The sequence below is a fragment of the Caulobacter endophyticus genome, from assembly GCF_003116815.1.
Classification (GTDB): Bacteria; Pseudomonadota; Alphaproteobacteria; order Caulobacterales; family Caulobacteraceae; genus Caulobacter; species Caulobacter endophyticus.
The window spans coordinates 11355-62957 of the sequence record NZ_QDKQ01000046.1; the positions used below are offsets into that span (position 1 = coordinate 11355).

Annotated in this window: 55 protein-coding genes and 2 pseudogenes; 32 read left to right on the forward strand and 25 right to left on the reverse strand. The window is 67.1% G+C overall.

Translation table 11 applies throughout. From position 1 onward, the window contains the following. Positions 1–209: NADPH-dependent FMN reductase (locus DDF67_RS12980; protein WP_199229222.1), on the reverse strand; the 209-nt coding region annotated here is incomplete at its 3' end. A 53-nt stretch (positions 210–262) separates the two neighbouring features. On the opposite strand from DDF67_RS12980, the gene DDF67_RS12985 reads away from it, so the two are divergent. Genes DDF67_RS12985 through arsC (DDF67_RS12995) form a run of 3 tightly spaced genes read left to right on the forward strand, consistent with a single transcriptional unit; the run spans position 263 to position 1715 of the window. Then, positions 263–631, forward strand: a complete 369-nt coding sequence (locus DDF67_RS12985; RefSeq protein WP_109101306.1) for an ArsR/SmtB family transcription factor — start codon at positions 263–265, stop codon at positions 629–631. Positions 632–633: 2 nt separating this feature from the next. Then, a complete protein-coding gene (locus tag DDF67_RS12990; RefSeq protein ID WP_109101307.1) occupies positions 634–1305 on the forward strand; it encodes an MIP/aquaporin family protein in 672 nt (223 codons plus the stop codon). Beyond that, positions 1302–1715 carry an arsenate reductase (glutaredoxin) gene (gene arsC, locus DDF67_RS12995; protein WP_109101308.1) on the forward strand — a complete coding sequence of 138 codons (414 nt, stop codon included), beginning with the start codon at positions 1302–1304 and terminating at the stop codon, positions 1713–1715. The genes DDF67_RS12990 and arsC (DDF67_RS12995) overlap by 4 nt, the downstream gene beginning before the upstream one ends. Positions 1716–1831: 116 nt before the next feature. On the opposite strand, the gene DDF67_RS13000 is transcribed toward arsC (DDF67_RS12995), so the two are convergent. Beyond that, positions 1832–2341 (reverse strand): arsinothricin resistance N-acetyltransferase ArsN1 family A, encoded by a 510-nt coding sequence (locus DDF67_RS13000; protein ID WP_109101309.1) that lies wholly within the window; start codon positions 2339–2341, stop codon positions 1832–1834. After that, the gene (arsH, locus tag DDF67_RS13005; RefSeq protein WP_109101310.1) at positions 2338–3072 is read right to left on the reverse strand and encodes an arsenical resistance protein ArsH; all 735 of its coding nucleotides are present in this window, start codon (positions 3070–3072) and stop codon (positions 2338–2340) included. Before arsH ends, DDF67_RS13000 begins: the two co-directional genes overlap by 4 nt. A gap of 53 nt (positions 3073–3125) precedes the next feature. On the opposite strand from arsH, the gene DDF67_RS13010 reads away from it, so the two are divergent. The 4 genes from DDF67_RS13010 (at position 3126) to DDF67_RS13025 (ending at position 5801) form a co-directional block, all read left to right on the forward strand. Beyond that, entirely contained in the window at positions 3126–3494 is a 369-nt protein-coding gene (locus DDF67_RS13010; protein WP_109101306.1) for an ArsR/SmtB family transcription factor, read from the forward strand. A gap of 2 nt (positions 3495–3496) precedes the next feature. Continuing rightward, positions 3497–4168 (forward strand): MIP/aquaporin family protein, encoded by a 672-nt coding sequence (locus tag DDF67_RS13015; RefSeq protein ID WP_109101311.1) that lies wholly within the window; start codon positions 3497–3499, stop codon positions 4166–4168. Continuing rightward, complete coding sequence (gene arsC / locus DDF67_RS13020; protein ID WP_109101312.1) at positions 4165–4578, forward strand: arsenate reductase (glutaredoxin); 414 nt, start codon at positions 4165–4167, stop codon at positions 4576–4578. Before DDF67_RS13015 ends, arsC (DDF67_RS13020) begins: the two co-directional genes overlap by 4 nt. A gap of 203 nt (positions 4579–4781) precedes the next feature. Next, a complete protein-coding gene (locus DDF67_RS13025; protein WP_146198024.1) occupies positions 4782–5801 on the forward strand; it encodes a tetratricopeptide repeat protein in 1020 nt (339 codons plus the stop codon). A 357-nt stretch (positions 5802–6158) separates the two neighbouring features. Here the strand turns inward: DDF67_RS13025 and DDF67_RS25335 are convergent, their stop codons facing one another. After that, on the reverse strand, positions 6159–6614 hold the full coding sequence (locus tag DDF67_RS25335) for a hypothetical protein (RefSeq protein WP_146198025.1): 456 nt from the start codon (positions 6612–6614) through the stop codon (positions 6159–6161). A 1894-nt stretch (positions 6615–8508) separates the two neighbouring features. On the opposite strand from DDF67_RS25335, the gene DDF67_RS13030 reads away from it, so the two are divergent. Next, positions 8509–8853, forward strand: a complete 345-nt coding sequence (locus DDF67_RS13030; protein ID WP_109101314.1) for a hypothetical protein — start codon at positions 8509–8511, stop codon at positions 8851–8853. A gap of 49 nt (positions 8854–8902) precedes the next feature. After that, positions 8903–9658: a hypothetical protein gene (locus DDF67_RS13035; protein WP_109101315.1), complete on the forward strand. Its 756-nt coding sequence runs from the start codon at positions 8903–8905 to the stop codon at positions 9656–9658. 89 nt (positions 9659–9747) lie between these two features. On the opposite strand, the gene DDF67_RS13040 is transcribed toward DDF67_RS13035, so the two are convergent. After that, a complete protein-coding gene (locus tag DDF67_RS13040) occupies positions 9748–10227 on the reverse strand; it encodes an NAD(P)H-binding protein (protein ID WP_109101316.1) in 480 nt (159 codons plus the stop codon). Between the two features lie 93 nt (positions 10228–10320). On the opposite strand from DDF67_RS13040, the gene DDF67_RS13045 reads away from it, so the two are divergent. After that, positions 10321–11235, forward strand: coding sequence for a LysR family transcriptional regulator (locus DDF67_RS13045; protein ID WP_109101317.1), 915 nt, complete (start codon positions 10321–10323; stop codon positions 11233–11235). A gap of 27 nt (positions 11236–11262) precedes the next feature. On the opposite strand, the gene DDF67_RS13050 is transcribed toward DDF67_RS13045, so the two are convergent. From DDF67_RS13050 to DDF67_RS13060, 3 genes are all read right to left on the reverse strand, one after another. Beyond that, positions 11263–12009 carry a type 1 glutamine amidotransferase domain-containing protein gene (locus DDF67_RS13050; RefSeq protein WP_199229223.1) on the reverse strand — a complete coding sequence of 249 codons (747 nt, stop codon included), beginning with the start codon at positions 12007–12009 and terminating at the stop codon, positions 11263–11265. A gap of 79 nt (positions 12010–12088) precedes the next feature. Further along, positions 12089–12385: a putative quinol monooxygenase gene (locus DDF67_RS13055; RefSeq protein WP_109101318.1), complete on the reverse strand. Its 297-nt coding sequence runs from the start codon at positions 12383–12385 to the stop codon at positions 12089–12091. A 2-nt stretch (positions 12386–12387) separates the two neighbouring features. Next, complete coding sequence (locus tag DDF67_RS13060) at positions 12388–13179, reverse strand: SDR family NAD(P)-dependent oxidoreductase (RefSeq protein WP_109101319.1); 792 nt, start codon at positions 13177–13179, stop codon at positions 12388–12390. A 96-nt stretch (positions 13180–13275) separates the two neighbouring features. Between DDF67_RS13060 and DDF67_RS13065 the strand changes: the two genes are divergently transcribed. Next, the gene (locus DDF67_RS13065) at positions 13276–14187 is read left to right on the forward strand and encodes a LysR family transcriptional regulator (protein ID WP_109101320.1); all 912 of its coding nucleotides are present in this window, start codon (positions 13276–13278) and stop codon (positions 14185–14187) included. 458 nt (positions 14188–14645) lie between these two features. Here DDF67_RS13065 and DDF67_RS26080 read toward each other — a convergent pair whose 3' ends face one another. Continuing rightward, entirely contained in the window at positions 14646–14792 is a 147-nt protein-coding gene (locus DDF67_RS26080) for a hypothetical protein (RefSeq protein WP_233247648.1), read from the reverse strand. Between the two features lie 24 nt (positions 14793–14816). Further along, positions 14817–15428, reverse strand: a complete 612-nt coding sequence (locus DDF67_RS13070; protein ID WP_233247649.1) for a transglutaminase-like domain-containing protein — start codon at positions 15426–15428, stop codon at positions 14817–14819. Positions 15429–15682: 254 nt separating this feature from the next. Here DDF67_RS13070 and DDF67_RS13075 point away from each other — a divergent pair, with 254 nt between their 5' ends. From DDF67_RS13075 to DDF67_RS13090, 4 genes are read left to right on the forward strand one after another with little or no spacing between them, the layout of a single operon-like run. Next, on the forward strand, positions 15683–15937 hold the full coding sequence (locus DDF67_RS13075; RefSeq protein WP_109101321.1) for a hypothetical protein: 255 nt from the start codon (positions 15683–15685) through the stop codon (positions 15935–15937). Positions 15938–15959: 22 nt separating this feature from the next. Continuing rightward, a complete protein-coding gene (locus tag DDF67_RS13080; RefSeq protein ID WP_233247650.1) occupies positions 15960–16241 on the forward strand; it encodes a hypothetical protein in 282 nt (93 codons plus the stop codon). 27 nt (positions 16242–16268) lie between these two features. Continuing rightward, positions 16269–16451: a hypothetical protein gene (locus DDF67_RS13085; RefSeq protein WP_109101322.1), complete on the forward strand. Its 183-nt coding sequence runs from the start codon at positions 16269–16271 to the stop codon at positions 16449–16451. Between the two features lie 41 nt (positions 16452–16492). Further along, positions 16493–16699: a hypothetical protein gene (locus DDF67_RS13090; RefSeq protein ID WP_109101323.1), complete on the forward strand. Its 207-nt coding sequence runs from the start codon at positions 16493–16495 to the stop codon at positions 16697–16699. A gap of 357 nt (positions 16700–17056) precedes the next feature. On the opposite strand, the gene DDF67_RS13095 is transcribed toward DDF67_RS13090, so the two are convergent. The 3 genes from DDF67_RS13095 to DDF67_RS13110 all read right to left on the reverse strand — a co-directional run bounded on the left by DDF67_RS13095 (position 17057) and on the right by DDF67_RS13110 (position 19414). Further along, positions 17057–18073: a sensor histidine kinase gene (locus DDF67_RS13095; protein ID WP_158278043.1), complete on the reverse strand. Its 1017-nt coding sequence runs from the start codon at positions 18071–18073 to the stop codon at positions 17057–17059. A gap of 258 nt (positions 18074–18331) precedes the next feature. Further along, positions 18332–18526, reverse strand: coding sequence for a DUF3606 domain-containing protein (locus tag DDF67_RS13100; protein ID WP_109101325.1), 195 nt, complete (start codon positions 18524–18526; stop codon positions 18332–18334). Positions 18527–18799: 273 nt separating this feature from the next. Continuing rightward, positions 18800–19414, reverse strand: a complete 615-nt coding sequence (locus tag DDF67_RS13110; protein WP_233247651.1) for a 3'-5' exonuclease — start codon at positions 19412–19414, stop codon at positions 18800–18802. 173 nt (positions 19415–19587) lie between these two features. On the opposite strand from DDF67_RS13110, the gene DDF67_RS13115 reads away from it, so the two are divergent. Continuing rightward, complete coding sequence (locus DDF67_RS13115) at positions 19588–19839, forward strand: hypothetical protein (RefSeq protein WP_109101328.1); 252 nt, start codon at positions 19588–19590, stop codon at positions 19837–19839. A gap of 197 nt (positions 19840–20036) precedes the next feature. On the opposite strand, the gene DDF67_RS13120 is transcribed toward DDF67_RS13115, so the two are convergent. After that, on the reverse strand, positions 20037–20963 hold the full coding sequence (locus tag DDF67_RS13120) for a HEPN domain-containing protein (protein WP_109101329.1): 927 nt from the start codon (positions 20961–20963) through the stop codon (positions 20037–20039). 334 nt (positions 20964–21297) lie between these two features. Here DDF67_RS13120 and DDF67_RS13125 point away from each other — a divergent pair, with 334 nt between their 5' ends. The 10 genes from DDF67_RS13125 (at position 21298) to DDF67_RS13170 (ending at position 31809) form a co-directional block, all read left to right on the forward strand. Beyond that, positions 21298–21852: a GcrA family cell cycle regulator gene (locus DDF67_RS13125; protein ID WP_109101330.1), complete on the forward strand. Its 555-nt coding sequence runs from the start codon at positions 21298–21300 to the stop codon at positions 21850–21852. A gap of 181 nt (positions 21853–22033) precedes the next feature. Continuing rightward, positions 22034–22975: a DUF2493 domain-containing protein gene (locus DDF67_RS13130; RefSeq protein WP_109101331.1), complete on the forward strand. Its 942-nt coding sequence runs from the start codon at positions 22034–22036 to the stop codon at positions 22973–22975. A 727-nt stretch (positions 22976–23702) separates the two neighbouring features. Then, complete coding sequence (locus DDF67_RS13135) at positions 23703–24080, forward strand: single-stranded DNA-binding protein (protein ID WP_109101332.1); 378 nt, start codon at positions 23703–23705, stop codon at positions 24078–24080. Positions 24081–24198: 118 nt separating this feature from the next. Next, positions 24199–25218 (forward strand): DUF1612 domain-containing protein, encoded by a 1020-nt coding sequence (locus DDF67_RS13140; RefSeq protein ID WP_146198026.1) that lies wholly within the window; start codon positions 24199–24201, stop codon positions 25216–25218. Positions 25219–25680: 462 nt separating this feature from the next. Next, positions 25681–26340 (forward strand): ParA family protein, encoded by a 660-nt coding sequence (locus DDF67_RS13145; RefSeq protein WP_109101334.1) that lies wholly within the window; start codon positions 25681–25683, stop codon positions 26338–26340. 16 nt (positions 26341–26356) lie between these two features. After that, positions 26357–26833: a hypothetical protein gene (locus DDF67_RS13150; protein WP_109101335.1), complete on the forward strand. Its 477-nt coding sequence runs from the start codon at positions 26357–26359 to the stop codon at positions 26831–26833. A gap of 159 nt (positions 26834–26992) precedes the next feature. Continuing rightward, entirely contained in the window at positions 26993–27949 is a 957-nt protein-coding gene (locus DDF67_RS13155) for a replication initiator protein A (RefSeq protein ID WP_109101336.1), read from the forward strand. A gap of 988 nt (positions 27950–28937) precedes the next feature. Further along, complete coding sequence (locus DDF67_RS13160) at positions 28938–29441, forward strand: S26 family signal peptidase (RefSeq protein ID WP_109101337.1); 504 nt, start codon at positions 28938–28940, stop codon at positions 29439–29441. 11 nt (positions 29442–29452) lie between these two features. Next, on the forward strand, positions 29453–30106 hold the full coding sequence (locus DDF67_RS13165) for a cell wall hydrolase (RefSeq protein WP_109101338.1): 654 nt from the start codon (positions 29453–29455) through the stop codon (positions 30104–30106). 1373 nt (positions 30107–31479) lie between these two features. Further along, entirely contained in the window at positions 31480–31809 is a 330-nt protein-coding gene (locus tag DDF67_RS13170; protein WP_109101339.1) for an F-actin-capping protein subunit alpha, read from the forward strand. Positions 31810–31820: 11 nt separating this feature from the next. Here the strand turns inward: DDF67_RS13170 and DDF67_RS13175 are convergent, their stop codons facing one another. Further along, the gene (locus tag DDF67_RS13175) at positions 31821–32384 is read right to left on the reverse strand and encodes a hypothetical protein (protein WP_109101340.1); all 564 of its coding nucleotides are present in this window, start codon (positions 32382–32384) and stop codon (positions 31821–31823) included. A gap of 213 nt (positions 32385–32597) precedes the next feature. Here DDF67_RS13175 and mobQ point away from each other — a divergent pair, with 213 nt between their 5' ends. Further along, positions 32598–34109: a MobQ family relaxase gene (mobQ, locus tag DDF67_RS13180; protein WP_109101341.1), complete on the forward strand. Its 1512-nt coding sequence runs from the start codon at positions 32598–32600 to the stop codon at positions 34107–34109. A gap of 36 nt (positions 34110–34145) precedes the next feature. Here the strand turns inward: mobQ and DDF67_RS13185 are convergent, their stop codons facing one another. Then, on the reverse strand, positions 34146–34922 hold the full coding sequence (locus DDF67_RS13185; protein ID WP_109101342.1) for an exodeoxyribonuclease III: 777 nt from the start codon (positions 34920–34922) through the stop codon (positions 34146–34148). A gap of 98 nt (positions 34923–35020) precedes the next feature. Here DDF67_RS13185 and DDF67_RS13190 point away from each other — a divergent pair, with 98 nt between their 5' ends. Next, the gene (locus DDF67_RS13190) at positions 35021–35203 is read left to right on the forward strand and encodes a hypothetical protein (RefSeq protein WP_101714532.1); all 183 of its coding nucleotides are present in this window, start codon (positions 35021–35023) and stop codon (positions 35201–35203) included. Here the strand turns inward: DDF67_RS13190 and ku are convergent. Beyond that, a pseudogene (ku, locus tag DDF67_RS13195) lies at positions 35200–36081 on the reverse strand (non-homologous end joining protein Ku). The gene DDF67_RS13190 and the pseudogene ku overlap by 4 nt on opposite strands. Before the next feature lie 87 nt (positions 36082–36168). Then, positions 36169–36399 (reverse strand): DUF5961 family protein, encoded by a 231-nt coding sequence (locus tag DDF67_RS13200; protein ID WP_109101343.1) that lies wholly within the window; start codon positions 36397–36399, stop codon positions 36169–36171. Between the two features lie 244 nt (positions 36400–36643). On the opposite strand from DDF67_RS13200, the gene DDF67_RS13205 reads away from it, so the two are divergent. Then, a complete protein-coding gene (locus tag DDF67_RS13205) occupies positions 36644–36988 on the forward strand; it encodes a hypothetical protein (protein ID WP_109101344.1) in 345 nt (114 codons plus the stop codon). Here DDF67_RS13205 and DDF67_RS13210 read toward each other — a convergent pair. The 6 genes and pseudogenes from DDF67_RS13210 to DDF67_RS13235 all read right to left on the reverse strand — a co-directional run bounded on the left by DDF67_RS13210 (position 36985) and on the right by DDF67_RS13235 (position 43679). Beyond that, on the reverse strand, positions 36985–37569 hold the full coding sequence (locus tag DDF67_RS13210; protein ID WP_109101345.1) for an alpha-ketoglutarate-dependent dioxygenase AlkB: 585 nt from the start codon (positions 37567–37569) through the stop codon (positions 36985–36987). The two genes, DDF67_RS13205 and DDF67_RS13210, sit on opposite strands and share 4 nt — an antisense overlap. A 7-nt stretch (positions 37570–37576) precedes the next feature. Further along, positions 37577–40741 (reverse strand): error-prone DNA polymerase, encoded by a 3165-nt coding sequence (locus DDF67_RS13215; protein ID WP_109101346.1) that lies wholly within the window; start codon positions 40739–40741, stop codon positions 37577–37579. Then, a complete protein-coding gene (locus tag DDF67_RS13220; RefSeq protein ID WP_233247652.1) occupies positions 40738–42261 on the reverse strand; it encodes a Y-family DNA polymerase in 1524 nt (507 codons plus the stop codon). Before DDF67_RS13220 ends, DDF67_RS13215 begins: the two co-directional genes overlap by 4 nt. Next, positions 42173–42940 (reverse strand): ImuA family protein, encoded by a 768-nt coding sequence (locus DDF67_RS13225; RefSeq protein WP_109101354.1) that lies wholly within the window; start codon positions 42938–42940, stop codon positions 42173–42175. The genes DDF67_RS13220 and DDF67_RS13225 overlap by 89 nt, the downstream gene beginning before the upstream one ends. A gap of 205 nt (positions 42941–43145) precedes the next feature. Next, positions 43146–43373, reverse strand: a pseudogene (locus DDF67_RS26400) (DinB/UmuC family translesion DNA polymerase); the annotation flags it as partial. A gap of 15 nt (positions 43374–43388) precedes the next feature. Next, positions 43389–43679, reverse strand: a complete 291-nt coding sequence (locus DDF67_RS13235) for a TraR/DksA C4-type zinc finger protein (RefSeq protein ID WP_109101349.1) — start codon at positions 43677–43679, stop codon at positions 43389–43391. A 250-nt stretch (positions 43680–43929) separates the two neighbouring features. Between DDF67_RS13235 and DDF67_RS13240 the strand changes: the two genes are divergently transcribed. Together DDF67_RS13240 and trbB are read left to right on the forward strand one after the other, a co-directional pair. Next, positions 43930–45861, forward strand: a complete 1932-nt coding sequence (locus tag DDF67_RS13240; RefSeq protein ID WP_109101355.1) for a type IV secretory system conjugative DNA transfer family protein — start codon at positions 43930–43932, stop codon at positions 45859–45861. 3 nt (positions 45862–45864) lie between these two features. Continuing rightward, positions 45865–46818 carry a P-type conjugative transfer ATPase TrbB gene (trbB, locus tag DDF67_RS13245; RefSeq protein ID WP_109101350.1) on the forward strand — a complete coding sequence of 318 codons (954 nt, stop codon included), beginning with the start codon at positions 45865–45867 and terminating at the stop codon, positions 46816–46818. 868 nt (positions 46819–47686) lie between these two features. Here the strand turns inward: trbB and pgm are convergent. Beyond that, positions 47687–49327 carry a phosphoglucomutase (alpha-D-glucose-1,6-bisphosphate-dependent) gene (gene pgm / locus DDF67_RS13250; protein ID WP_109101351.1) on the reverse strand — a complete coding sequence of 547 codons (1641 nt, stop codon included), beginning with the start codon at positions 49325–49327 and terminating at the stop codon, positions 47687–47689. 1012 nt (positions 49328–50339) lie between these two features. On the opposite strand from pgm, the gene DDF67_RS25340 reads away from it, so the two are divergent. Further along, entirely contained in the window at positions 50340–51020 is a 681-nt protein-coding gene (locus tag DDF67_RS25340; protein WP_146198027.1) for a hypothetical protein, read from the forward strand. Positions 51021–51603: the final 583 nt, after the last annotated feature.

Below are 51603 nucleotides of genomic sequence, written 5' to 3' on the forward strand. Positions count from 1 at the left end.
TCGCGCGGATCGAAGATGCGGGTTTCGCAGCCCAGGGCCTGGAGGATGCGCGCGGCTTCCTCGACCAGCAGGCGGCTGAACGACCGCGCCCGCAGCGACCCGTAGAGCAGCAGGATGCGCGGCGGATGAGTCGACGGTGCGCCGACCTCCAGCCGTCCCAAGTCGGCCTGGGCGAGGAACTTCGGATCGAGAGCCGGGAAGTCGGTCACGGAGCCTCCGAGGGCGTCATTGAACTGAGAGATAATTCGAGCATATTGGAAATATGGAATCGAAGTCCGCTGTCAACATGCTCTCCGCCCTCGGCCACGAGGGACGCCTGGCCATCTTCCGCCTGCTGGTGAGGGGCGGACCCGATGGCGTCGCGGCGGGCGACATCGCGCGGACCCTGAACGTCCTGCCCAACAGCCTGTCGGCGAACCTGAACATCCTCTCGCATGCGGGCCTGATCGTCTCCCGACGCGAGGGGCGGTCGATCATCTACTCCGCCGACTATGACGCCATGAGCGGCCTCCTGGGCTTCCTGATGGAGGACTGCTGCAACGGCGTGCCGGAGATTTGCGCGCCGCTGGGCTCCATCGTCGCCGGCGCCCAAGGCTGCGGCCCGGCCTGCGCGCCCGGCTCCGCCTGCTGACCATGACGTTCAGTCCGGTTCGCCGCCTCGTCGCCGAAGGCCTGGGCACGGCCCTGCTGCTGGCTGTGGTAATCGGCTCGGGTATCATGGGCGAGCGGCTGGCGGGCGGGAACGTCGCTATCGCCTTGCTGGGCAACACCTTGGCCACCGGCGCGGCTCTGGTGGTGCTGATCTGGGTGTTCGGTCCGATCTCCGGCGCGCACTTTAACCCGGCGGTGACCCTGGTGGCGGCCTTGCGGCGAGACATTTGCTGGCGTCTGGCCTTGGCCTATCCGGTCGCCCAGGTGGTGGGCGCAGTGCTGGGCGTCTGGGCGGCGCACGCCATGTTCGGCGAGCCGATCTTTCAGGTCTCGACCAAGCTGCGTGGCGGCGGGGGGCAAGCCTTCGCCGAGGTCGTGGCCACCTTTGGCCTCCTCGCCGCCATCTTCGGCACGGTGCGGTTCCGGCCCGAGAGCACGGCTCTGGCCGTCGGCCTCTACATCACCGCCGCCTATTGGTTCACCGCCTCAACCTCTTTCGCCAACCCGGCGGTGACCCTGGCCCGAAGCCTGTCGGATACCTTCGCCGGGATCGCGCCCTCCAGCGTCCCCGCCTTCATCCTCGCCCAGTTCGTCGGCGCCCTGCTCGCGGCAGGCGTCTTCGGCTGGCTCCTCAAGCCGGATACGACCTCATGAGCGACCCCGCCTTCCCCATTACGATCTTCCACAATCCCGCCTGCGGCACCTCGCGCAACACCGTCGCCATGGTCCGGGCAGCGGGCTACGAGCCGCAGGTCGTCGAGTATCTCCAAGCGGGCTGGACGCGCGAGCAACTGACCGACCTCGCCAAGCGCGCTGGCCTGACGCTCCGCCAGTTGATGCGGGAGAAGGGCACGCCCGCCGAGGCGCTGGGGCTGCTGGACGACGGCGTCGGCGAGGGCCGCATCCTCGACGCCATGGTCGAGCACCCTATTCTCGTGAACCGGCCCATCGTCGTTACCCCGAAGGGCGTCAACCTCTGCCGCCCGTCGGAGGTCGTGCTCGACCTGCTGGACCGCAAGCCAGAGAGTTTCACGAAGGAGGACGGCGAGGTGGTGAGACTCTAGCCCCTACCCTGCATCTCCTCGGCGACAGCCAGGCGCCGGCGGGGCCGCGCCATGAGCCGACCTTGGCCTACCTCCAGAAAGGCGACATTCGCAGCCCGTTGCCGCGGCGCTTCGCGTCAGCCCAAGTTGGCTTCGATCACCCTCTCGACCGCCACCACGTCCCGCCAGACGCCGTCTAGTTTGCCGTGCTTCTCGTGCACGCCGACCTCCCGGAAGCCGAGTGAGCGCATCAGCCCGAGGCTGGCCTTGTTCTCGACGAAGACCCGCGACAGCAGCTTCCAGAAGCCGGCCTTCGTCGCCTCGGTGATCAGCGCGTTCATGGCCAGCGCGCCCACGCCCTGGCCGCGATGCGAGCGACGGACATAGACCGAAAACTCCGCGATGCCCGCGTAGCAGCAGCGGTCGGCATAGGAGAACGTCGCCGCGTAGCCGACGACCTGGCCGCCCTGGTCGACGACGGCGACAATGGGATGCTTGCCGTCGAACCACCCGGCGAGGTCCGCTGCTGAGCGCGGGTTGGTCTCGAAGGTGGCGATGCGGTCGACGATGCCCTCGTTGTAGATGTCGGCCATGGCCGCAGCGTCGTCGGGCGTGGCCGGGCGGGTGGCGAGCGTGGCGGCGGTCATGCGGAAGCAACCTCGTGATTCATGGCCTCGGCGGCCAGGGCGACGTGTTCGGGGATGCGCCCGCTGGCCTTGCGCTCGCTGTAGCGGTCGACGAGGTAGTCGGCCCGGTCCCGGGTCAGCAGCGTGAACTTCACCAGTTCCTCCATCACGTCGACCACACGGTCGTAGTAGCTCGATGGCTTCATGCGGTCGTTCTCGTCGAACTCCTTGTAGGCCATGGCGACCGACGACTGGTTGGGAATGGTGATCATCCGCATCCACCGCCCCAAGAGGCGCAGGGTGTTGACCGCGTTGAACGACTGCGACCCGCCGCTGACCTGCATGACGGCCAGGGTCCGCCCCTGGGTCGGCCGCACACTGCCGACCTCCAGCGGTATCCAGTCGATCTGAGCCTTCATGACGCCGCTGATGGCCCCGTGGCGCTCCGGGCTGCACCAGACCTGCCCCTCCGACCACAAGGACAGCGCCCGCAGTTCCTGGACCTTTGGATGCTCCGGGCCGGTGACGTCGGGCAAGGGCAGCTCGCGCGGATCGAAGATGCGGGTTTCGCAGCCCAGGGCCTGGAGGATGCGCGCGGCTTCCTCGACCAGCAGGCGGCTGAACGACCGCGCCCGCAGCGACCCGTAGAGCAGCAGGATGCGCGGCGGATGAGTCGACGGTGCGCCGACCTCCAGCCGTCCCAAGTCGGCCTGGGCGAGGAACTTCGGATCGAGAGCCGGGAAGTCGGTCACGGAGCCTCCGAGGGCGTCATTGAACTGAGAGATAATTCGAGCATATTGGAAATATGGAATCGAAGTCCGCTGTCAACATGCTCTCCGCCCTCGGCCACGAGGGACGCCTGGCCATCTTCCGCCTGCTGGTGAGGGGCGGACCCGATGGCGTCGCGGCGGGCGACATCGCGCGGACCCTGAACGTCCTGCCCAACAGCCTGTCGGCGAACCTGAACATCCTCTCGCATGCGGGCCTGATCGTCTCCCGACGCGAGGGGCGGTCGATCATCTACTCCGCCGACTATGACGCCATGAGCGGCCTCCTGGGCTTCCTGATGGAGGACTGCTGCAACGGCGTGCCGGAGATTTGCGCGCCGCTGGGCTCCATCGTCGCCGGCGCCCAAGGCTGCGGCCCGGCCTGCGCGCCCGGCTCCGCCTGCTGACCATGACGTTCAGTCCGGTTCGCCGCCTCGTCGCCGAAGGCCTGGGCTCGGCCCTGCTGCTGGCCGTCGTGATCGGCTCTGGGCTCATGGGCGAGCGGCTGGCGGGCGGGAACGTCGCTATCGCCCTGCTAGGCAACACCCTGGCCACGGGCGCGGCTCTGGTGGTGCTGATCTGGGTGTTCGGGCCGATCTCCGGCGCGCATTTCAACCCGGCTGTGACCCTGGTGGCGGCCTTGCGGCGCGACATGCCGTGGCGTCTGGCTCTGACCTATCCGGTTGCCCAGGTGATGGGCGCGATGCTGGGCGCCTGGTCGGCGCACGCCATGTTCGGCGAGCCCATCCTTCAGGTCTCGAGCAAGCTGCGTGACGGCGGGGGCCAAGCCTTCGCCGAGGTCGTGGCCACCTTCGGCCTCGTCGCCGCCATCCTCGGCACGGTGCGGTTCCGGCCGGAGAGCACGGCGCTGGCCGTCGGCCTCTACATCACCGCCGCCTATTGGTTCACCGCCTCGACCTCGTTCGCCAACCCGGCGGTGACCCTGGCCCGTAGCCTGTCGGACACCTTCGCCGGGATCGCCCCCTCCAGCGCCCCCGCCTTCATCCTCGCCCAGTTCGTCGGCGCCCTGCTCGCGGCAGGCGTCTTCGGCTGGCTCCTCAAACCGGACACGACAACATGACCGACGCTGCGTTCCCCATCACGATCTTCCACAACCCGGCCTGCGGCACCTCGCGCAACACGGTCGCTATGGTCCAGGCTGCGGGCTACGAGCCGGACGTCGTCGAATACCTCCAGGCGGGCTGGACGCGGGAGCAATTGACCGACCTCGCCGCGCGGGCTGGCCTGACGCTCCGCCAGTTGATGCGAGAGAAGGGCACGCCCGCCGAGGCGCTGGGATTGCTGGCGGACGACGTCGCCGAAGACCGTATCCTCGACGCCATGATTGAGCACCCGATCCTCGTGAACCGCCCCATCGTCGTCACGCCGAAGGGCGTGAACCTCTGCCGCCCGTCGGAGGTCGTGCTCGACCTGCTGGACCGCAAGCCGGAGAGTTTCACGAACGAGGACGGCGAGGTGGTCAGGCTTTAGCCCCTTACCCTGCGCCTGCTCGGTGACAGCCGGGTGCCGGCCGAGCCGCGCCAATAGCCGCCATTTGCACACCCACGCAAAGGCGACATTCAGCCCTTCGGCTTTTTCTCACGTGGAACTACCGTCGAGACGTCGATGCACCGCACGGTCGGCTGAGGGCCATTGGGATTGGCGCGGCGCGTGACCATGGCCAGCCCCTCGAGGTGCTGAAGGACAACCGGCCAGGGCTGCAAGGCGGCCCGGTCGCTGAGCTTCCAACCTCGCCGCCGCCGATGTTGATGGATGACCGGGGCGTCTATTACGCCCAGTCCTGGCTGCTGACCCACTATGTCTGGAACGACAAGGCCCGGCGTGGGCAGCTGAGCCGCTACCTTGCGGCCGTGCGCGAGGGCGGTGATCCCATGGCGACGTGGACCAAGGTCTACGGCCAGGACAGCAAGACCCTGGAAAAGGCCCTGCTCAATTACATGGACAACCTGCATGGGGTCGAGCTGAAGCGTGAACCGCCGCCGGCCCCGGAAATCGCCTTTTCGCGCCTGCCAGAGGGGGCCGACGACCTGATTTTGGAAGTCCAGCAACTCAAGCGGGACATTCCGCCGGCCGAGGCGGCCGCCTTCCTGGCCAAGGTGCGCAAGATCGCCGCCAAGCGGCCCAACGAGTTTTACAGCCGCCGAGTTCTTGCCCGGGCCGAATGCGACCTGGGCGACCGTAAGCAGTGCGAGGTCATGCTGAAGGCGTTGCTCGAGGAGCGCCCCCAGGACCTGGAGGCACTGCAAATCATGGCCGCCAGCCGCCTGTCCTCGGCTCGCCAGGCCGTCCGCGACAAGGCAAGCCGCGACGAGGTGCAGGCCATCTACGCCGATGCCGCCAAGTACCTGGGTCGGATCCACAAGATCGACCCCAATGACTACATGGCGCTGTTCGGCTACGCCCAGACCAAGTCGCTTGAGCCGGTTCCGTCCGAAAACACCCTCAACGTCATCGTTCGGGCGGCGGAGATTGCGCCACAGGCCTCACTGATCCGGATGACCGCCGCGCGGATGTTCATTCAGGCCAAGGCCTATGCCGAGGCGTGCGAGATGATGGCCCCGGTGGCCGGCAACCCGCACGGCGGCCCACGCGCCAAATACGCCGCCCAGCTTATGGCCGAGCTGAAGGACAAGGCGGACGGTGAGGCACTGCCCGTTGGATCGCAGGCGGCCATTTTCGCGGAAAAGGGGTAATCGTCGCAAGGCTGGTCGCTTTAGCGGCGCGACGGCAGGCGACAGCGTTCGTCGGCGCCGCTTGGGACGCAGAGCGTTGAGAGGGAGTGCGCCATTATCAGACGTTGACGTCCTTCCACTAAGGCGAAGTTTGGCGCGGCGGTTGACTGCCCATCTTGGAAGGGCCCACTTCCCTGCAACTGATCAAGCATGTAGGTCTAGATCATCTTGCTGCCGCTCCGCCAACTTTTGCGCAGGAGGCGGTGATTCACTCGGCAAAGACCGGCGAAGGAAGGCAAACGGCCGCACTGCGACGGGATCGAGCTCGATCACAAACTGCAGCAGAACTCGATGCTTGTTAGCGCTACATTGCCTTGATCATTTCCCAGGTGGCTGTGCGCTCTTGCGCTTGAGCGCAAAGCTTGGGCGTTCGCTCCGCTCTCGCCCGCACCACGCTGCCATAGCTGCGGCCCCCTCGTCGCTTGTGTAATCGACTGATGCGGCTTCCATAACTTCGTATTTATTCGCCGTGCGGGGCGGCGCCTGCAACCAATCGAACGCGATCGTAGGCGGATAGTCCGCGTCAGGTCGAAGGGCAATGATATGTGTCGCAGGCTGCGCCAAGGCGTTCAGACGCACCGCGCGGTCGGCGACTTTGGCGACCATGTCGGCCGGTTCGGCGAAGACCTCGGTCAAATCGACATGCGCCAAAGCCACCTTCGCATCCGGCGGCAGGCTTTGCCCGATCTCGTGGCGATATTGCCATGCAAGGACTTGCGATGCAGCTTCAAATTGAAGATACGCCCTTCGGTCACCCCAACCGCAACCGTTCACAGTCCACGATACGCCTTCCGACCCGACGTGCGTGGACTTGATTACGACAGCTGGGTGCGCGGGGTGGCCTCGAACCGTGAAGACGTAGATCCGTCCATCGCCCTCGACAGCATACACAAGTACCTTCGCCCAAAGGCAGGCTTGAGTGGACCCCCGGACTCTGTTGGCTGGATCGCCTCGTAGCCAGCGATGGAGCTTATGCCAGCCTTGGCATAGTCGAGAAACGACTTATACCCTGCCGAGCAATTAGGTCGTGTCAAATCGACGAACCCGGGCTTCTTTGGGTAAGGTTCAAAGCCCGCCGAGCCTTCGGGCTTGCATGAAGAGGTGAGCAGTCCGAGGACAGCGAGCCAGACCAAGGGATTTCTTAAAGTTAAGTGCATAGCGAAGGTTGGCACGGGAATGGGTCAGCGCGGAGTGCCGCCCGCCGCGCGGACGCGATCGGCCTTGCCATGCGCGGCAAGCCATCGATGGATGTTATCTTTCTGAGCTGCCCTGGACGTATCGGGGGAAAGGTCACAGCCCGCAACCGGTTGCAGCACGTAGAGCCCCGCGAATGCGAGGTAATCGAACAAATCGCTGAAACGTCGAGCAGCCCAGTGCGTGAGACTGCTTCTCGCGCACCCACGATCGAATTGGCCGATGCGTACTCGAGCACGGGCCATGACGCTCGCATGAGAGGGCGGCCGGCTAGCCTCAAGGCATGCCTCAAGTTGCGAACTCGACTCGCGGCAAGCGGCATGGAATTCAGCCGCGTCGCCTTCAATCGAGATGCGACGAAGGCAGTCGTCGATGTCGACTGCGGATCGTGGCTGCTCCATCGCTCCACGCCTCGTGAGCGATGGCGTATCGAAACTACCTACATCTCCGCCCATGGCTGCCATGCGATGCAATAGCTTGGTTTGTGAGGCTACCACTTCACGGTTAATGTGAAAGCGCAGAACCTGCGGTCGGCATTCCTCAAGCAGCCGGACGTTTAGCCCGCCGGGTGCAGAGCGAGACCGCCTCTTGGGCGACATTCATGGGGTCCGCTCAAGGCGCTCACGGGCTGGGAGGGACAGCTTGCGGCCTCGAACCAACGGTACCCAAACCATGCCGCAGCCAAACATTATCCCGCCTCAAAAAACCAAAGCGGAGAGGTAGAGTAGGATGTTCGACAGAACGCCGCCGCCGCGGTGTTCGGCGAAGGCGGCATCGACGGCAAAGAAATGCAACGCGCCAGACAACATCGTTGCGACGAGAGTACAGAGCCCAACCCAGATTGCTTTCAGTGATCGTGGAAGTAGCAGGCCAATCAACCCCGCTGTCTCAGGCAAGGTATCGGCTTGATCCGCGAGCTTGTAGTGCGGGACGTTTCTAAGCCACTGCGCCGAAACCCGATAACCGCCGATAAAGGCGACAATACCAATCGCAAGTGTGACCAGTCCGGCGGCCTAGACCATCGTAGAGCTCATCGGCGCAGCGCCCTATCGACCACGTAGCTACTCATGTCGGTCTGCCAACACCTTCTACCTCATCGCCTTCCAGTGAGTCAGCAATTCTCTAGTTGAGAAAGATAACGACCACAACTTTCAGATACAAGTGCACGACAAGGTGTGAATGGTTAGTGAAGTCCGCCACCCGCCCTCCCGGCCTTTGCTGCGACCGCGTCCGACCAGATCGCGCCAATAGCTGCCGTTAGCTGGCCTCTGGATTGCCTCCTCGGAGGTTCACAAACGGTAGCGAGACCGACCGAGGCCCTTCTGACCTCTTAGGAAGGATCACCGCTCCAAAGCGAGCTCATGAGCGCTTGGCGGCTCCAGGCTCCAAGCCGAAGGCGCCAATCGTTCGTGCTGACGCTAAGGAACCGCTTCCTGGCGCCGAGATTTCTCCCCCGCACGACAGGGAGAAAACCATGCTCAGATCCGCGATTACCCTCGCCGCCGCCGCAGCGCTGTTGACGGCCTGCGGCCCCAAGGCCGAGACCGCCGACAAGGCGGAGGGGCCGGCGGTTTCGACTTCGCAAGAGCCCCGCAACACGGCCGTCGACACCACGCCGACGACGGGGGACGCGGGCCCCACCGCCGGCGCCAGCTCCTTTACCGAAAACCAGGCCAAGGGGGCCATCGAGTCAGCCGGCTACACCGCCGTGGGCCCGCTGACCCAGAACGGCGATGGCCTGTGGCAAGGCAAGGCGACCAAGGACGGCAGGGAGACCAGCGTCTCGGTCGACTACAAGGGCGCGGTCACGGCGCAGTAGCCGCTCGCCCACGCCCGAACTCATCAAAAAACTCTGAGAGGAACTCGCCATGACCAGAACCATCACGCGCCTGTTCGACACCCATGCCCAAGCCCTCGACGCGGTCGAAGACCTGCAGCGGGCCGGCGTCGACGACGACCGCATCAGCCTGGTGTCCAACAACGCCGACAATTGGCATGCCGGCGACTGGCGCACCGGCCGCAGCTTCTCCAACGGCCCCCTGGGCGACGCCAACCGGGACGGCGAGAACGACGTGGCCGAAGGCGCCGGCAAGGGCGCGACCACCGGCGGCCTGATCGGCGGCGGCGCGGGCCTGCTGGCCGGCCTGGGAATGCTGGCCATTCCGGGCCTAGGTCCGGTGGTGGCGGCCGGCTGGCTGGCCTCCACGGCCGTCGGCGCGGCGGTGGGCGCGGTCGCCGGCGGGGCCACGGGCGGCCTCCTGGGCGCGCTGAAGGAAGCTGGCCATGACGACGCCGAGGCCAATGTCTATGCCGAGGGCGTTCGCCGCGGCGGGACGCTCGTCAGCGTCCGGGCCGACGAGGACCGGGCCGGCGAAATCGAGCGGATCCTCAACGGTCGGCGCGGCGTCGACGCAGTCTCGCGCGGCGCGCTTTATCGCCAGTCTGGCTGGTCCCGGTTCGATGAGTCCACCGATCCCTACACTGTCGAACAGGTGCGGCGCGAGCGCGATCTCTATCGCGGCGAAGAGCGGTCCTTCGCTGGCGGCGGCGATACCGAGATCGCCGAGGACGAGCAGCGGCGGCGCGAGACCGAGAGCCGCCCTGGCCTGACGCCCGGCGCCTAAGCGCGGCGAGGCGACCGCTGAGGAGCCCCGGGCCAAGGCCCCGGGGCTTTTCCTTGACCGCAAGCCTTTCGGCCGCGCCGCCGACCGGGCTATGCGGCGGCCTGGTCGCCGCGCCGGCCTGCGAACCCGGCGATGGCCTCCAGCAGGGCCGCGGGACGCAAGGGCTTGGCGATGTGCAAATCGGCGCCCGCGGCGAGGCATGCGGCGACGTCGCTCTGCGCGGTGTTGGCGGTTAGGGCGATCACGGGCGTGCGGCGCTGTCCCAGAGCCTTCTGCCGGGCGCGCAGCAGGCGGGTCGCCGACAGGACGAGCTTGTTCCAGCCGCGGTAGCCGGGCGGATTGACGGCGTGGACGATAACGTTCGCGCCCCTGGCCGCCGCAACCACGGCGTCGCGGTCCATGGCGTCCCCGATTACGTAGTCCCATCCCGCGCGAGGCGCGGATCTGGCGGGGGCGCGAACCAGGGCGCGGACCTTCCAGCCGTGACGGGCGAGCGCCGCGGCGGTTTCGCCGCCAACGCCGCCATTGGCGCCGAGAACCAGGGCGGTGCGGGTTTCAACTTCAGTCATGACGGGCTCCTCAAGCGATTGATGTCGTGAGGATGCCCGCGGCCTTGCCCATCAGAAATTGACAGAATTTGCCAGTCAGCTAGTCGATTTTTTATGAGTATGCCCGCCGCCGAGACGATCGATTGGGAACAGCAGCGCGCCTTCCTGTCGGTCTTGCGCGAAGGCAGCCTCTCGGGCGCAGCCAGGATGCTGGGAACCGCCCAGCCGACCGTGCGCCGCCGGATCGAGGATCTGGAGCGGCATCTTGGCGTGGCGCTCTTCACGAGGTCTCCGACGGGGCTGACGCCGACGGCGTTGGCGCGCGAGCTGGCCGCGCCCGCCGAAGCCATGGCGGCCGCAGCCGCTGCGTTCGCGCGTACGGCCTCGGCCGAGGCGGGCGCGGCCGCCGGGGTGGTGCGCATAACGGCCAGCGAGGTGATCGGCATGGAGGTGCTGCCGCCGATCCTGGCCCGGATCAGCAAGGCGCATCCCGCTTTGGTCTTCGAACTAGCCTTGACCAACTTGGCCGAAGACCTGCTGCGCCGCGAGGCCGACATCGCCGTGCGCATGATCCGGCCAGTCCAGGAAGCCTTGGTGGCCAAGCGCGTCGGGACCATCGCCCTGGGCCTGCATGGTCACAAGGACTTACTGGACGCCTGGGGCCGTCCCGCGTCCCTGGCAGAGGCCAAGGCCCTGCCTCTCGTCGGTTTCGAGACCCCAACAGCTGGCGTGCGCGCGATCAAGGCGGCGAGCGGGGTCGATCTTGGCCCCGAGGACTTCGCGTTTCGCGCCGATAGCGATCTGGCTCAGTTGGCGGCGATCCGCGCCGGCCTGGGCGTGGGCTTCTGCCAGTTGGGCCTGGCCGCGCGCGACCCGTCGTTGGAACGGGTTGTTCCCGACCTGGCCATCGGCCTGGAGACCTTCGTGGTCACTCATGAAGACCTGCGCGACGTGCGCCGCATCCGCATCGTGTTCGACGCCCTGGTCGAGGGCCTGACGACTTATGCACGGGCCGGTAGTCCGACATAGGTCGCCGAGCGCCCGGTGAGCCCTCCGTTAACGGCCCGCGAGCACGAGATCGCGCACCGCCTCGGCTACGCCCGTGGCCGATTGCGGGTTCTGGCCCGTAACCAGTTTACCGTCGACCACGACCTTAGCGGTCCAGTCCGGCCCGGTCTGATGGAGCGCGCCGCGGGACTTAAGCTTGCTGGCCAGCAGGAACGGGACGGTCGCGTCCAAGCCGACCGCTCGCTCCTCGCTGTCGGTGAAGGCGGCGAGCTTTTTGCCCGCTACGAGGTAATCGCCGCCCGTCAGCCTGACGTCCACGAGGGCCGCCGGTCCATGACATACGGCCGAGACCACGCCGCCCTGTTCATAGACGGCGCTTGCCACGCGCTGGACCGCCCCGTCGCCCGGGAAATCCCACATCGCGCCGTGGCCGCCGGCGAAGAACACCGCCGCGTAGCGTCCAGGATCGACTGCCTCAAGGCGCATTGTCATGCGCATGGACGCTCGGAAGCCTTCGCTCTTCCAGTAGCGGGCGTTGACCGGATCATCCAATTCGAGCCCGTCAACCGGCGGCTCGCCGCCCTGGATGGACGCAAACTCGACGGGGATCTTCGCGGCCTCGAACACGGCCAACGGATGGGTGACCTCGGAGAGGAAGTAGCCGGTCGGAGCCCCGCCCGGCCCCTTCTGGCCATGACTGGTCACGACGATGAGGACCGGCTTGGGCGACGGCGGTGCGATCTTGGGGTTTGCGGCCGCCAGCTCCAGGGCGGCGGCCATGGCGATGAAACTCATGGACGGTCTTTCTTGTCAGGAGGGCGAAAGCGGCGAGCGCCGCGGCCGAGGACGCCCGGCCGCAGGAGCCTCAGCCGCCTCACTCGAGCCGCGTGGCCCGAAACAGGCTGAAATCGGCGATCATCTGGCCCGCGCCGCTGGCCTGAAACCGCTGGATGGCGGCCCCCTGCATGTGCGCGCGCCAGTGGGCTTCGCTCTCCCAAGTCTCGGTGAAGATCAGGATGCGTGGGTCGTCCAGCGACTGGTTGAGCTCATAGCGAAGGCAGCCAGGCTCGCGGCGGGTCTCCTGCACCAGCCGAAGCTGCGCCGCGCGCAACTCGGCCTCGCGTCCCTCCGCCGCAGCGGCGACGGCGATCACTTGCAAGGGGGCGGTCATGACTAGGCCAGCGAATTGATCAGGCCGCCCTCGACGCGGATCGCCGCGCCGTTAGTCGCGGCCGAGATGGGACTGGCCAGATAGGCCACCAGACTGGCGATCTCTTCGGCCTCGATCATGCGCTGGAGCAGAGACCCCGACCGAGCGCCGGCGAAGAACTCGGCTTCGGCTTCTTGCGCCGTCGCGTCGGGCTTGCTGGCGACGCTCTTGAGGAAGGCGACGATGCCGTCCGAGCGCGTAGGGCCCGGCATGACGGAGTTGACCGTGACAGCCGTTCCACGCGTCAGGCCCGCCATGCCGCGCGCGATCGACAGCTGCGCGGTCTTGGTCATGGCGTAGTGGATCATGCCCGGATCGACGGCGACGCCGGTTTCGCTCGACACGAACACTACGCGGCCGGTCCTGCGCTCCAGCATGCGCGGAAAGTAGTGACGGCTGAGGCGCACGCCGCTCATCACGTTGATGTCGAAATAGCGCAGCCAATCGGCGTCGCTGATCTCCGCGAAGGGCTTGCTCTCGTAGATGCCCAGGTTGTTGACGAGGATGTCGACGTCGGCGTGCTTGGCGATGACGGCGGCTGCGCCCTCGGCGGTCGTGACGTCGGGCGCCACGCCGGTGACGGACAGCCCCGAAGCGCTGCGCACGTCCTGGATCGCCGTGTCCAGTTTGGCGGCGTCGCGGCCGGTCAGAACGACATGGGCGCCTTCTTCGGCCAGCTTGCGGGCGATCTCCAGGCCGATGCCGGCCGTCGAACCGGTCACCAGTGCGGTCTTGCCTTTGATCTTGAGGTCCATTTGGGGTCTCCAATCTGCGATGCGCACTAGGTAGATCCCGGACAGGCAGCTAACTACGTCCCCATTAGGAACAGCGACTATTCCCAGAGGGACGCAATGCCGCGCATTCTTATGGAGCGATCAGGGGAGATGGAGGTGTTCGCGCGCATCGTGACCGATGGCGGATTTTCCGCGGCCGGGCGCAGCCTGGGTCTCACCTCATCGGCCGTGTCAAAGGTCCTGGCCCGTCTGGAAGCCCGGCTAGGCGCCCGGCTTCTCACCCGCACGACGCGGGCCGTGAGCCTGACCGAAGAAGGCGCAGCCTACTTCGAGGCCGCTCAGAGTATCCTGCGCGAGATGGCCGAGGCCGACGAGGCGGCCGGCAGCGGCGCGATCCGTGGCAGCCTGTCGGTCAATGCAACCCTGCCCTTCGGTCGGCTCGTCGTGGCACCGGCGATACCGTCATTCCTGGAGCAGAATCCTGGCGTCACCGTCAGTCTCAGCTTCACCGACGACGTCGTCGACCTGTTGGCGCAGCAGGCGGATGTCGCCGTGCGCATGGGCAACCTGCCCGACAGCGCGCTGATCGCCCGCAAGCTCGGCCAGAGCCGCCGCGTCATCTGCGCCGCTCCCGACTATCTGGCGCGACGCGGTACACCGAGCACGCCCGCCGACCTAAGCGCTCACGATTGCCTGACTTTCAACTTCCGGCGGGCCAGGCCGGGTTGGCCCGTCAAGATCGACGGCGCAGTGAGCGAACAGGCCGTGGCAGGCTCGATCAAGGTGAACAACGGTGAGACCCTGCGGCAGATGACGCTGCAGGGCTGCGGCGTGGCGCGCCTGGGCTACTTCCACGTCGCCGACGACATCGCCAAAGGCGCCCTCGTGCCGTTGCTGGAGACATTCAATCCCGGCGACCTGGAACTGATGCATGCCATCTATGTCGGAGGTGGCCCAGCACCGGCTCGGGTGAAGGCATTCGTCGACCATCTGGCGAGATGGGTTTCTAGTTTGTCGTTGTTCGTATGAGGGGGAGCATCGAGTGCGCCCTGCAAGCTAGGAGCGGGGCTGCGCCAGTTGCCGACGTTGGCACCTCTCCAAGAACACGACTTTTAGCCCGCCATGCGTACGGGCGAGATCGACCTTTAACGGCCCTTCCAATTGGCGGCTGCTGAGATGGAGGCCATAAACGCTTTCAGGCCTAGCCCGCCAAAATCGTGTGGTTCGCGAACTTCTATCGTGGTCTGCGCTCACATCCGATCCGCCACCCCTCGCCATCTTGATCGACCTGCGTCACCTCGAACTCGGCGTCGTAACAGTCGCGGGTCGTCAGGGTGATCGCATCGCCGCACGCCGGCAGCGGCGCCCCGGCGGGCGCTCGGATCAGGACTGTGCCAAAGCGCCCAGCCTGACCGGGCCGAAACTGATAGTGGAATGGCCCGAGCGTATCGGGCAGGCCCCGGTGGCTTCTGCGCGCAGTCACGACCTCACCCGCCGACCCTGTCGATGCTGAAGTGCTGCTCGACGAGCGTCGCGGCGCCGAAGATCGTCATGAACGCGATGTCCGCAGCGTCACGGCCTGTCGCGACCCGAACAAGACCCTCGAGCGGAGCAAGGCCGGAGGGGTCGACCAATCGCCAGCGGCCACCGAGATAGATCTAGGCCACGGCATGGAGATCGGGCGGCTCCAGCCTCCACGCGTACCCGCTGACAGCTCGAGCCGGGATATTGCCCGCCCGACAGAGCGCGATCGCCAAATGGCTGAAGTCTCGGCAAACGCCGGCGCGGTCGACGAGAGTGTCGACCGCTGTCGTCGCGGCGTGACTGACCCCGGCGCGATAGTCCACATGCTCGGCGATCCAGGCCAGGATCGCGGCGACCTTTTCCCCGCCGCGCAAACCGCCGACCTCCCGCTCGACGAAGCGCATCAGTCGATCCGAGGGGCTGTAACGGCTGGCCCGAAGGTAAGGCAGCACTTCACTCGGCAGGTCTGCGATCGCCGTTTCCTCCGCGCCAGCCAGCCCATGATCGGACGCCGCCGTCTCGACCGTGGCGCGATAGAGCGCGTTGATCCTGCCCGAAGCTGCGAACACCGTACGGCGCTCGCCTGTCGACGGGTCATCGATACGGCGGGCCGGTGCGGGCGGCCAGAAGGTGAGCGCATCCGACGTCACCTGCTGGTCCCGCCCGTGCGCGGCTTCGACCAGCAGAAGAACTTCGCATGGCGCTGCAAAATCGTAGGTGAGGGAGGCTTCGACCTGGAAACGCATGCACGCCCTTCAGGCGGCAACGCCGCCGCTCACGCGATGCCAGCGCGAGTTCAATGAAAATAAATAGAGGAAAGGATCCGGTCGATCCTGGCAATGCCTTCAATATAATTGTATGATACGAAAATATAAGGTGCGGCGATGATTTTTCCGCCGCGCCATAACATCGCCGAAAATTAAACGGGATCGCTGGTAAATCCTTCGATAACAGGGACGCGTCATTCGGTTTCACCTCTTCAAGGGAAGGAAACATCCAGATGCTGTCTCACCATCAGCGCAATCTCCAAGTCATGATGCTGTCTCATGACCTTCAGCGCCTGGCTGATCGATTTCTGCCCGATCCCAACGCGGCTCGGTTCCTGGTCCACGAGACCCTGATCGACGCCTTCGCTGCGCCATCTGATGCCCGGCCGATGGCCGCCCGAGGGCGGGATCTGCGCCGCGCCATGATCGCGCGTTTGCGGGCCAGCCGCAGCCCATCACGGCGCCCCGGCCATCAACAGCGTCGCTGAGCTGCGACACCAGGAGTCGCAGATGCCCGAACCTGTAGACCTCACCGCAACCTCACAGGTGCTGAGCCTTGTGCCGGACGCCGCGTGCGACACTGGGCCCAGCCAGCTGTCGCTAGGCGCCTACCGCGCGCTTCGCCAGTTGGAGCGTCGCCTGCGCACCGGAGCGCTCGATGCGGTCAATATCCGGCACGTCCAAGAGCTGGCCGTGCTCGGCCTTGCGCACCATGGCCGTGGTGGCTGGCGCCCGACTAACGACGGCCTGAACTACCTTGGCAAGCACCAGGACCGGAACGGTCCGGACTGAAGCCGCAACCGCTTGGCGAGGTGATGCATGAGCGAGGACCTGCTGCGCCTTCGCGACGAATGCGACCAGCTTCGCCAGCGCTGCGATGAACTTCAGCGCCAGTTGAACGACCTGACGTCGCAAGTTGGCGGTCTGACCGACGAGCTTGGGCGTCGTTTTTCCGACGAAGCGTTCAACGCCTCGCGCCCTTCCCGGCATCGCGATGCCTAGTGCGGTCGCCAGCCACTATCGGCCCCGACAACAGGACACCCATGAAACAGCCCCCGATCGATCGCATTGTCATCACGGTCTGCCGCAACGACGGCCTATGGGCGGCGGAAGAGGCAGGTCTCTTCTTTGGCGCCTCGCCCGACAAGGATATCGCCAAGGCTTCGGCCATGCGTCGGGCCAGAAAGCGAATTGAGGAAGGCCATGCCTGCCAAATCCGGATCTCCGGCGAGAATGGTTTCGCGATCTAAAACGGAAGAGCTTTGCAAGGTAGCGCGCCAGCTACATGTGCTAAGTCATCGCGCCGTCGACTTCCGCTGCGTTGCTGTGAGGTGCAACTCTGATCTTGCCCTTACAGCCGGCGACCTAACCGTTCTCACCAAGAGGTGAGCCAATGTCTTGAAGTCATCCGCTTGGCCAGTGAGCGATGGCAACTTCCATGCCATCTCACGCCAGTTGCGGTCGGTGGGACAGTTCCGAGGACTGGACGCTCCAACCGGCCGTGAAGCACCATCCTGCCTGCGGCCGTGCTCAAAAACATGCGCTACCGTTTCGCCGTAGGGGCGCGCCCTTCTCGGGCCTGGCTTTCGCCGCATGATCTCAGCTTTCTAGAAAGCCAAGCCGCGAGGATCTTGCGCAACTTTCAGTATCGGCGTCTCGCCATCTTCTGAAAGCGGGAGAGTTATCACGCAGCATACGCCCGACGCGGCAAAATCCAGCCGAGCCTCGCCGCGGGCGTCGGCGAAGACCCGCGACAGAAGTCGAGCACCAAATCCGCGCCGTTCAGGAGGGCTCACTGGCGGCCCCCCAGATTCCCGCCAAAGAAAGTTTAGGAAGCGCTGCCCTTCGCCATCGTGAGCATCGGTCCAGCTAACCTCAACCCGGCCGCCGGGGCGGTTTAGCGCTCCGAACTTGTTGGCGTTGGTAGCCAGTTCATGCAGCGCGAGCGAGATCGCGACCGCGAGGTTGGGGCTCAACCGGACAGGTGGACCGGAAATCCCGATAACAGGCTCAGCGACCTGAAACGGCGCAACAGCCTTGCCGACCACCTCGGCAAGATCCGCGCTAGCCCAGCTCTCCTGGGTCAGTACGTCGTGAACTTTGGAGAGCGCCATCAGCCGTCCCGTCAGGCTCTGCCGCGTGCCCGCTGCGACGCCGCCGGCGCGCAGGGTTTGCTCAGTCACCGACTGGACGGTCGCAAGAGTATTCTTGATCCGATGGTTGAGCTCGTTGAGAAGGAGAATGCGATGCTCGGCGGCCAGCTTGGCGGGCGTCTCGTCACGCATGATCTTCAGCAGCGCGCACTCTCCCGCATGCTGGAACGGCACCATGACCCCGTTTGCCCAGAACCATTCCTTATCCCGCCGGACATGCCAGCGGCTGTCCTCGGCGCGGCCACGGTTAAAGGCCGTGCTGATCTCGAGCGCGCCGACGCCCGCCGCAAGATCCGGCGCCGTCAGGAGAATATCGATGCTTTGACCGATCGCCGCACGGGGCGTGTAGCCAGTTATTCGCTCGGCTCCCGGGCTCCAACTGGTGATCATCCCATCGGGAGTCAGCGTAAGGATAGCGAAGTCCCGTGCATTCTCGATGATCAGGGCCGCGAGAGCCGGGTCGGTGAGCACAGGTGAGCCGATCATTTTAGGGAACTGGTTTGACAACGCTTGGATGTGGCTTCGGCCCCATCATCTCTCGGATTTTGCGATATAAGCTCCGCGATTATCTCCCGAGCCCGCAATATTGCCGCCAGCCGTAGAACTTCCCGCGACAAGGCCAACGAGCTTAACTGCCCCGCGAGGCCAACCAGAAACGGCCCCGCCCGCGAGCCGCGGCGCATACAGTTCGGCGAACGCCTCGGCGGCCTTGTCCCGCTCAGCCTCCCGTCATCCGCCGCCCGCCGAACTTGATTTGAGGTGAGCCTGCACGGCTTCGGCGTCGGCGCCGACTAGCTGGATGGCCTTCAGCAGGACCTCCTCGGTGACATTGAACCGCTCAGTCCAGTAGCGGACCTCCATCGGCTCATTGGGCTTGATCCTCGCCCGATCGCCTGCGCCGCTGAAATCGATGTTGTCGCACATGGGGCGGCCTTTCGGACAAAGAGTTCAGAGCTTCAAAAAAACGCGCTTGTCGCGTTCGCGAGCCGGACAGCTTGCGCGCCACCCACCCTCATGGACTGTCACGCTGACCACCTCGAATGCGCCGTCCAGGCATAACAACGTGGCCAGCAGGAAAAGGTCCCCCTCGGCGGTTGCGGGGGCTGCGCCCGCAGCTTCGATGATGACCATACCGGACCGACGTCGCCCAGGCTTCGCAGCCGCCAGGAAGCGGACCTTCCCAACGGAAGCGATGAGTCACGTTCGGTCCGAAAATCGCTCGAAGGCGGTGATGCGGCGTGGGGTCAGGCCGGGGTCGTAGCCGTAAATTTCCTGAGTCAGGAACAGAAGTTCGGCTTCGCGGCCGGCGTCGGCGACGTCTCTGTACCAGGCCTTGGGGCCGGCGGAGTCGTCACCGTTCCAGCGGTAGCCGCGGGCCTTGAGCTTGTCCTTCTGCTCGAACGGCGAGTTGGCGGCGGTAATCCGCCAGATGGGCTGGCGGGCCGTCTCGAGCAGGTGGGCCAGGGCGGTGCGGCCGCCGGCGAGCGGAGTCAGGACTTCCAGGCCGGCTAGGCAGTCGTTCTCGGCGCGGTGGCCGTCGAAGAAGAAACCACACCAGCTGGCCAGGGCGGAGAGCTTGGCGCTGTCGGCCCCCTCCTCTTTCCAGTCGACCTGGCTCATAGAGCAGGGCCAGCCCTTGAGTTTGAAGGCCTCGGTGAGGCGTTCGACGATGGGACGGTCGAACGCGGCGTTGTGGGCGACGACGATCACGGCCGGAGCGATGAAGGCGGCGACCTGCTGCGGATCGAGGCGGTGACCCGCGACAATGGCGTCGGTGATGCCTGTGATCCTGGCTTCCAGCCGGGCGGCCATAGTCTCGAAGGGCGGCAAGGTCGAGCTGATCGGGGGATGTCGGCGCGGCGTTGGGCATAGGCGTCCGGAGGATTCGTTTGGCCATCCTGCCATACCGCCGGGGGACTTGTGGACGGCGGGCGGATGGGGATGATTGGGGCCGGGGTGGTTCTGGATTGCGAGGCGCTGGACGGGTGGACGATCAGCACGACGAGGCCGATGTGTTGCTCGCACGGATTATGATGATCCGTGACGACCTCAAGTCGGGTCGCCTGACGCTGGTGCAGGTCGAGGCCTATCGGCGTTTGGGCCGTACCGTCGAGCGGATCACGCGGGAGATGGACGCGGCGGCCGACGTCGAGGCGGCCGACGCGCTTTGGCGGGAGGGGGCCGATCTCATCAAGGCCTATCTCGCCGAGCATTTCGCTACCCCGACCTGCCACTAGGCTGGGGTTGGAGCGATCCGGCCGGGTGCTCGATCCAGGCGTTGAGATCACGCTTGAGCCGTTAGCTGGCACCTGACTGGACATCAGCGCCGGCCGCCTGGTTTGGAGACGGGCTCTAGGCGGCGGGGCCGCCCCGAGACCCGTCCCGATAGCAGTGCGGGTCTCGGCCCATGCGGGTGGCGATCCCTGACGTGGGCTCAGGGGATCTGGCCGGCTGCGTGGGCCAATTGGGACAGGCGGGCGCCGCAGACACTGCGAACTAAACCAATCAGTGCTTCGACCGTCCGCTTCAGGTCTGAAAGTTCGGCCGTCGAGATTTTGTAAGAGGCTTTGTTGTAGCGCGCGTCGACATAGGCTCGCTTGAGCTTCTCGAACGGTTTGCGCTGGTCGCGCGTGTCGCGCGGCCAGGCGGCCGTCAGGGCTGGCGCTTTGGCTTCGGCCTGTGACCGCAAGAACTTGATGTTATGTGATCGGGGCGCGTAGAAGCCGGTTACCTGCAGTACGGCGATATAGGCCGCCTCTGTGGCTTGGTGTAGGTCAAAGGCGGCCTTCTGTGGCCAGTCCTTAATCTGGCCTTTGGCAATCGCATCGCCCGCGCGTTCGAGGCTCGTTTCGATCGCGTCGATTTGATCTTGGAAGTACTGGCTGGCGAGTTCCAGCGCGGCCAGAGGGGTCAGCGGCTTCAGCGGGTTGAAGGCGTGGCCGGGGACCTCGTAAAGCACGATCCCCTGGTCGATGACTTCGCGGAAGAAGTAGAGCCCCGCGTCCAGGCTCTTGTTGATGTCCTCGAGGTCGTTGACCAGGAGGTTGACGATCCGGCCGATGGTGGGGTCGTGCAGGATCTTCTGCTCGGTCTCGTACCAGTAGTCGGCGATGTCGGTCAGCTTCTCGTCGCTGACCACCACCAGGATGTCGAAATCCGACAGATAGCCGTTCTCGGGTTCGTCGACGAAGTCGCCGCGGGCATAGCTGCCGAACAGGATGATCTTGTGGATCTTGGCGTAGCGGCGCCAGGTCGAGGTTCCGCCGGCCGTGGCCGTCTCGAAGCCGCGCAGCAGGTGGCCGGTGATGGCGGTCAGCTCTTCCTGCTGGCGGTCCGGGAGGTGATCGAGATTCGACTTCATCGTTCCGTGAGTCTCGCCGAGGGCGGCGGGCGGGACAAGGCTCTTGCGCCGGCGTTGGACCCGCAGTTTGCGGGCGGTAGCCGGGCGTTGAGAACATGTGAACCACATGCGCCGCCGCCTTTGGCCCGAGGGCTTGTACAGAGCGACGGCCACCCGGCCGGCGTCCGCTCTGACGAGCGTCCGGCCCGATCCCGACGGCGAACCCTCGGGTTGGATCGACTTTAGGTGGACCTGAGGCGCGGGGGCAATACCCGAAATTTTGGGGGTTTTGGCAAGGGGGAGCCAGGGACCGGGCGGGCGCGCCGATCGGGCGCGCGGGCCAAGAGTCCTTGCCATGTCGTCTTCCAATTCTGTTTTCGCCAAGGCTGGCTCAGTCTGGTCCGAGGCGCGCGTCGAACGCCTTAACGCGCTGTTGTTGCAAGGGCTTAGCGCAAGCCAGATCGCCAAGGCCCTGGGCGGCGTCAGCCGCAACGCCGTGATCGGCAAGAGCCATCGCCTGGGCCTGGCGGGCGGCAGCCCACCCTCCCCGCCCGGCCGGCGCGCCACCATACCGGCCAGAGCCGCACGGCCGCGCAAGGCGCCGGTCCCCCGGTGTCCGCGGCCGCCGACCCCCGAGCCGCCCTCTGGCGGCGCGTCGGCCGCGGCCGTGCGCCGGCGTCCCGCGAGTGTTGTCGAGGCGATTGGCCGGGTGGCCGATCTGACCGCCCTGCCCCGCCGGGCCTGCCGCTGGCCGATCGGCGATCCCAAGGACGCCGCCTTCAGCTGGTGCGGCGCGTCGGCGCCCCTAGGGCCCTACTGCGACGACCATCGGGCCAGGGCCTATCGGGCCACGCCCGTCCGGGTCGCGAGCGGACGGGCGCCGGCGGGGGCGGGTCGCTGCGCGGCCTGAAGGCTGGATCCGGCGGCGGTCCTGGGGCGCAACGCCCTTGGCTGCGGCGACCTCGCCACCGTCCGGGGGCCGCCGCAAGGGACGCTGCGCTCAAAGCCCCTGCGGCGGCCCCCGACCGTCGGCGCGGGGCGGTCGCGAGCCGAAGGGCTCGTTGCGACCTCAAGCCCAAGGGAGCCGTCCCGTGACCTTCCAGTCCCCTTCCCTCCCCGGTCCCGCGACCGGACATCTCAGCCCGCTCGAGGCCCAGGCGCTCGAGCTGGACGATCCGCGTCCCCATCCGCCCGAGGCGGCCCTCGTCCAGGTGGGCCAGGCGCTGATGACCGAACTGCTCGACCTCGTCGGCGACACCGCCCTGGAGGATTTCCAGGCCGTGCTCTGCGAGGCCTTGATCGGAGCCTTCCATTCGGCCTCCCAGCGCATCGACCGTGAGGCCGATCGCGGGCGTGACGAGGTCCGCCGTCTGCTGCGTGACTTCGACGCCTCGGAGGTGGCCGACACCGACCTGCAGGCCGCCACCCGCAAGACCCGCGCGGCCGACGTGGCGGTCATGGCCGCCGACCTGGTGCGCGACGCCGCCGCCGAGGCCTATCGGGTGGCCACCGGCGAGGTCTGGACGCCGTGGCGCGGCAGCGTGCGCCCCTCCCGGGTCACCGCCGCCCAGGTCGAGGCGCGCGAGGCCCTGCGGGCGATGAAGGCCCGGCGCAGCCAGGCGCTCGATCCGGGCAGCGCCGTGGTCGCCTTCCGCGCCGCGCCGGGAGCCGATACCGCCGCCGACGGCGGACGGATCTTTGACGCCCTCAACTGGGCGCTGGAGACCTGGCCGGACATGGCCCTGGCCACCTGCGGCGCGCGCGGCGGCGAGAAGCTGGCCATCAGCTGGGCCCGACAGAAGCGGGTCAAGCTCGTCCTGGCCAAGCCTGATTTCGACCGCGCCGGTCGAGCCGCTCCGTTCAAGGCCAATGACGCCCTGCTCGAGCTGGAGCCGGTCTGCGTCCTGACCCTCGCGGCCAGCCTGCAACCACACCCGCACGAGGCGGCGCGGCCCTTCGGTCCGGCCCTCAACCTCGCCCAGAAAGCGGCCGAGCGCGGTGTGCGCTGCGTGGCGATCAAGGCGGCCCGTTAGGGCCGCCGCACGGCGCGGCGGTCGTCGCCGCGCCGTGTCGTCGTTTGGGGCGGGGGGGGAATGAACCGGGAACGCCCGCCCAGATCTTGCGGGCGCCGGCCTGCCGACCACGACAGCTTGGGGTTGGCGATTCGTTCGCGCGGCGTCCTGGCGTGCCAGGTCTGAGGCGACGACGAGGACGGAAAGGAGCGTCCGCCGTGTCGTCGGCTGGCGTCGGGGATCTGGCCTCGACGGACCTGACGGTCCTGGCCAGGTCCCCTCCTCCTCTCCCCTGCCCTGTCTCGCGCGTCGCGCCCGCCTCGTCCTGGGGCGGCGACGTCGCGGCCGCGGTGGCCCTTGGCCACGGCTTGGGGCTTTGCAGCACCGTGTCCCCCTGTCCCCCTGTCCCCCTGTCCCCCGGGGAACTCCCTGGACGCGCCGGCAAGCCGGTCGAGCCTTGGGTCAGCAGGTCTTTCGGCTCCCGGGCTGTCGAGGCCCGGAGGGGCGCGACCGCGCCGCGATCGATCACGTCGTCCCTAGGGCGGGGCGGTCCGGGTCCAAGCCGACCTGGCGGGGCCAGGCGCTCTGGCCGGAGCCTCCGGCCTTCCTGCGCTGCGCGCCGTGCAGGCCGGTGTCCAGCCGCCGCGGGCTTGGGCCCGTCCCTTCGTCCCCGCCCTGCCAGGGCCCGTGATCGCGGCGAGGGCCGCGGACCGCCGGGGCTTCTCCCGGCGGGAGACGGAGAAAGACCATGCTGAACAAGGCTCAACTGATCGGCTTCACCGGCGCGGACAGCGAGATCCGCACCACCCACAAGGGCAAGAAGTACGCGGTGCTGCGGGTGGCCACCAGCCGCTACACCAAGAAGGAAGGCGAGCGGCAGGACTTCACCACCTGGCACCAGGTCGAGATCTGGAGCCCCGGCACGGTGAAGTGGCTGGAGGGCCGGGTCCTGGCGAAGGGCACGAAGGTCTATGTCGAGGGCGAGATCCGCCACGAACAGTACACCGACGACAAGGGCCAGAAGCACTACTTCGCCAAGATCGTCGTCGCCGGTCCTGGCCATGAACTGAAGTCGCTCGATCGTCCCGAGACCAACCCCGAGCCTGAGCCTGGCGAAGAAGGCTGAAGCTGACCGGCCCGCCCCGGACATCGGGGCGGGCCGAACTTCGACCATAGCGTAACGCACAGGTAGCGACTATAAGTGTGCGTCACCCAGACTTGACGTTTGCTTGGGGAAATCGGGCGTGTTGGACGCTTCCGTCGAAGGGCTTTTTCTGAACCTCGCTCGGGCCGAGGACAGCGTCAGCCGACTCGACGCGCGCGCCCAGACCTGCGGCTTCGCCGAGGGCTGGGCCACGCGCGTCGACTTCATGGAGGCCAACGCCTGGGGCTGGCTCAGCGGCGAGATCGTCGACATGGAGGACCTGATCCTCCACGATGCGGAGATGGACGCTCGCCTGCCCGACCAGGCCCTGCGGGCGACCTACGGCCTGGTTCGGGCGCGTCGCAGGGCCAGGGGTCTGGGCCCCGAGCTGCTGACCGCGCAAGGCGCCGCCTGGCTCTCGGGCCATCGCGGCGAGGCGCCGGCCCTGCCCCCCTCCCCCCTTGCGGCGGCCGCGGGTCCGGACGGGTCGGCCGCGGGACACCGCGATCTGATCGCCGAGCTCGTCCATCAGGTCCGCACGCTGAGCCGTGGGGAGACGGCCGATGCCCTCGAGGCGGTTGATGAATGGATCCAGTGGACCCGTCGCCTGCCCGAGCGGGCGCCGGCCTTGCTTCGCGCAGCCCTCGCCCTGGAGGGGTGGCGACTGGTCAACCCCCTGCCCCGTCAGAACTATGTCGGTGGGGTCATGGTCGCCCACGCCTTGCGGGCGTCAGGGCGGACGCGCTCATGCCTTTTGGGCCTCGAAGCGCCGCGCCGGACCAAACTGCAGCCGCCGCGAGGCTTTATCGCCGCCACGACCGTGGCCCGCCTTGCCTATTGGCTGAACGTTATCGCCGTCGGCGCCGAGATGGGCTTGGGCGAGATAAAGCGTCTGGAACTGGCGCGGCAGGTGGTTCTCAGGCGCGTCGGTGACCGGCGGGCCGACGACCGTTCGGCGGATCTGGTCGACCTGCTCCTCGCCAGGCCTCTGGTCAGCGCCCCGATGGCGGCCAAGCATCTGGGCGTGGCTGGCCATACCGCCCGTCGCCTTCTTGCGAATCTGGGTGCGTCGGTGATGGAGGTCAGCGGCCGGTCTCGCTATCGCGCGTGGCGGCTCTAGCGCGGGGTTTCGCCCAAGAGGGCAAATGGGGAAATACGCTTTTGGGGTCTGGGGTGTTGCGCGGATAGGCGAAGCAGTTCAGCCAACGATGCGCGGCTTTCGGGGCCGCCCAACCTTCCCTCATTCCCATCAGGGCAAGAGGGCAAATGCCCCTTTGGGGGTTTACCCAAATCAGCAAGCGAGATTCGCCCGTCTTGCGGACTTGGGTAATTGGGCTAGAGTGGTAATCACCAAATGGGATTTGGCGTAGAGCCGCGCTTGCCTATTCGGGGTGACGGTCTTTTGCGGTTTTGGTGTAGCGGGTTTTTGTGGAAAAGTGGTTTGCCGCAAATATACGGACGCCCATTTACCCACTTGGGTTAAAGCCCTGTTCACCAATTGCCCATATCCTCACTCGGGCAAAAGGTGACACCCAAGATCCTATTTGCCTAGTTGCCCATTGCCTCACAAGGGAGCTTCCCCATGGCGGTCATCAGCGTGTGTTCGACGAAGGGCGGGGTGGGCAAGACCACCTTGGTCATGTGCCTGGCCGACGCCTTCGCCCGGCAGGGCGGCTCGGTGGCCATCGTCGACGGGGATCCCAACGGCCACGTCGCCAGCTGGCGCGAGCGTGCGGGCGAGGACTGTAATGTCACCGTGCTTAGCGAGGCCAACGAGACCAAGATCCAGGACGTGATCGCCAACGCCGCCAGCGAGTACGCCCTGGTCTTCGTGGACCTTGAGGGCGCGGCCTCCCAGGCGGTGACCTACGCCATCGCCGAAAGCGACATGGTCCTGATCCCGACCAAGATCTCGGGAATGGACCTGCAGGAGGTCTACCGGACCTATGAGGTGGTCAAGCGCGCTGAAAAAATGCTCAAGCGCGGCATCCCGGCCCGTGTCGTATTCAGCCAGATGAACCCGCTCTACAGCCGCGTGGCCGGCCACGCGCGCCAGGAGATCCGCGACAACAACATTCCGGTTCTCAACACCGAGATCATCCAGCGCGCCGCCTATCAGCAGATCCACTTCACGGGCATGACGCCCAGCGCGCCCGGCGGCGAGCCCAAGGCCGCCAAGGAGATCGCCGCGGTCCTGGCCGAACTGCTCGAAGCGCTCGCCAGCCAGGCCCAGGCGGCCTGACAGGGGAGGGGAGTTCATGACCGAGAAAACCGTCCGACCGGCCTTCCAGCCCGCGCCGCGCCCTCGTCCGATCAATGACGCCGGGTCCGCCGAAGCCTTGCGAAAGGCCACCGAAGACCTAGGCTTCGCCCGAACCACCAGCGCGCCGCCGAGCGCTGCGGCGCCGGCCCCGGCCGAGGCTCCATCAGAGGCCAAGTCGACGCCCGTCGCGGTCGCGCCGCCGCCGCCGGCTCCGAAGCTCGCATCTGTCGCGCCGGTGGCGCGGCCCGCTTCCAAGGCCAAACCAGTCAAGCCGGCTCCGGCGGCCGACTTTTCCGATCGAGAGACCTCGCTGAAGTTCGCGATCGACGATGAGCTGTCGACCGCGCTGAAGCTGGACGCGGTCAGGCGCCGGGTGACGGTCAAGTACCTGGTCCTCGAAGCTCTGGCTGAGAAGGGCTATCCGGTCGATCTGGCCAACCTTCCCGAAGATGGGCGCAGAATTCGGAAATAGGGTTCTGGGTAAATGGTCAAATGAGTAAATGGGTAAAAGGGCAAATGGGGCTTTGCCCATTTCTCCTTAGGGCGTCTTGGGTGCGTCAATAAGACCATCGCGCGAGGACGCGGGTCGAATCGGGCTACCCAAGACGATCGTCAGAGTAGGGCAGGGCGCATGACGGCCCCCAAGGACCGCAACAACCAGTTCGACCTCTTCATCCCGTTGATGCGGGATGTCGCGCTGAAGGATCAGCGCGAGACGATGGAGCGTCCGTTCTTCTCGCTGCAGAAGCGCAAGCGTCTCAAGCCGATTGAGTACAGGAGCGGCGACGGCGAGGTCGCGGTGAAGGTCGAGGCCGTGCCCGCCTACGGCATGGCCACGATCTGGGACGCCGACATCCTGATCTGGGCGGCCAGCGCCCTCAACCGGATCAAGGCCGAGGGCCGCAACGACGTCCCCCGATCGCTGAAGGTCACCGCCTATGACCTCCTGCGCTCTATCCAGCGCGACACCGGAGGCAAGGACTACAACGACCTGAAGGCGGCCCTGGACCGCCTGCAGACCACGACCATCTCCACCTCGATCCGGGCCAAGAAGGGCCGCGACCGCCGCTTCTCCTGGCTCGACAGCTGGGAGGTTGAGGTTGATCCCGTCACCGAAAAGCCGATCGCTCTGAAGATCACCCTGTCGGACTGGGTCTATGAGGGGATCATCAACGAAAAGTCGGTGCTGACCATGCACCCCGACTATTTCCACCTCTCGGGGGGGCTGGAGCGGGCGATCTACCGGATCGCCCGCAAGCACGCCGGCGATCAGGACGAGGGTTGGACGTGCCGGGTAAGCCTGCTGCACGAGAAGACCGGTTCGGACAGCGTCCCCAAAGAGTTCAACCGGATGATGCGCAAGATCGTCGAGGCCAACGAACTGCCCGAGTACGACCTGTCATACGTGACGGCGGGCGATGGCTCGCCGGCGGTGCGCTTCATCCGGCGATCGGCCGTCGAGCGCGTCCAGATCCAGGCCGAGCTGGAGGCCGAAGACGCCACGCGTCGGCGGCGCGAGCGTGAAGATCGCCGCGCCGATGAGGTTGATGGGCTCCTTGATCCTTGGGCCAAGCGGCGCGTGACCTGAGGCGCAGGCTAACGGGCTTTCACACACCGCAAGCGGCGTTTCCGTGGCGAATCAAGCTTTTGTCGTGACGACTTAATCTCGCGGGAGGCCGCCGAGAGACGGGATTTCACACACCGGAGTCGTGTCCGGCGCCCGCCAATTTGGTAAATGGACCGTTAAAATCCGGCTACGACGGCGATTTTGATCGTCATTTTCGCTATCGCCCTCGTCCACAAAGCTCTTCGGGGTTTCGCACACCGGTCCCGAGCGGATCCATCGGGGTTTCACCCACCGTCAGACTCCCCGTTCGTCGGGATTTCACACACCCAGACACGCTCGGAGCCGCGGAAGCGGGCCAGGTTTCGGGATTTCACACACCCGGGCCTCACTGAGCCGGCGAAAGCCCCGATATTGCGGGCCCCTGCATCGAAAAACGATGAATTGTTTCGGGGTTTCACCCACCGGAGGGGATTTTCGGTCCGTCGGGGTTTCACACACCTGGTCAAAGCCGCCGGGTCTGTGGACGGCTCCGGGAGATCGCCCACCTTAGCGGCGGGGGAACGCCCACCGCAATATCGGGGGATCAGACACCATCCGACGGTGTTTCACACACCGGGGGTGTCGGTAAGTGACTGTTCCAAATCACGATTTCGCCCCGTTCGGCCCTCTTAACTTATCTAACCTCTTTCATAACAATATCTCTAACGGCGCAGCTGAAGCGCCGCCGGGAGAAGCAGGGCCAAAAGAGGGCCCTGATCCCCCGGCTCGGGATGCAAAGCCTAAGCGCGGGGGAACACCCACCGGCCAAAGCCTGCGGGTGGAACGGTCGCGCAATTTGCCGCGCCACCGATCTGTCCCGGCTCACCGCGCGGGACAGAAGCGGCCACATGGCGACCTTCACTGCAGCGACGTGATCTGCGGCCTCACCACACCGCCGCGGACCAGGGACGCAATCCCCCGAAATCTGGGGGATTGCCCCGGCGGCTCGGGGTAGGGAAGGCTTGCCGTCATGCGCGTTTCCGGTCTCCTGGTCCTGGCCGCCTTGATCCCCGCCCCCCTGGCGGCGGGGGCCGCGCTGCTCGACGCCCCGCTGGTGCTGTTGAACACCTCGCCCAGCGAACCGCCGGGGTTCTATCGGCGCGTTCAGGGCGCGCCCGCTCCAGGGACGCTGATCGCCTTCCGACCGCCGCCGGCGGCGATGGATTATCTGCGGTCGGCTCAGCCTGGCCGCGCCCGTGGCAGCATCCTCAAGGCCGTGATGGCCGGGGAGGGGGCCGAGGTCTGCGCCGGCGCCCAGCTGGTGGTCGAGGGACGCAGGCTGGGGCCCATCGCCGAGCGCGACCGAGCTGGTCGTCCGTTGCCGCGCTGGCGCGGCTGCCGCCGGCTATCGGCCGGGGAATGGGTGGTGTTCTCGGGACGCATTCCGAACAGTTTCGACAGCCGCTATTACGGCCCGGTCCTCGACGCGGAGATTCTCGGCGTCTACGCCCCGATCTGGACTTGGGGTCCGTGACGTCGCGCGCGATGCTTTGTGGCCTCCTGGGCCTCTTCCTGAGCCTTCAAGGCGGTATCGCCCAGGCCCAGGATACGACGGACGGTGTCCGGAGCGACGTGGTCGCCGCCTTGGCCGCGCCGGGCGCGCGCGAGGGCCTGGCCCGCGTGGTGGTGGCCGAGGCCGCCAATCAGGGCGACAGCGGGCTGCTGGCGGTCGTCTACACCATCCTCAACCGGCTCGCCGACGGACGCTGGGGGACCAGCATCGACCAGGTGCTCAACGCCCGGGCCCAGTTCGAGCCGGTGCTTCGGGCCGGCGGCGACTGGCGTGCTCTGCCGGTCGCTAGTCCCGTGCAGCGCGCCCGGATCGACACCCTCGTCAATCTCGTCCTGGAAGGCCGCGCACCGGACCCGACCGGCGGAGCCCTCTATTTCCAAAATCCCAGGATCGTCGCCACGCGGGCGGCCTCTGGTCAGGTCTCTTCGCGCCTGGTGCATTTCGGCGGGCGCACGCCCAGCGCCGTGATCGGCGACCACGCCTTCTACGCGGCGAGGGAGGTGGCGCGCCCGCCCGCGGCGGCTTCCGAGCCCGCGGCGCTCTTCGTGCCGAGGCCGTCGGCGGAGACGGCGCCGGCGTCGGGCGCCAGGGGCCTTATCGTCCTGCCGGACGGCTCCCTGCGTTGAGGGGCCCAGACGGCCTCGCCGGCCTGCGGCCCGGACGCGGCGGTCCTGCGGCAAGCGCCGGGGTCCGGATCTTCAGGGGCGCTGGCGGGCGCCGCCGCTGGCGGCTTCGCCCTGGCGCCCGTCGATCCCGCGTCAGGCTGGGGGGCGCGGTCGGGCTGACGCGATCGCCATGCGATCTCGCCGCCGTCGTCTGGCGACGGCGGGGCCCGCCCTACTGAGTCTGTTGGCGACGTCTTCCCATCGTGTCACAGACGACCTGAAGTCAACGGCTGCGCCGTTCCCCTTCGCGTCTGCTGGCGCGGTCGCTGCGGTGACTGCGGGACCCGTCCGTGGCCCTCGGGTTCAACGTCGCTCACGCGGAGCGGCGGCCTGGAGGTTTCACGGTGTTCAATCTCTTCACGACGCGTTCGGCGCGGAAGGCTCCGCTGGTGCTGCGCGCGGCCGAGCCCGTTCTCGGCGGCGAGGCGTTCGACGAGCACGTCTGGTGCTGGCAGTTTCATCTCAGCGCGCTGGCGCTGCCCTGCATAGTGCTGAGGCCGAGGATCGCGCCCGGGAGCGGGCACGCGTGCAGGCGCTGTGGGACGCGATGGGCGCCGAGAAGACCTGGGCGATCCTGGATGAGTAGGACATGCGCAACGCTTGCGGCGTCCTGGTGGAGCACCTGTTCTTTGAGCAGTGGCAGGCGAGCCGCATGGACGGCTATGTCGGCGACTGACCCGGGGGGCCTGGCCCCCCTTTTGTCGCCGACGGACGGTTGGCGACGGGATGGCCAGTCGCGGATCGAGCGACCCCCTCTGCGACTTGGGTTGCTGGGCCTGGCCTCGAGCCAGGCCGCCGCCGGTCGGGGACCGTCGCTCGGCGCGCCGGCGTGGCGGGCGCGAGGTTCCCCGCCTCTTGCGGTCGTCCCACGGACGGGTGGGCTTGATGGGCGCCGCGCCTGACGACCCATCGTCCGGGGCCTTTTCCCCCGCGCGTGTTGGGAGTCCGGCGGCCGGCCTCGCTGGCCCGTCAGCGGGCCTGGGCGAGGCGGTCCTACTGACAGGCGCGGCGCGCGAGGCTCCCGGACGCGGGCGGCCGCCGATGGCGGCGCGCCGTGGCGTCCGTCGCCCTCGCGTCCCACGGGCGCGGCGGTCCGGACTGACGAGATCCCCAGGGGATCTCGCCGCCGTCGACTGGCGACGGCGTAGCCGGCCCGACTGAGCCTGGGGGCGCCTCTTCCAAGTTTATCCTGTCACCCAGCCCGTCAACCCGCTGGCGCGGGTTCCCCTCCGGGGCCGCGCTCTGCGCGGCCCCTGCGGTGACGGGCCGGGGCCCGACAGGAGGTGAGGGACAAAGGCGCTCAAGGGGAGCGTCGATCCAGCCGGAGTTGTCCCATGTCCAAGACCTCATTCAACCTCGTCGAGCGTGAGCTGATCGAGGCCCACATCGCCAGCGGCCAGCCACGGTACAGCTCGACGTTCTACCTGCTGGGCGGCGGCTACATCCGCAGCTGGTCGGACGATCGCGAGGCGGTGCTGGCGCGGCATGCCGCCGATCGCGATGATCCTCGGCTGAGCTGGGTCATTACTTTCGACCATCTGGCCGTGACGAGCATCGCCGTCGACTTTCCACCCGAGGCCAAGACCGCCGATCAACTGAGGGCCGAGTGCGACGAGGCCCTCGAACAGATGTTCGAGCGGTGGGAGGCCGAAGCCCGTCAATAGGGAAGGGGGCGTCAGCCCCCTTTTTTGCGCCTTCGAGGCGGCGAGGGGGTAACGGGGGCTACGGCGTCCTCGCGCAGGATCTCGTCGGCCAGGGCGTCGAAGTCTGGCAGGTCGGGAACAGGCCGCGCACGCACCGGCGCGATGGCCAGGCCCAGGGTCTCGGCGATCGCCAGTCGGTCGCGGGGGCGATGCACCCGAGCGTCGACGATGGCCTGCAGTCGCGCCAGCAGCGGGTCGTCGGGATCCTCGGCCGCCTGTGCCAGCAGGGTTGTGCTGAGCACGATCTTGGCTCGCGTCTCGCGCTTGCGCTCGGTCTGGTCGAGCAAGGCTTCCAGGCGCTCGACCCGGGCGCGCCAAACCGCCAGCCGTTCCTCGTCGTCCTTGATCTTGGCCAGCGGCGTGACGTGACCCCGGTTGCGCGGGAGCGTGCCGCGCAGGCCCGATAGCGCCTCTTTGGCCCGATGCTCGCGATCGGCTAGGGCGACTTCGAGGGCCTGGAGCCGACGCTGGCGGGCGGCGTCGCTCTCGGCTTGTCGGCGGGGACGGACAGCGGGGGAGGCGTGGTCGACTGGCATGGCGTCGGGCCGATTGAGGTGGGCGGGGGCACGGGCGGAGACTTGATTTCGGGCAGGTAGGAGCGTACCCCTGACACGTTGATGGTGACAAGGGCGCAGTTATGCATTGCAAGCAATGCCTGCGGCCGGCGTCATCGGGATGACGCCGACAGCCAAGGGGCAAGCCCCTTAGCGATCCTGAGCGCAGAGGCGCGATTTGGACGAGGAGACCCGGTGGCGCAGTTCCGGCTCGAGGTTCAGGCGATCAAGCGCGGGAACGGCCGCTCGGCCGTCGCGGCCGCCGCCTATCGCGCCGCGACCAGCCTGCACGACAAGCGCCTGGAAATGACATTCGACTACACCGCCAAAGGCGGGATGGCGTTTTCTGGCGTCATGGCCCCGGACACCGCCCCGGCGTCGTTCGGCGATCGCGAGACCCTGTGGAACGCCGCGGAGGCGGCCGACAAGCGGGCGGACTCGCGGACCGCGCGGGAGGTGCTGATCTCGCTGCCGCACGAGCTCAATGGCGTCCAGCGCCATGCCCTGGTCCGGGCCTTCGTCCAGCAGAGCTTGGTGGCTCGCGGCATGATCGCCGATTACGCCCTGCACGATCCCGACGCGCACGGCGACCAACGCAATCATCACGCGCACATTCTGGTCACCACCCGCCGCGTGACCCCCGGAGGCTTCGGTCTCAAGGGGCGCGAGTGGGACAATCCCGACGCGGTCAAGGCGCTGAGGCTGGAGTGGTGCGAAATCCAGAACCAGCATCTGCGCCAGCACCTGGGTCAGAATGCGCCTCAGGTTACTCATCACAGCCTGGCCGACCAGGGCGAGGAGAAGGAGCCGACCATCCATCTGGGGCCGGCGGCGTCGGGCATGGAGCGGCGCGGCGAGGGCTCCGATCGCGGCGACATCAATCGCCGCGTGACCGAGCGCAACCAGGCGCGCAAGGACGGGCCGGCCAAGCTACGCGACCTGGAAGACCGCCTGTCGGCGGGCCTGGAGCGCGGGCCCTATCCGATCGGGGCGGTGATCCGGGAGTTCGAGGCGATCCACGCCACCATGGTTGGCGAGCGCGACGGCTGGGCCCGCGACCTGGCGCGTCTGCTGCGTCCGGCCCCGCCGCGGGCGGGCGACATCGTGCGCGAGGTGCTGGCCGAGGCCTCCGCGGCCCGGGCGATCGCGAGAGCGCGCCTTGAGGCCACCGAACGCCGCATCGCCAAGGGACGCGCCCGACGCTCGACCCTGGTCCGCTGGGTGCGCAATCCGGCGCGGATGATCTGGGCGGCGCATGCCGAACTCAACGCGCTGGCGCGGGCCAAGCAGGCCGCGCGCCTGGCCGAGATCCGCTACGCCGTGCGCCGCGACTGGCTGAGCGGGCCCGAAGGCCGCGCCTTTCTGGCCGCGCGGCTGGATCCGGAAAAGCAGGCGGCCGAGGCCGCACGCCGGGAAGGGCGGACCCTGGAGCGCAAGATCAAGCGGGCCGACAAGCGCATAGAGGCGGTGGCGCGCACCCGCACGCGGCTAATGGTCGCCCAGGCGCTCGGCGAAGAGACCCTGGTTACGGCCTCACAGATGTGTCTCGGGGTGGGCCAGGCGGTGCGCGAAGTCGATCGACGGGTGATCGAGGCCATCGGCCGCCACCCCGTCGCCGCGCAGGAGAAGGGGCTGAGCCAAGTGCTCGCCCTCGCGCGCGGCAAGGGCTTGTCGCCAGGGCGCGAGCCATCGGGGCCAGATCGCTAGGCGATCGCGCCGCGTTCAGGATGCGCACGCGTCGGCCTATTTACCGGTGAGGCTGATCCACGCGGGAGCGTGATCGCTCGCGCCGTCGAGCCCGCGCACCCATCGATCGACACCGGCGTCTTCGAGTTGGTCGGCCAAGTCCGGCGAAAGAAGCAGATGATCGATGCGCAGGCCTTTGTCCCTGGGCCAGCGCTCCCGGAGATAGGACCAATAGGTCCACCGCGCGGCGTTCGGATGCACGGCGCGCAGCGCGTCGGTCCAGCCTTGGGCCAGCAACCGTTGGAACGCCGCGCGGCTTTCAGGGCGCAGCAGGGCGTCGCCGCCATAGGAATGGTTGGGATAGATGTCGGCCTCGGTCGGCACGACGTTGTAGTCGCCGGCCAGCACGACTGGAGCCCCCGTGGTCAGGAGATCCTGGGCATGGGCCAGCAGCGCCTCGAACCAGGCCAGCTTGTAGTCGAATTTGGGGCCGGGAACGGGATTGCCGTTGGGCAGGTAGAGGCAGCCGATCAGCACGCCGCCCACGGCCGCCTCGATGTATCGGCTCTGCGAGGAATCGGGCTCGCCGGGCAGGGCGGTGCGGGTCAGGATCGGGGTCATGCCGCGGGCCAGGATCGCCACGCCATTCCAAGTCCGCTGGCCCTTCCAGACCGCGCCGTAGCCCATCTGCTCCAAGGCCTCGGCCGGAAATCGCCCCTGTTCGGCCTTAAGTTCCTGGAGGCAGACCACGTCGGGCTGGGCGTCGTCCAGCCATTCGATCAGCGAATCGAACCGGCCCAGGACGTTGTTGATGTTCAAGGTGGCGATCAGCACGACAGCACAACCGGCGCAATCGCCGCTCCGTTCCCGGACGGCCGCGGAACGGTTTGGCCGGCCCGCGGATTCGTCTTCCGAAAGGGAGACCGACCACCATGTCCAAACGCGAACTGATCGAGCCGACGCCGGGCGACAAGCGCTATGTCCGCCGCGACGACGAGGGCCGCTTCTCCGAAGAGGTCGATGTCGGCAAGTCGTCCGCCGCCGACCAGCGCCGCCACTCCAGCCATGACGCCGGACGCGGCCAGGGCGACAAGGGCGATCGCCAGAAGGCCTAGCCGGCCTTGCGGCGCGCCGGCGCCTTGGCGGGCGCCGGCGCGGCTGTCGCCTTCGATCTGCCGGTGGCCTTGGCCGCGGCCTTCGTGAGCTTTGCCTTGGCGCCGGGCGCGCCGCCAAGGCTGGCGCGCAGCGCCATCAGGTCGACGACATTGGTGTCGTCCGGCTCGGCGACCTTGGCCACCTTGTGGCCCTTGCGCTTGTCGGCGATCAGGGCCTTCAGCGCCTCCTCGTAGCGGTCGGTGAACTGGCTGGGGTCGAACGGACCTTCCTGCTGCTGGATGATCTTTTCGGCGATTGAGATCATCGCCGCGTCCGGCGCCTTGTCGCTGATCGCCCCGAAAATCTCGTCCTCGGCGCGGACCTCCGCATCGGTGCGCAGGGTATAGGCCAGGATGCCCCTGCCGCGCGGCTCCAGGGCCAGCAGGCGCTCGCGGGTCGACATGACCACGCGGCCCAGCGCGATCTGGCCCGAACGCGCCATGGCCTCGCGGATGACGCTGAAGGCTTCCTGGGCCAGCTTGCCGTCGGGCGCGAGCTAATAGGGATTGTCCCAGTAGATGCGATCGATGTCGGTCTCGGGCACGAACCGCTCGATGTCGATGGTCTTGGTGCTCTCCAGCTTGACCGAGGCGATCTCCTCGTTGGACAGCAGGACATACCGCCCCTTCTCGAACTCGTAGCCCTTGACCAGGCTGGAGCGCTCGACCGGCCCGGTGTCGGGGTCGGTGGTGACCATCTTGATCCGGTTGTTAGTCTCCGGATTGATCAGGTTGAAATGGACCTCGCCGCCGGAATTGGTCGCGGTGTAGAGCGCCACCGGGCAGGTGACGAGCGAAAGGCGAAGGTGTCCCTGCCAGGTAGGACGGTAGCCGGCCATGGTCTTGCTTCCGTAGGGGCCGGCAGGATCGCCGGGCCGCGAAGACTCGACTCAACGGGGCAAGGGGTGATTCGTTCTGGCCGGCCTTCACTGGCAGGGGGCAGCCTCGCCGCTGCCCAGGTCGATGCGGAAGCAGTGCTCCACGCCGCTCTCGGTCTCCCTCACGATCAGCGAGACTTCGTTGTCGGCGTCGACGGGCGGATGCCAGAGCTCGACAAAGGCCACCGCCGCATCCTCGAAGCTGACGGCGTCGACCGCATGGCCGTGGCTTGCCTCTTCGCCGCGCGCATGGACGCGATAGGTCTGGGTGTCGGGCATGGCGATCTCCTGGCGACGAGACAACGCCTCGCGTGGCGAAAGGATTCCGCCCCGTCGTCTGGGGAAAGACTTGGCAGCCGCATCGGGCGCTAAGAGACCGTCCGTGGCGCGAGTTTGGCGGACGGGAAAGCCGGTCCGTCGTGCTCGCCCTCTCGCGCCCGCGGGCCAGCCAACCTCTCGAAAATCCAAGGGCCGTCCCCATATCAAGAGAATGAAAAAGCGATCCTCGGCGAAGGCCGCGCCCTTGCCGTCCGAGGACGACCTCACGGTCGAGACGTGCGCGGAAATCCCCGATCTGGAGGGGGTCGCCGAGCGCTGCGAGCGCTTCCTGGCTCATGCCGCCGCCGCCGGCAAAATCGTCGTCTACGCGTTCGTCATTCCTCCCGGCGCAACGGTTTCGGGCCTTGGTCCGGACGCGGAGCCTCGCGATGCGCGCGGCCAGTTGGAGCTGGTGCTCGCTCTGACCGGCGGGGCGCTGGCCAAGTTCCCGGGCGGATTAAGCGCACGCGTCCCGGTCGCGGCTGCCGCGCGGTTCGAAGGGCTGGCCAAGGCCCTGATCGAGACGTTCCTGGTCAGCTGGGGCGTCTAGCGCCGCACTGTCCGGAACGTCACCGAATAGCGCAGCGCCTCGAGCGCGGGGATGCTGTGCTGCCAGTCGCTGCGCGCCGGGCCCGCCATCAGATAGGCCGAGCGTGGCGCAGCGATGATCGACGCGCGGTCCCAGCGGTCCGCGGCCTTGCGCCTGAGGCGGAACTGACAGGGCGACAAGAGCGAGACCCCGGCGATCGCCTCGGCCGGCGGTCGGTCACGATGCCAGCCGATGCCGGCGCCCGGCGAATATTCCGTGACCAGGGCATGGCGGAAGCTGGCCTGCGCCAGGCCCGTGAAGGCCGCCACCTTGTCGAGCAACGGCAGGAGCAGGTCCGGGATCGGCTCGCCGGTCTCGACCATCCGGCCGCTCTCTTCCTGACGCCAGCCAAAGCCGGCGATGCGGCGATTTCCGAAATAGCCCAGATGCTCATAGGCCTTGAACGGCAGGTCCTGGAAACTGGCGACGAGGTCACGTTCCTCGGCCGCGTCGATCAGCTCGGGCTGATAGCGAAAGCCTTCCGGCCAGGGCGTCCTGGGCGCCAGGGGAAGATCGAACAGCAACGGTTGGGTTTCGATCATCGGCCCCTCAACAGAAATTGCGGCTGCGGCGGGCCCAGGACAGATCGCCGGCGTCGGCGCCGCGATCCTGCAGACTCGACAAGGCCGCGCCGAGGTCATGGAGCTTGTAGGCGACCAGGTGAACGACCTCGCCCTCGCGCTGGATGCGGCCCTCCACGCCGAGCAGGTGGGCGCCAAGCGCAATGCGGCGCTGCTTTTCGTAGAGCGTGCGCCAGATCACGAGGTTGGCCACGCCGGTCTCGTCCTCAATGGTCATGAACATTACCCCCTTGGCTGTGCCGGGCATCTGGCGCACCAGCACCAGACCCGCGGTCTTGATGAACTGGCGGTCGCGACCTTGGGCGGCGGCCTGGCACGGGCGCCAGCCCTGGTTTGCGAGGTCGTCGCGCAGCAGGGCCAGCGGATGACGCCGGAGCGAGAGGCCGACATGGCTGTAGTCCTCAACGACCTGGCGACCCTCGGTCATCGCCTTTAGCGCCGGTTCCGGCTCGTTCAGGGCGCTGGCCCCGACCGCGTCAAACAGCGGCAGAGCCGCGTCTCGCAGGCCTTTGATCGCCCACCCGGCCTCGCGTCGGTCAAGCCGCAGGCCTGGGGCGAAGGCGTCGGCTTCGGCCAGGCGCGACAGGGCGCCGGTCCCGACCTGGGCGCGCCGCCACAGGTCGTCGGCCGAGGCATAGGGCGTCTCCTCGCGCGCCAGGACGATGCGCGCGGCGTCGGTTTCGGCAAGACCTCGAACCATCCGCAGGCCAAGGCGCACCGCCAGGGATCCGTTGCGGCGTTCTTCCAGCGTGCAGTCCCAGCGCGAGGCGTTGACGCAGATCGGCCGGACCTCCACGCCGTGCTCGACGGCGTCGCGGACGATCTGGGCCGGCTGGTAGAAGCCCATGGGCTGGCTGTTGAGCAGCGCCGCGCAGAAGACCTCGGGGTGGTGGCATTTGAGCCAGGATGACGCATAGGCCAGAAGGGCGAAGCTGGCCGCATGGCTTTCGGGAAAGCCGTAGGAGCCAAAGCCCTCCAGCTGGCTGAAAGTGGCCTGCGCAAAGTCTTCCGGATAGCCGCGAGCGACCATGCCGCCGACCAGCTTGTCCTTGAAGTGGGAGACCCCGCCGGTGAACTTGAAGGTGGCCATGGCCCGGCGCAGTTGGTCGGCCTCGCCGGGCGTGAAGCCGGCGCACTCGATCGCCACCCGCATGGCCTGCTCCTGAAAAAGCGGCACGCCCAGCGTCTTGCCCAGCACCTTCTCCAGCTCGGGCTTGGGATAGGTCACCTTCTCCTTGCCCTCGCGACGGCGAAGATAGGGGTGGACCATGTCGCCCTGGATGGGACCGGGCCGTACGATCGCAACCTCGATGACCAGGTCGTAGAAGCTGCGGGGCTTGAGCCTGGGCAGCATGGCCATCTGGGCCCGGCTCTCGATCTGGAAGACGCCCAGGGTGTCGGCCCGGCGGATCATCGCATAGGTGCGCGGGTCTTCGGGCGGAATGGTCGCGAGATCGAGCGCGATCCCCTTGGCGTCCTTGAGCAGATCCAGGCCGCGCTTGAGGCAGGTCATCATCCCCAGTCCCAGGACGTCGACCTTCATGAACTTCAGTTCGTCGATGTCGTCCTTGTCCCACTCGATGATCTGACGATCCTCCATCCGCGCCGGCTCGATCGGGACCAGCTCGTCGAGGCGATCATGGGTCAGGACGAAGCCGCCGGGGTGCTGGCCAAAATGCCGCGGGGTGTTGAGCAGGACCTGGGCCAGCTCCAGGGTGAGACGCAGGCGTCGGTCGGAAAGATCCAGACCCATGTCACGGGCGTGCTTTTCCTCGATGTCCTCGCGGCTGAAGCTCCAGATCTGGCTGGAGAGCCCCTTGGTCATGTCCTCGGGCAGGCCCAGGACCTTGCCGACGTCACGCACCGCGCCGCGCGGCCGGAAGCGCTGGACGACCGCGACGATCGCCGAGCGATGGCGGCCATAGGTTTCGAAGATCCATTGCATCACCGTCTCGCGGCGCGCGTGCTCGAAATCGACATCGATGTCCGGCGGCTCGTCGCGCTCGGCGCTGACGAAGCGCTCGAACAGGAGGTCGTTGCGCTCGGGGTCGATTGACGTAATCCCAAGCACATAGCAGACGGCCGAATTGGCGGCCGAGCCGCGGCCCTGGCAGAGAATGTCCTGGCTCTTGGAGTAGCGGACGATCGAATTGACGGTCAGGAAGTAGGGCGCATAGCCCAGCTGCCCGATCAGCTTCAGTTCGTGCTGAAGGATCCGGCGGACATCCGGGGTCACGCCGTCCGGAAAGCGCTGGGCCGCGCCTTCCCAGGTCAGGCGCTCCAGGGTCTGTTGGGCCGTCTCGCCATCGGCGACCACTTCACGCGGGTACTGGTAGCTGAGCTCCGACAGCGAGAACTGGCAGCGGGCGGCGATCGCCACCGAGGCGGCGACGGCGGCGCGATGGCGCGGGAAGAGGCGCAGGATCTCGGCGGGCGCCTTCAGATAACGGTCGGCGTGCCGGTCGCGCTTGAAGCCGACATCGTCGATCGTGGTGTTCTCGCGGATACAGGTGACGACGTCCTGAAGGAGCCGCCGGTCCTTCTCGTGGAACAGCACCCGGTTGGTGACCACGGAGGTGACGCCGGCGGCGAGAGCCATCTGCTCAAGCTCATAGAGCCGCAGCGCGTCGCCCGGCCGTCGGCGCAAGGTCAGGGCGACATGGGCGTCCGGGCCGAAAATGCCCGCGAGCTTGCTCAGCTGCTGAGCAGTGGTCTCGTCGGCGTCCTCGGGCACGAGGATGGCGATCAGGCCCTCGGCGTGGGCGGCAAGATCGGTGAGATCAAGGTCGCAGCCGCCCTTGCCGGTGCGCGTCTTTCCCAAGGACAGCATCCGCGACAGGCGGCTATAGGCCGGCCGGTCGGTGGGCAGGACCACGATCGTCATGCCGTCGCGCAGGACCAGCTCGCAGCCGACGATCAGCCGAACCCCGGTTTCCTTGGCGGCGATGTGGGCGCGCACCAGGCCGGCCAGGCTGTTGCGATCGCAGATGGCCAGCGCCCGGTAGCCTAGCCGAGCAGCCTCGTCGAACAGCTCGCCGGGAGATGACGCCCCGCGCAGCAGCGAGAAGTGCGAGGCGCATTGGAGCTCGACATATTCGCCAAGATCTTCAGGTGCTTGGCCGGGTGAGCTCATCCGAACACCCCGGCCATGAACCAGCGTTGACTGCCGGTGGCGGCGTCTTCGCCGTCGCCGTCGCGATAGATCCAGTAGCGCTCGCCGCCTTCGTCTTCGACCTGGAAATAGTCCCTGGACCGGGCCAGTTCGGCATCGGCCTTCCACCACTCGCCAAACACCCGCTCAGGGCCGTCGGCGCGTCGAACCCGCCGGCGCACCCCGCGCCAGGTGAACGAGGCCGGCGGCTGGTCGGGGAGCAGAGCGACGGTCTCGATCGGTTCGGGACGAGGGAAGAACCGGGTCGGCCGCGGCCAGTCGACGGGCCAGGAGAAGGCGGCCGGCGTTTCAGCCGCCGGCGCCTTGCGCACGCTGCGCTCGGGGATGTCGCTTTCGGCGCTGGCCAGGCGATAGACCGCCTCCGCGCCCAGACGCACCCGAAGCGTGTCGATCAGGCCCGACAGATCGGCGACGCGTCTGCCGCCCAGCACGTCGTCTTGGCTATAGGCCAGCGGCGCGGCGCGCGGCGCGGCCAGGACCATCTTGTCGACTCCGAAGCCCGGATCGACCTTTTCGAGCTTTTCACAGAGCAACTTGGCCAGCCGGCGAGCGTCACGAGCCGGGGTCGACAGGCTAATGCGCGCGCCCTCGACGCGATGGTCGACCCGGTAGAACCAGGCGTCGATCGTCTTGGCGCCGAGCGTTAGAGCTTCAAGCGTGGCGCAGAGTTCGACCGTCAGTTCGGTCAGGTAGCGGGCTATGGTTTCGGGCGCGCCGATCGGCTCAGCGAAAATCTTGGCCGCGCGGGGCGTTTCGGGCGAGAACACCGGCTCGATCGGCTCGCGCTCGCGGCCATGGGCCTGGTCAAGCCGGCGGACGGGCTGCAGGCCAAAGCGGTGAACCAGCGGGCCCTTGGCCGTGGCCTCCAGCTCGCCGATGGTGTCGAAGCCCGGCTTGGCCAAAGCCTGGACGGTCTCCGGCGGCAGGCGCAGCGCCGCCACCGGCAGGTCCTTGAGCTGCACGCCCAGGCCGCCGGGCGGCACGACGAACAGCGAGCGTCGCGAATAGCGGGCAAGGGCGTGGGCGCCGCCCCAGCTGTCGGCGATCGCGACGGTGGCTGCGTAGCCGGCCTTAGCGAGGCGCCGGCGCAGGTCGATCAGCATCTTCTCCTCGCCGCCGAACAGATGCGCGCAGCCGGTGGCGTCGATGACCAGGCCGTCGGGCGGATCGGCCGCCACCGTCGGCGAGTAGAGCCGCTGGGCCCAGAGCGCCAGGCGCTGCAGGGCGGCGTTGTCGCCCTCGGCGTCGAGGTCGTGGAGGAGCAATCCTGGAACGAGGGCGGTGGCGTGGGCGACGGCCTGGCCAAACCGCAGACCGGTCTTGGCCGCGGCCAGGTTCATGTGCGCCACTGCGCGTCGGCGCCCGACGCGCCCGACCATGACGATCGGGATGTCAGGCGACGGCGCGGCCTTGCCCTGCATACGGGCCAACCGGTCGGTGGGCCAGCGGGGCAGGAAGACGGAGATGACCCTTTGCGTCACAGGCTTCTAGCTCGATGTCGAAGGCGTCGCCGGCCTTGCAGCGGAGGAGTTCGAGGAACCAGCGGGGACGACCCACGCCGGGAACAGACGGCGGAAGCGGCGAAGAGGGCAGGGGGGAGACCCGCCACCGCGTCTCGGCCGCCGTCGGCTGGCCAAGGTCGGCCGCGTCAGCGATCCGTCGCCATCTTCGGACCGCTATGGCGATCTGACCGCTCTTCTCGGCCGCCAGCTGCAGCCGACGCGAAGCGGTCATGGAGAGCTTGCCGACCTCGCCAATGACGCCCGCAAGCCCTGGCCAGCGCAAGCCTTCCTCCATCGCCGCCAGCACGCCGGCCTCGTCGCCGGCGTCGGCGAAGATCACGCGCTCTGGCGGCAGGCCGGCCTGGGCGAGCGATGGGGCGAAGAGATCGGCCTGCCGCCGGCACCAGAGGACCTCGCCCTGGGCTCGGGCCAGGACGCCGGCGGCGAACCTCGCGGCCGTCGCCCCGTAGAGCGCTTCGTCCGCGCCGCCCGCCACCTCGTGCAGCGCGCCCATGGCCAGGCCGCCGCCGGGCAGCCGAGCGTCCAGGGGCGGCACGCCGAACGGTAGAACCGCGCGGGTGACGCGATCCTGGGTCTCCAGGGCGCGGACCTTGCGGCGAAGCGCGTCGAGCGCGGCGGGGGATGGGGTGAGAGACATGCTGACAGAACGGCCTTGTTCCATCTTTGTTCTCGTTAGCGCAGGAGAGTCAATCGACTCCCGGATGCGTCCAGGCGCCGCGCCAAGGCCAAGATTAAGGCGGCGCAAGGGTTTGGGCGGACTCAGAATTTTTCAGTAACGACCAAAGCTGACGTAAGCTCGGCCGGAAAACGGGGCGCCAACGCGCCGCGTTCGGCTTGGTGGTCTAGACGGGCAGGGCGGCTTGGACCGAAGGCGGCGCGCTGGCGAAGCTGGACACGGTTACGCCCAGCAGGCGCACTCCTGTCCGCAACGGGTACACCGACCGCACGAGGTCCTGGGCCAGCAGGCGCAGGGTCGCCGCGTCACTGATCGGCGCGGCCAGGGACCAATGGCGGGTGGCTTGCGCGAAGTCGGCGTACTTGATCTTGACCGTGGCGGTGCGGCCGTAGGCATGCGCCTTCTGGCACTAGGCGAAGACCTTCTCGGCCAGGGCCGCGATCTCGGTTTCAATGCGCGTGGTGTCGAGGAGGTTGGTCTCGAAGGTGGTCTCCGACCCGGAGGACTTACGCTCGCGGTCCGGATTGACGGGCCGGTCGTCGACGCCGCGGGCGATGCCGTAGATGTCCTCGCCGCACTCGACGCAGAACAGCAGGCTCTCGCCGGCCGGCAGACGGGCGCGAGCGCTCAAGACCCCGTCGGTCACCGTGTCCTCGATCTGGTCGAGCACGCCCCCGTCAAGTGTCCAGCCGCCGGCCATGCGTCGCGATAACTCCAGATTTCCCGAGCTTTAGGTGGGCATTGCGTCGGCGGCTCTCCAGACCAGACGGCCCGAGGCGAGCCGGTCATATTGTCGCGTCGGCGCGTCGGCTGGCGGGCCACGCCAGTCCTCATCAGGGCATGGTGACTGCGCTTCCTCCGAGACTTCAATGGCGGCGCCCCCTAAAATTGACGGGTTGCGCCGTCCGGGCCGCCTTGATCGACTGATGTCCGGGGCTTGGGAGGCGATGATGGCCAAAGGCCCCAAAGCACTCGCGATCCTGTCCCTGGCGCTTGCCGGCCTGCTCCTGGGGCTGTGGGCGGCGACGCAATCGACCGCCCACCAGTTCGGTTATCCCGCCGCCTTTGGTCCGGGGTGGGCGCAGGCTGGTTCGATCCGGCTCTATCCGCCCTGGGCCTTCGTCGACTGGTACGGCCGCTGGGCCGAGGCCTATCCGCAGGCGTTCGACCAGGCGTCCCTGGTCGGCCTGGCGGTGTTCCTGTGGCCTTTGCTGATGGTCATCGGCCTGACCCGCCGGTTCGTGGCGCGGCCCCGTCCGTTCGGCAAGAACGCCTGGGGCGGTCTGACCGACGCGCGGCGGGCCGGGCTGGTGTCGGGAGGGCGCCTGCAGGGACGCGTGCTGGGCCGCCTGAAGGGACGCCTCCTGACCATCGGGATGATGGCCCATTGCGTGATCGTGGGCGCCTCGCGTTCGGGCAAGGGGGCGGGGCACGTGGTGCCCTCGGAGATCGGCTGGGGCGAGAGCGCTTTCACCTACGATCGCAAGGGGGAGCTTTGGCACATCACCGCCGACTATCGGCGGACCTTCTCCCACACGTTCTACTTTGCGCCGACCGATCCCAACACCGCGCGCTGGAACCCGCTGTTCGAGGTCCGTAAGGGCGCGATGGAGATCGCCGACATCCAGAACATCGTTGGCATCCTGGTCGACCCGATTGGCCTGAAGGGCGGCAATCTCGACTTCTTCGACCAGAGCGCGGCCAACTTCTTCACCGGCGTGATCCTGCATTGCCTTTATGCCGAGCCCAACGAGTACAAGACCCTGGGACACGTCCGTCGGCTGCTCATCGACATCGAGGCGACTTTGGACGCCATGCTGGCCACCAAGCATCGCTGGCGGCCCGACGCGGCCGCGCCGGACGGCCTGGCGCGGGACGGCAAAGGCCAACCGATCGCCGAGACCCATCCAGAGGTGTGGCTGGGGGCGACGGCGTTCAGATCGATGGAGCCTCGGGTTCGCTCAAGCGTCCTGGCCACGGCCCAGAAGTCCCTGGCCCTATGGGCCGACCCGTTGGTCTGCCACGCGACCGGAGCCTCTGACTTCTGCATCGGCGACTTGGTCTGCTCCAAGGCCCCGGTGAGCCTCTATTTGATCACCCCGCAGGCCCACGCCGACCGCTTGGCGTTCATCGTCCGTGTGATGTTGCGTCAGAGCCTCAACAGCCTGATGGAGACGGTGGACACCGACAGCCGCGGCCGTCCCAAGCGCCACAAACTGCTGATGATGCTCGACGAGTTTCCCAAGCTCGGCCCGCTACCGTTCTTGGAAAACGCGCTGGGGGAGATGGCGGGCTACGGGATCGCCGCCCATCTGATCTGCCAGTCGTTCAACGACGTCTTCAAATACTACGGCGTCTACACCTCGATCTTCGACAACTGCCACGTCACGGCCGCCTTCGCGACCTCCGAGCCGACCAGTATCGAGCGCGTGGTCAAGCGGGCCGGGCGTGCGCTGGAAATGCGCGAGAGCTTCAGCGACCCGCGTTTGGCCTTCGGCAAGGGCCATCGCAGCCGAAACCAGGCCGAGGTCGAGCGATACGTCCTGGCCGAGCAGGACGTACGGGCTCTGCCAGCCGACAAGCAGTTCCTGTTCGTCAGCAACGCCAAGCCCTTCATCACCGACAAGATCCGCTACTGGGAGGTGCCGGCGATCGCGGCGGTGACGCGCAACTTCTTCGCTGGCGAACGGGCGCGCTTCGTGCAGACGCCCGAGACGCTCGATGTGCCCGGCCCGCCGCCCAACGACTGGCTCGGCGTGCGGGCAGCAGCGCCCGGCGACCGACCCCTCAAGAGCGCCCCGGCCTCGACCGCGCGGAAACCCAGCGGGCCGCCGCCGGCCATCCTTAGCGTCGCCGACCTGACCTTCAGCTTCGAGGATTAGCTCATGGCCCTGACCGACCCGGTGACCGCGACACGAAAGTCTGACGCCCTGGCCCAGGCCCTCGGCCCCGCCGTCGCCGCGGCCCTCGCCGCGGACGACGTGGTGGAGGTGATGGTCAACGCTGATGGCCGCGTGTGGGTCGAGCGCGCTGGGCGGGGCCGTGAGGACACCGGAGTGGTGATGAGCGCGGCGGACGCCGAACGCGTGCTGCGCCTGGTCGCCGATCACGCCGGCGAGGTGGTGACCCACGATCAGCCTCTGATCAGCGCCGCCCTGCCGGGCGGCGAGCGGTTTCAGGGGATCTACGCGCCGGTCGCGGCTGGCCCGTGTTTCGTGATCCGCAAGCGTCCGGCCATGATCTTCACGCTCCAGGACTTTGTCGTCCAAGGGGTCGTGGACCCTGGTCACGCCGCCGCCCTGGCCGAGGCGGTGGCGGCGCGCGAGAACATCCTGGTGGCCGGCGGGACCGGCGCGGGCAAGACGACCATGGCCAATGCGCTCCTGGCCCTGCCCGCCTTCGCACAGGATCGGGTGATCCTCATCGAGGACACTGCCGAACTTCAGTGTTCGGCCGAGGATCAACTGGCGCTGCTGACGCGCCGCGCCGCGCCGGTCGTGACCATGGCCGAACTGGTGCGCAGCGCGCTACGCCTGCGCCCAGATCGCATCGTGATCGGCGAGGTGCGCGACGGCAGTGCGTTGGACATGCTCAAGGCCTGGAACACCGGCCACCCCGGCGGAGTGGCGACGCTGCACGCCAACAGCGCGGCCGAGGCGCTCGATCGGCTGGAGGACCTGATTGGCGAGGTCAGCCAGCGCGTGCCGCGGCGTGCGATCGGCCAGGCGATCGGTCTCATCGCCTTCTTGACGAGAACCTCTAAAGGACGCGCCTTGAAAACCCTGCTGAGGGTCGGGGGATGGAGCGAGGAGACAGGCTACCGACTGACGCCGATCTGATGAGCGCGCCAGGGACGGTGGCCGGGCCGCGTTGCGACCCGCCTTTCAGCTCAAGGGCGAAGGACCCAAAGATGACGACGTAGCTGAGGTTGTTGTCATCGGCGCCCTTGGCGCGCGCGCCAAGCCAGTACATCCCTGCCTTCGGCGGGCCTTCCGCAGATCGAGGCGCTCGACGAGTGATCGCTGTCGCAGAGTCCGTTCGTGCGGATCAGTACAGGCGAAAATCGAACCAAGACACTCGGTGGGTGGCCGCGGGAGATCTTGTTCCTGGGCAGAGCGTGCTGATGGCGGCGGGACAGGTTCAGTTGTCTCGGTGATCGGTACCGGGCGTCAAACTGGCGCCTTCACTCAAGATCGAAGGTTTCAACACCTGCTTCGTGGGTGATCAGTATTCTGGGTCCACAACATCTGTCTGGCTTGGCCGTTTAGTGATCTAGAACAACGCCTAGAGATTGGTGTTCAAGACTGGTCGAACTGTCCGCTATCGATCGCAACGATGTCGGGGGCGGGTCGAACGGACCGGACCCGTCGCCGTTCCGGCGGGCGTCAAAGGCTTGATCTGGGAACGTCCACGTTCGTCGGCGATTGAGCCGCGACAGACGGAGGCGACGATGCGGCTACCGGTGATGATCCTGGCGACAGCGGTTCTGGCCGCATCCTGCTCGAAATCGTCCGAAATGCCGAAAGCGGATGAGCGCCCGGGCCAGCAGGCCGCCGAAGGGCCGTCGGCGCGAGGTTCGGCCGAGCGCGAGACCGGGCCGGATTCAGGGACGACTGCGCGCCAGAACCCTGCGCCCAGTTCTTCCGACGGCGGCAACGCCCATGAAGTTCCAGCCCAGATCGACTCGAAGCGATAGGCCCGTCGGAACTAGGCCGACTTGAGAACCTTGCCGACCAGGTCTCGGGCCTCGGTCTGGACGGCCTTGAGATGTTCGGCGCCGAGGAACGATTCCGCATAGATCTTGTAGACGTCCTCGGTGCCGGACGGCCGAGCGGCGAACCAGGCGTTCTTGGTCGTGACCTTTAGCCCGCCGATCGCTTCGCCGTTGCCGGGCGCGGCAGTCAGAATGCTGGTGATGGTCTCGCCCGCCAGGCTCTCCGCCGACACGTCGGTGGGGCTGAGCGCCGCGAGCCGGGCCTTTTCCCGGCGATCGGCGGGCGCGTCGATGCGTGCGTAGGCGGGCGCGCCGTATTGGTCGGCGAGGCCGGCATAGAGCTGGCTGGCGCTCTTGCCGGTGACGGCCTGGATCTCGGCGGCCAGCAGCGACAGCAGGATGCCGTCCTTGTCGGTTGTCCAGACCGAACCGTCCCTGCGCAGGAACGAGGCGCCGGCCGATTCCTCGCCGCCAAAGCCCACCGAGCCGTCCAGAAGGCCGGGCACGAAGTGCTTGAAGCCGACCGGCGTCTCCAGAAGTCGCCGGCCCAGCCCGGCCACGACGCGATCGATCATCGAGGAGGAGACGAGCGTCTTGCCGACCGTGACGTCCTGCGCCCATTGCGGGCGATGGGCGAACAGGTAGGCGATGGCGACGGCCAGATAATGGTTGGGGTTCATCAGGCCGCCGTCCGGCGTGACGACGCCATGACGATCGGCGTCGGCGTCGTTGCCAACGGCCACGTCGAACGGCGTTTGCCCCTTCATCATCTCGATCAGATTGGCCATGGCGCTGGGCGACGAGCAGTCCATGCGGATCTTGCCGTCGCTGTCGAGCGGCATGAACGCCCACTGGCGGTCGACCCTGTCGTTGACCACGGTCAGATCCAGCCGATGGCGCTGGGCGATTTCGCCCCAATAGGCGACGGCGGCGCCGCCCAGCGGATCGGCCCCAATCCGCACGCCCGACGCCCGGATGGCGTCCAGGTCGAGGATGGCGGGCAGGTCGTCGATGTAGAGGCCCAGGAAGTCGTGGTTCCTGGCTGCCGCCCGGGCGCGCTCGAACGGGGCGCGGCGAACTTCGCGCATGCCGCCTTCCAGCAACTGGTTGGCCCGGGCGGCGATGGCCGAAGTGATTTCGCCGCCGGCTGGGCCGCCGGAAGGCGGATTGTACTTGATGCCGCCGTCACGCGGAGGGTTGTGCGACGGGGTGAGCAGAATGCCGTCGGCCTGTGCGCCGTGGGCGCGGTTGTGGATCAGGATGGCGTGGGAAACGGCGGGGGTCGGCGTGAACCCGTCGGTTGCGTCGACGAGCGCCTCGACGCCATTGCCGGCCAGAACCTCGAGAACCGAGCGCCAGGCCGGTTCCGACAGGGCATGGGTGTCGCGGCCGACGAAGACCGGGCCAGTAATCCCCTGGCTGGCGCGGTGTTCGACGATGGCCTGAGTGATCGCCAGGACGTGGCCTTCGTTGAAGGCGCCGTCCGCGCTCGAACCACGGTGTCCCGAGGTGCCGAAGGCCACCCGCTGTGCGACATCGCTCATGTCAGGCTGGCGATCGGCATAGGCGCACACCAGGGCGTCGACGTCCGTCAGGTCCTCGGGGCGCGCGCGGCGCCCGGCGTGTTCGTGCATGGATGTCCCCGAAATGACTGGCCCCTAATATGCGCTATAGCGGGAAAGGTTCCGATATACGGCTTTAACTCTCTCGCGGCCTGCGGGCATAGGTGCTCGTCGATCCTTTCGCGCCCGGATCTTGGCGTGACGCCGCTGTGGATCAGGGCCTTGAGACAACCGTCGCGATCGGCGCCCAGCGCCACTCGCTGCAGCGCCGGGGCGCGGCCGCCGACCATCCGATAGACGGGTCAGCCGCACGGCGCAGCCCGTCAGATGCGCGGCGCAGGCCGCTAGCACCTGTTGCTGCCACAGGGTCTTGCCGCCGACGAAGGGAGAGGTGGCAACCACACGCGTCTGGTCGATCCCGAACATCTGAGCATGGCGGCGGTGATCAGCTCGCCTGGCGAGAGCTCGGTTTCGAGATTGGGCCGATCGCCAGGCAGGCGATGGAAGTCGGTCAGCGGCAGGCTTGTGTACGCCCGCCCGACCCGCGAGATGGACAACGGCGTCGAGGGCGGCCAAGGCCACGCACATGTCGGACGGATGCACGGCGATGCAGGCCTCCGAAGCACCCAGGATGGCGTGCATGCGGCGTGCGCTTTAAAGGCTAGCGGTTAAGCCGCAGGCGCGAAGCGCCTGTTCAGGCTTAACCGCATGCCGAGCCCAAGCCGGGCGGCGAGTTGCCGGTCAAGGCGGGCCCTTGAGGGGCAGATCGACGTCTGGCCCTTCATCCGTAGATGGGCCCAGAACCCGGCGTATACGCAGACCGAAGCGGTTAGGTCCGATCTGCTGACGCCCCCGAGTTCCGCTAAGGGTGGTTAGAAGACCTTGGCTGACCTATCGTTTCGACATGAGCCCAGCCTCCGCCACCCAATCTGCTGACCCACCCGCCGTGAAATCGCGTGCTGGAAACGACCCGCGACGGCTTCTCGAGAGCGCTGTGCAAGGTCTCACTGGCGGCTCAGGTCGCCGCCCTGCCTCGATAGGTTCCCATGCTTTGGCGGCGAGATTGAGAGGCCGGAGGGTTTTCATGGCCTCGGCGTTGGCGGGGCTTCTGGGAAGTCTAACTGCCTGCGTTGGGCCGACATTCAGGTACCGATTTCGCCTGTCGGTTAATGTCAAGATCGGCGAAAAGTACGTCACGGGAAGCGGTGTATGGGAACGCGTTGCTCGGAATGTAAACGCATTTCCAAATGGGGAAATGGCGCACTTAAATACACTCGGTGACGCGATCGAAATTGACTTGGGCGGAAACGTTCAGCTTTTCGTGTGTCGGGTTGGCTGGTCTTACGACGATGAGAGAATTTTCCTCAATCTCAAAGGCTGGTCTCCGGATAAATACTTTGATCGGTTGACGTCGATTCAGGGCGATCTGGACGCCCCTGGGGGCGGAAAGCGTGGTGCACTTGCGCGGCTAAGGAGCAGTTCGCCCATTACGGTCGAGGCGACGGATTTGCCTCTGATCGTGCGCTTCATTGACCCGACAGACGCCAGCAGTGTGCAAGTTATTGATCCTACGAAGCTTCAAGAACTGATTGGCGTGCCGATCGAATTCGCTTCAGCGACGGTCGAGATTACCAGAGATAAAGTAAATCGGTACATCCAGAAGCGCTTGCCTTGGCTTGCCAAAAATGGATCTGCGGCATATCTGAGCACCACCACGAGGTACCCAGACCGATACGTCGCACAGAGAGAAGATTTCACGCTATAGTTTTGGGGCGATCAATGTCTAATGCGCTCTTTATGGCGATACTGTCGATGATGACTATAGGCTAGAAGTGACCGCGTGATTTCGGTTGTCGAGCGCAGGACTCGGCCGCCCGCATCGTTCGCCACCGTCGGCACCGACCCGGCGCGCTCTTGAAAGCGGACCGCCCGAGGGTCGCCTACGAGTCAGGTTCCGTCTAGGGGCGGGGCCGAGCGCCTGCAATGCGCCGCACCATTCGCGTTCCTGGGATTCAGCACCATGGACCGGCGGCATTGCCGGGAACAGCCAGTGGATGGGCTCTGCTAGGGTGGTTGGTGTTTGAAGCGGTCTGAGAGCTGGCGCTGGGTCTGTCCGACTTGGGTCGCGAACCGAAATTGGCCCCGCGCCGGCAACCGGACCTTGGTCCGGACAAGAGACCGGCGCGGTGGCGGTGCCCTCAATGTCCGGTCTCAGTCAGGGCGCTCATTTCCGTTCCCGACCCGTAGCGGACCGTTGGTACGTCCGTTAAGATCGTGGAGAAGCGGGGGCATTTCGTGACGCTGACCGGCGACGTCTCTTCTGTGCGGCTGACTATCGTTGGCTACCA

Bases quoted from the DNA above. Each gene is read 5' to 3' on its own strand.
- DDF67_RS13030 (WP_109101314.1), top strand. From the start codon at position 8,509: ATGCTCAGATCCGCGATTACCCTCGCCGCCGCCGCAGCGCTGTTGACG.
- DDF67_RS13215 (WP_109101346.1), bottom strand. From the start codon at position 40,741: ATGAGCTCACCCGGCCAAGCACCTGAAGATCTTGGCGAATATGTCGAG.
- DDF67_RS13100 (WP_109101325.1), bottom strand. From the start codon at position 18,526: ATGTGCGACAACATCGATTTCAGCGGCGCAGGCGATCGGGCGAGGATC.
- DDF67_RS13000 (WP_109101309.1), bottom strand. From the start codon at position 2,341: ATGACCGCCGCCACGCTCGCCACCCGCCCGGCCACGCCCGACGACGCT.
- DDF67_RS13225 (WP_109101354.1), bottom strand. From the start codon at position 42,940: ATGTCTCTCACCCCATCCCCCGCCGCGCTCGACGCGCTTCGCCGCAAG.
- DDF67_RS13145 (WP_109101334.1), top strand. From the start codon at position 25,681: ATGGCGGTCATCAGCGTGTGTTCGACGAAGGGCGGGGTGGGCAAGACC.
- DDF67_RS13160 (WP_109101337.1), top strand. From the start codon at position 28,938: ATGCGCGTTTCCGGTCTCCTGGTCCTGGCCGCCTTGATCCCCGCCCCC.
- DDF67_RS13080 (WP_233247650.1), top strand. From the start codon at position 15,960: ATGCCCGAACCTGTAGACCTCACCGCAACCTCACAGGTGCTGAGCCTT.
- trbB (WP_109101350.1), top strand. From the start codon at position 45,865: ATGGCCCTGACCGACCCGGTGACCGCGACACGAAAGTCTGACGCCCTG.
- arsC (WP_109101312.1), top strand. From the start codon at position 4,165: ATGACCGACGCTGCGTTCCCCATCACGATCTTCCACAACCCGGCCTGC.
- DDF67_RS13090 (WP_109101323.1), top strand. From the start codon at position 16,493: ATGAAACAGCCCCCGATCGATCGCATTGTCATCACGGTCTGCCGCAAC.
- DDF67_RS13075 (WP_109101321.1), top strand. From the start codon at position 15,683: ATGCTGTCTCACCATCAGCGCAATCTCCAAGTCATGATGCTGTCTCAT.
- DDF67_RS13165 (WP_109101338.1), top strand. From the start codon at position 29,453: ATGCTTTGTGGCCTCCTGGGCCTCTTCCTGAGCCTTCAAGGCGGTATC.
- DDF67_RS13065 (WP_109101320.1), top strand. From the start codon at position 13,276: ATGCCGCGCATTCTTATGGAGCGATCAGGGGAGATGGAGGTGTTCGCG.
- DDF67_RS13070 (WP_233247649.1), bottom strand. From the start codon at position 15,428: ATGCGTTTCCAGGTCGAAGCCTCCCTCACCTACGATTTTGCAGCGCCA.
- DDF67_RS13010 (WP_109101306.1), top strand. From the start codon at position 3,126: ATGGAATCGAAGTCCGCTGTCAACATGCTCTCCGCCCTCGGCCACGAG.
- DDF67_RS12990 (WP_109101307.1), top strand. From the start codon at position 634: ATGACGTTCAGTCCGGTTCGCCGCCTCGTCGCCGAAGGCCTGGGCACG.
- DDF67_RS13200 (WP_109101343.1), bottom strand. From the start codon at position 36,399: ATGCCCGACACCCAGACCTATCGCGTCCATGCGCGCGGCGAAGAGGCA.
- DDF67_RS13235 (WP_109101349.1), bottom strand. From the start codon at position 43,679: ATGGCCGGCGGCTGGACACTTGACGGGGGCGTGCTCGACCAGATCGAG.
- DDF67_RS13120 (WP_109101329.1), bottom strand. From the start codon at position 20,963: ATGAAGTCGAATCTCGATCACCTCCCGGACCGCCAGCAGGAAGAGCTG.
- DDF67_RS13155 (WP_109101336.1), top strand. From the start codon at position 26,993: ATGACGGCCCCCAAGGACCGCAACAACCAGTTCGACCTCTTCATCCCG.
- DDF67_RS13210 (WP_109101345.1), bottom strand. From the start codon at position 37,569: ATGATCGAAACCCAACCGTTGCTGTTCGATCTTCCCCTGGCGCCCAGG.
- DDF67_RS13150 (WP_109101335.1), top strand. From the start codon at position 26,357: ATGACCGAGAAAACCGTCCGACCGGCCTTCCAGCCCGCGCCGCGCCCT.
- DDF67_RS13085 (WP_109101322.1), top strand. From the start codon at position 16,269: ATGAGCGAGGACCTGCTGCGCCTTCGCGACGAATGCGACCAGCTTCGC.
- DDF67_RS13055 (WP_109101318.1), bottom strand. From the start codon at position 12,385: ATGACCGCCCCCTTGCAAGTGATCGCCGTCGCCGCTGCGGCGGAGGGA.
- DDF67_RS13040 (WP_109101316.1), bottom strand. From the start codon at position 10,227: ATGACTGAAGTTGAAACCCGCACCGCCCTGGTTCTCGGCGCCAATGGC.
- DDF67_RS13240 (WP_109101355.1), top strand. From the start codon at position 43,930: ATGGCCAAAGGCCCCAAAGCACTCGCGATCCTGTCCCTGGCGCTTGCC.
- DDF67_RS13015 (WP_109101311.1), top strand. From the start codon at position 3,497: ATGACGTTCAGTCCGGTTCGCCGCCTCGTCGCCGAAGGCCTGGGCTCG.
- DDF67_RS13060 (WP_109101319.1), bottom strand. From the start codon at position 13,179: ATGGACCTCAAGATCAAAGGCAAGACCGCACTGGTGACCGGTTCGACG.
- DDF67_RS13170 (WP_109101339.1), top strand. From the start codon at position 31,480: ATGTCCAAGACCTCATTCAACCTCGTCGAGCGTGAGCTGATCGAGGCC.
- DDF67_RS13190 (WP_101714532.1), top strand. From the start codon at position 35,021: ATGTCCAAACGCGAACTGATCGAGCCGACGCCGGGCGACAAGCGCTAT.
- DDF67_RS13035 (WP_109101315.1), top strand. From the start codon at position 8,903: ATGACCAGAACCATCACGCGCCTGTTCGACACCCATGCCCAAGCCCTC.
- DDF67_RS13175 (WP_109101340.1), bottom strand. From the start codon at position 32,384: ATGCCAGTCGACCACGCCTCCCCCGCTGTCCGTCCCCGCCGACAAGCC.
- DDF67_RS13135 (WP_109101332.1), top strand. From the start codon at position 23,703: ATGCTGAACAAGGCTCAACTGATCGGCTTCACCGGCGCGGACAGCGAG.
- DDF67_RS13050 (WP_199229223.1), bottom strand. From the start codon at position 12,009: ATGAGTTTCATCGCCATGGCCGCCGCCCTGGAGCTGGCGGCCGCAAAC.
- pgm (WP_109101351.1), bottom strand. From the start codon at position 49,327: ATGCACGAACACGCCGGGCGCCGCGCGCGCCCCGAGGACCTGACGGAC.
- DDF67_RS13045 (WP_109101317.1), top strand. From the start codon at position 10,321: ATGAGTATGCCCGCCGCCGAGACGATCGATTGGGAACAGCAGCGCGCC.
- DDF67_RS25340 (WP_146198027.1), top strand. From the start codon at position 50,340: ATGGCCTCGGCGTTGGCGGGGCTTCTGGGAAGTCTAACTGCCTGCGTT.
- arsC (WP_109101308.1), top strand. From the start codon at position 1,302: ATGAGCGACCCCGCCTTCCCCATTACGATCTTCCACAATCCCGCCTGC.
- DDF67_RS12985 (WP_109101306.1), top strand. From the start codon at position 263: ATGGAATCGAAGTCCGCTGTCAACATGCTCTCCGCCCTCGGCCACGAG.
- DDF67_RS13125 (WP_109101330.1), top strand. From the start codon at position 21,298: ATGTCGTCTTCCAATTCTGTTTTCGCCAAGGCTGGCTCAGTCTGGTCC.
- DDF67_RS13110 (WP_233247651.1), bottom strand. From the start codon at position 19,414: ATGGCCGCCCGGCTGGAAGCCAGGATCACAGGCATCACCGACGCCATT.